Raw genomic sequence first — 56796 nt, forward strand, 5'->3', positions numbered from 1 at the left:
GACGGAACGTTCCGTCGGCGGGCGTCTGAGGGTCGTAAACCAGTCAGGTCAGTGAATCCCGGTTCAGTGGATGATCCCGGTCCGAAGGGCCACCGCCACCATGCCGGCGCGGTCACCCGTGCCGAGCTTGCGGGCGATGCGGGCGAGGTGGCTCTTGACGGTCAGCGCGGACAGGCCCATCGAGACGCCGATCGCCTTGTTCGACTGCCCCTCCGCCACCAGCCGGAGTACCTCGACCTCGCGGCCGGACAGCTCGCGGTAGCCGCCCGGGTGGCCGGGGGAACCCGGGGGGCGGCGGTGCATACGGGCGGCGGCCGAGCCGATGGGGGCGACGCCCGGCCTGGTGGGGAGCCCGATGTTGTTGCGGGTGCCGGTGACCACGTAGCCCTTGACGCCGCCCGCGAGGGCGTTGCGCACGGCGCCGATGTCGTCGGCGGCGGACAGGGCCAGGCCGTTCGGCCAGCCCGCCGCGCGGGTTTCGGAGAGGAGGGTGAGGCCGGAGCCGTCAGGGAGGTGGACGTCTGCGATGCAGATGTCCCGGGGGTTGCCGATGCGGGGACGAGCCTCCGCGACGGACGAGGCCTCGATCACGTCGCGAACACCGAGCGCCCACAGGTGGCGGGTGACGGTGGAGCGCACGCGGGGGTCGGCCACGACCACCATGGCGGTGGGCTTGTTCGGGCGGTAGGCGACCAGGCTTGCGGGCTGCTCGAGGAGAACGGACACCAGGCCTCCTGGGGTGGGGACGGGGACCGGCTGTGGGGATGAAGCCGGGACGAACCGTGCTTTCAAGGTCACAGAGGTCTTCGGCATCAAACCCGTCGGGCTTTAGAGAATGATCACGATTTGGTGAGTAACAATGCGTGCAATTCGGACGGGCGATCGATCATCCGAAGATCGAAACGAGTTCGCTCCGCTTCGTTACGCGGCTGAAAGTGGTCGTATCGATAAAGAGGTAGGCCTGTTGGAGTGAAGGTGTGGGGGGTGCTGGGGAGGTGGTTCGGCTGACCGTCGTGGGGGTTGGGCGCGCAGTTCCCCGCGCCCCTTTCGGGGCATGGGGAAGGCCCGCGCTCCTGGTGGGGCGCGGGCCTGTTGGTGGTGGGGGGCTTGGGGTTAGCGGGAGTTGGGGCCTCGGCGTTGGGGGAGGGTGACCACGGTGGCCTCGGTGGGGGGTGCTGGGGGGAGGCCCGCGATCTGGGCCAGGAGGTCGCACCAGGAGGCCAGGTGGGACGCCGTGTCCGGGACTCCGCCCACGCCCTCTCGGGGGGTCCAGGAGGCGCGGATCTCGATCTGGGAGGTGGGGGGGCGTTCCGAGAGGCCGCCGAAGTAGTGGGAACTCGCACGGGTGACGGTGCCGCTGGGCTCGCCGTACGACAGGCCGCGGGCCTGGAGCGCGCCGGTCAGCCAGGACCAGCAGACGTCCGGGAGCAGTGGGTCCGCGGCCATCTCGGGTTCCAGCTCCGCACGGACCAGGGTCACCAGGCGGAAGGAGCCCTGCCAGGCGTCGTGCCCGGCCGGGTCGTGGAGCAGGATGAGGCGGCCGTCCGCCAGATCCTCGTCGCCGTCGACGACCGTGGCCTCCAGCGCGTACGCGAACGGGGCGAGCCGTCGAGGCGGCTTCGTCGGGTCGATCTCGATCTGCGGCCTCAGCCGCGCGGACCTCAGCGCCTCGACGGCGGCCCGGAAGGGCAGCGGAGCCGTCTCCATCGCTTCCCGCTCCCCCTCCTTCGCATCGTCCATTCCGCCAGCGCCGTCCGACAGTCGTCCCTGAGCCGCAGCCATGCGGGGAAGATTAAGGGGAACAGGGCCTTCGCGCAGGGAGAGACACCCCTGCCTCCGGCGGTTATGCGGGAACGGGTTGGTTTTGCCGTGTTCGTGTGGGTGCCGTGAGTGTGTGTGGGCGTGCGCGGTTCGTCTGGGGTGGGTTCGTTCTGGGGCGGCTGCGGGGCTTCTTGGGTTGCTCGCGCAGTTCCTCGCGCCCCTTCGGGGGCGCGCCCCTTTCGGGGCGCTGCCCCCGGGGGTTGGGTGTCCGTGCGGCGTGCGAGACTTTTTGGTGTGAGTGCCAATGACCGCCCCACGGGCCAGCAGCCGACAGCCACGTACGACTCCACGTTTCTCAAGGCGTGCAGGCGTGAACCCGTGCCGCACACGCCGGTGTGGTTCATGCGTCAGGCGGGGCGTTCGCTGCCCGAGTACCTGAAGGTGCGCGAGGGCATCGCCATGCTGGACTCCTGCATGCGGCCCGAGCTGGTCGCCGAGATCACGCTCCAGCCGGTGCGCCGGCACAACGTGGACGCGGCGATCTACTTCAGCGACATCGTCGTGCCCCTGAAGGCCATCGGTATTGATCTGGACATCAAGCCGGGTGTGGGTCCGGTCGTCGAGAAGCCGATCCGCAGCCGGGCCGATCTCGCGCAGTTGCGCGATCTGACGCCCGACGACGTCTCGTACGTCACCGAGGCGATCGGTCTGCTGACGCGTGAGCTGGGTCCGACGCCCCTCATCGGTTTCGCGGGCGCGCCCTTCACCCTCGCGAGCTACCTCGTGGAGGGCGGCCCGTCCCGCAACCACGAGCACACCAAGGCGCTCATGTACGGCGACCCGGAGCTGTGGGCCGACCTGCTCGACCGGCTCGCGGAGATCACGGCGGCCTTCCTGAAGGTGCAGATCGAGGCGGGCGCCAGTGCCGTCCAGCTCTTCGACTCGTGGGTCGGCGCTCTCGCTCCCGCCGACTACCGCCGCTCGGTGATGCCGGCCTCGACCAAGGTGTTCAAGGCCGTCGAGGGGTACGGCGTCCCGCGCATCCACTTCGGCGTCGGCACCGGTGAACTGCTCGGCCTCATGGGCGAGGCGGGCGCGGACGTCGTCGGCGTCGACTGGCGCGTCCCGCTCGACGAGGCGGCCCGCCGGGTCGGCCCGGGCAAGGCGCTCCAGGGCAACCTCGACCCCGCGGTGCTCTTCTCCACCCGCGAGGCCGTGGAGGAGAAGACCCAGGAGATCCTCGACGCCGCCGCGGGCCTGGAGGGCCACGTCTTCAACCTCGGCCACGGAGTCCTGCCGTCCACGAACCCGGACGCGCTGACCCGGCTCGTGGAGTACGTCCACACGCGGACCGCCCGCTAGGGGTCCTCGCGCATTCGTTGGACGCGCCGCGAGCCGAACACATACGTTCGAGAACATGGCCACCCCTCGCCGGCGCTTGATCATGCTCGATGCCCTGGCCGCACTGGGGTTCGTACTGGTCCCGCAGATGGCGGTGGTTCGGCCGGCCATCGACGGTGAGGTGAGCGGCAGCACCGTATGGCTGCTGTCGCTGAGCACCGCGCTGCCGTTGGTCGCCCGGCGGCTGTGGCCCGTGCCGGTCTTCGGGTTCGTCCTGACCGCCGCGTGCGCGGCGCTCACGGCCGGTGTCGGACCGGCCCCGTTTCTCGCCGCCGCCTACGCCCTGTACACGGTGGCCACGACGAGGAGGCGGCAACCGCGGCTGTCCGCCGCTTTCATCGCGGGACTGTGCGTCGTGGGCGCGGCCCTGCTCACGGTGACCGGGGGGCAGAACCACCAGGGCGGGACCAAGGCCGTGCAGGTCGTGTTCGGACTGCTCGTGCTGGGCGCCACCTGGGCGGCGGGGTCGGCCGTCAGGGAGCGCCGGGAGAGCACGCGGCGCGCCATCGAGCATGCGGCCGAGCAGGCGAAAGTCGAAGAACGCCTCCGCATCGCCCGTGACATCCACGACGTCGTCACGCACAGCGTGGGCCTGATCGCGGTCAAGGCCGGTGTCGCCAACCACGTGGCCGCCACCCGCCCCGAGGAGGCGCGGGAAGCCCTGACGGTGATCGAGGAGGTGGCCCGCGGTGCGCTGCGCGACATGCGGGCCACCCTCAAGGTGCTGCGCAGGGAGCAGGAGGACGGCGCCCAGGACCTCCGGCCGGCTCTGGGGCTGTCGGACCTGCCCGCGCTGGTCCGGACGGCCGAGGCGGCGGGTGTACGCGTCGATCTGCGGTCCCGGTGCGCGGAGGAGCCTCCGGACGGTGTCGCGCTGTCCGCGTTCCGGGTCGTCCAGGAGGCGCTGACCAATGTCGTCAAGCACGCCGCACCGACCCGCTGCCGGGTGCGTCTCACCGCGGAGTGGGGCACGTTGACGATCGAGGTGGCCGACGAGGGCCCCGGACCGGGGCAACGGCCGACCGTGCCCGGTGGCGGTATGGGCCTCGTCGGGATGAAGGAGCGGATCGCCGCCCACGGCGGCACCCTCAGCGCCGGACCACAACCGGGCGCGGGTTTCCGGGTCCTGGCGACGCTGCCGTACTGAGCCGTACTGAGCCGTACAGAGCCGGACTCGTTCGCAAGTATGACCTCGGCCCGCGAAGGCCGTCCGGTAGTCCCAGACCCGGGACCGATGTGGGCGGTGGGCGTGCTCGACGAGACTCACCAGGTGATCGACGTCCAGAACTTGACCAAGCGGTACGGGCGGCACACCGTCGTGGACGGCCTCACCTTCAGGGTGCGGTCAGGGGCCGTCACCGGGTTCCTGGGACCCAACGGAGCCGGGAAGTCCACGACCATGCGGATGATGCTGGGGCTCACCCGCCCGGACGCCGGATCCGCAAGCATCGACGGCCGTGCCTACCACGAACTGCGGTATCCGGCCCGGCACGTCGGCGCCCTGCTGGAGACATCGGTCCCGCATCGCGGCCTGACCGCCGCCGACCATCTGCGGTGGCTCGCGCAGAGCAACCGGATCGCCCGGCAACGGGTCGGAGAGGTCCTCGAACTGGTCGGCCTCACGGGAGAGGCCCGGCGGCGCGTCGGCACCTTCTCTCTCGGTATGGGACAGCGGCTCGGTCTGGCCGCGGCCCTGCTCGGCGACCCGCCCGTCCTGGTGCTCGACGAACCGGTCAACGGCCTCGACGCGGAGGGAATCCGGTGGCTGCGGGAACTGCTGCGCTCGATGGCCACCGAAGGCCGGACCGTCCTCGTCTCCAGCCACCTGATGACCGAGATGTCCATGGTCGCGGACCAGCTGATCGTCATCAGCCGCGGGCGGCTTCTCGCGGAGACCAGCATGCCGGACTTCATCCGACGCCACGGCCGGACATACGTACGCGTGCGGACCCCGGAACCCCTGCGGCTCCACAGGGAACTGGAACAGAAGCGAGCCGCGCCGAGGTTCGCGCCGGACGGCAGCCTGGAAGTCGACGGCATGCCGGCGGCCGAGATCAGCCGGCTGGCCGCGGCGGGCGGGTTCTCGCTCGAAGAGCTGAGCACCCACACAGGATCTCTTGAGGACACCTTCCTCAAGCTCGTCGGCAACGGAGGAAGCGACACCCATGTCTGAGACGGTCGCGGCCATCCGGGCTGAGTTCACCAAGCTGCGAGGCGTCCGCGGCACGTTCGTCGCTCTGCTGCTGTTCGTCCCCCTCAGCGTCCTCATCGGCGCTCTGGGCGGCTGGTCGGCGAAGGGCGCGATCGAGTCCGACAGCCCCGGACTCCGCTCCGACTTCACTCCCGAACAGGCCGGCCTGGACGGCATCCTCTACGGCCAACTCGCCCTGATCGTGTTCGGAGTGCTCATCGTCTCCAGCGAGTACACGTCGGGCATGATGCGGGTCTCGTTGCTCGCCGTGCCCCGGCGCGGCCGGCTCTACGCGGCGAAGGCGGCCGTCACCGCTGTCGCCGCCGCGGCCGTCGCGATCCCTGTCACCGTCGCCGGCTACCTGGTCACCCAGCTCGCCCTCGGATCCCACGGAGCCTCGATCGACGCGAGCGGTGTGCCCGGTGCCCTGGCCGGCGCCGTGGTGTATCTGACGCTGATGAGCCTGTTCGCGGCGGGTACGGCCGCGATGGCCCGCGGCGCCGTCGTCCCGCTGGCCGTCCTGCTCCCGCTGGTGCTCGCCGGGTCCCAGATCCTGTCCGTCGTCGGAGCGACGAAGGAGATGGTCCGGTACTTCCCCGACCGGGCCGGCACGCGGATGCTCACCGTCGCCTCGCAGGACGCGTACACCGGATTCGCGGTGCTGCTCGGGTGGACCGTGGCGGCGCTGGCCGCCGGCTACTTCCGGCAGCGTCGCTGGGACGCGTGACGGGACATGCATGTGTTCCCGGACAGGTCCCGGGCCGATGGCTGCTTGCGTCCTCAACAGCGCATGGTGTCAAAGCAGTTGAGACGGCCTGGCTGCTAAAGTAGTGGATCTTGATGCCCCGATGGCCTGATGGCCCGATGAACCAGCGTGCGAGGAATGCGGAATGGCTGAGGCGGTCCGGGTGCTGATCGCGGACGATCAGGCCCTGTTGCGCGGAAGCTTCCGTGTCCTCATCGACGCGACACCCGGGATGAAGGCGATAGGCGAGGCGGCTGACGGCGCCAGGGCGGTGGAACTCGCCCGGGAACTCAAACCGGACGTGGTCCTGATGGATCTGCGTATGCCCGTCATGGACGGCATCGCGGCCACCCGGGAGATCTGCTCCGACGAGACGATGGCCGGCGTACGGGTACTGGCCCTCACGATGTTCGACATGGACGAGTACGTCTACCCGGCCCTTCAGGCGGGCGCGAGCGGATTCATGCTGAAGGACGCCTCCCCGGCCGACCTGGTCTCAGGCATTCGCGTCATCGCCACCGGGGAGGGGGTACTGGCACCCACGGTCACGCGCCGCCTCATCGCGAGCTACTCCCGCAGCGACGAACGGGCCCGGCCGGTCCCGCGGCTCGTCGGGCTCACCAAGCGGGAGCAGGAGGTGCTCGTGCTGATCGCGAACGGCTTGTCGAACGCCGAGATCTCCGGGCGACTGGTGATCAGCCTGCCCACTGTGAAAACCCATGTGAGCAGCCTCCTCGCCAAGCTGCAGGCCCGCGACCGCGCCCAACTGGTGATCATCGCCTATGAGAGCGGCCTCGCCGAGCGTGGGATGCCGACCTGACCGTTGGTACGGCCCGACCGTCTCACCGGGCCCGCCGCGCCCGCCTGCCGAACAGCAGGCCGCGCGGCTCCGGCGGGGGTGGTGTGCCGGGCCGCAGCGGCCAGGCGAGGAGCATGCCGGCCAGGAAACCGACCACATGGGCGACGTACGCGACGGTGCCGGCCTCCGAGACGCCGGCGCCCGACGAGTACACCGCCTGGAGGACGAACCAGGAGCCCAGCACCGTCCAGGCGGGCAGGCGCAGTGGCAGGAAGATCAGGAACGGGACCAGGACCCATACCCGGGCCTTCGGATAGAGGACCAGATAGGCGCCGAGGACCCCGGCGATCGCACCCGACGCGCCGATCAGCGGGTCGGTCGAGTCGGCGTTGACGAGGGCGAAGCCGTACGCCGCCGCGTAGCCGCAGGCCACGTAGAACAGCAGGTAGCGGACGTGGCCGAGGCGGTCCTCGATGTTGTTGCCGAAGATCATCAGGAACAGCATGTTGCCCAGCAGGTGCAGCCAGCTGCCGTGCAGGAACATCGCCGTGAGGGCCGACAGCGGGGGCGACTTGTCGTAGTCGGGCGGGCCGACCAGGCAGCCCGGACCCTGCGGGCCCACACCCACGTCACCGGTCGGCACGACGGTCGGCGTCCCGCCGTGGATCAGCTCCCGGGGCACCGCCGCCCACTGGTCCAGGAACGCCTGGAGATGGCACAGCTGTGCGAGGCCGCTCTCGCCCGTGATCGAGCCGGCCACACCGGGTGTGCGCAGGAAGACGAGGACGTTGGCGGCGATCAGCGCGTACGTCACGTACGGCGTGCGACGTACCGGGTTGACGTCGTGTACGGGGATGACCACGAGGGGATCCTGCCCCGGTATCGGTGACTCTGAACGACTCTGAACGGGGGCGGGTGCGGGTGCGTATGTCTCGGTAAGCGCCCGTGATCCAAGCAACACGCAACACGTGAGGAACAGGTCATGAACGACCGAGTCACTCAGCCGATGATCGCCACGCCGGACGGAGAGGCGGAACTCGCCCTCGTGGTCAGGCTGTCGTGGGAGGACGTGGCCGCGCTCGGCCAGGAAGCGGGGCGGCTGGCTGCCAGCATGCAGCGGCCGGTGACGCTGGACGAGGCGGCGAGTCATCGTCTGCGGGGGCGCTCCGCGGGTACTCATGCTCGGCCTCAGGCGGCGCCGCCGCAGCAGCAGCCGGCGGCCGTGTCGGGGCCGCAGCCGGCTGTCTCGGCGGTTTCGTCGCTGACGCGGTCGCCCGGGGAGCAGGCTCGGCAGGCCATAGAGAAGATCAACGGGTCTACTCCTGGGAGTGCGCAGGGGGCTTGAGCGGGTTCGTTGGCTGCGGGCGGGTGGGGGCTGGTCGCGCCCACGCGGCGGAGCCGCACAATGTCACAGCCCCGCGCCCCTGAAGGGCTGCGCCCCTTACGGGGCGCTCGCCCGTACCGCTGTTACCGCCTTGCGGGCCGCTACCAGGATGGGGTCCCAGACCGGGGAGAACGGTGGGGCGTAACCGAGGTCCAGGGCTGTCATCTGTTCCACCGTCATGCAGGCGGTGAGGGCCACGGCGGCGATGTCGACGCGCTTGCCCGCGCCCTCACGGCCGACGATCTGTACGCCCAGGAGGCGGCCGGTGCGGCGTTCGGCGAGCATCTTCACCGTCATGAGGTCGGCGCCCGGGTAGTAGCCCGCGCGGCTCGTCGACTCGATGGTGACCGTCTCGAACTGGAGGCCCGCCCGGCGCGCGTCCTTCTCGCGCAGTCCGGTGCGGGCGATCTCCAGTTCGCAGACCTTGCTGACCGCCGTACCGACGACACCCGGGAACGTGGCGTAGCCGCCGCCGACGTTCGCGCCGATCACCTGCCCGTGCTTGTTCGCGTGGGTGCCGAGGGCGATGTGGCGTTCGCGGCCCGAGACCAGGTCGAGGACCTCCACGCAGTCGCCGCCCGCCCAGATGTTCTCGTGGCCGCGCACCCGCATCGCCAGGTCGGTCAGCAGGCCTCCGCGCTCGCCGAGCGGCAGTCCCGCGGCCTCGGCGAGGGCGGTCTCGGGGCGTACGCCGATGCCGAGGACCACCACGTCCGCCGGGTACTCGGCGTCCTCCGTGGCGACCGCGCGGACCCGGCCGTCCTCGCCGGTGAGGATCTTGGTGACCTCGGCGTCGTTCACCATCGTGATGCCCAGGCCCTCCATGGCCTCGTGCACCAGCCGGCCCATGTCGGGGTCGAGCGTCGACATCGGCTCCCGGCCGCGGTTGACGACCGTCACCTCGTACTCGCGGTTGATCAGCGCCTCGGCCATCTCCACGCCGATGTAGCCCGCGCCGATCACCACGGCGCGCCGTCCGGGCGTGCGGGCCAGCGTGTCGAGGAGGGCCTGCCCGTCGTCGAGGGTCTGCACGCCGTGCACCCCGGGGGCGTCGATGCCGGGCAGCGGCGGCCGGACCGGGTGCGCGCCCGTCGCGATCACGAGCTTGTCGTACGAGGCCCACGCCTCGGCCCCGGACTCCAGGTCACGGGCGCGTACGCGGCCGCCATCGAGGTCGAGTTCCGTGACCTCCGTACGCATCCGCAGGTCGATCCCGCGCTCCCGGTGCTCCTCCGGAGTCCGCGCGATCAGCTGGTCCCGGTCCGAGACGTCACCGCCGACCCAGTAGGGGATGCCGCAGGCCGAGTAGGAGGTGAAGTGGCCCCGCTCGAACGCCACGATCTCCAGCTCGTCGGGGCCCTTCATACGGCGGGCCTGGGATGCGGCGGACATGCCCGCCGCATCCCCTCCGACGACCACCAGGCGCTCTTTCGTACGGCTCACACGGCTCATGCTCATACGAACACGCTACGTGGGCCGGTCATTTCGGTCCTGGACGGTCATTCTCAGCCGTGTCAGTCCTGGTCGTCGCCCTCTCCCCGTACCGGCGGGGCCACCGGCAGCGAGCCCGTACCCGCGCCCGCGCCCGGGGTCGCCGCGACCGGGCGCCGGGGTGTCCGGTCGCGCAGGAAGCGCACCCACAGGAACAGCAGCAGCGCCGCGCCCACCAGGAAGGGCAGTACCGCGCCGAGCGCCAGCGCGATCCAGCGGAACATGGTGACGAACGCGTCCCAGCCGCCCCCGAGCGCGTCCGCGAACCCCGGGTCCTCGTCCTTCTCGGCCGCCTTCTTCACCGGCGTCTCGGACAGCGACAGGGTGATCGTCGCCAGGCTCGTACGGTCCTTCAGGGACGCCTGCTGGGCCAGCAGCGACTCCAGGTCGGCCTGACGGGTGCTCAACTCGCCCTCCAGGGTGACCACATCGCTCAGCTTGGTCGCCTGGTCCATGAGCTCCCGGATCCGGGCCACGCTGGCGCGCTGCGTCTTGATGCGGCTGTCCACGTCGACGACCTGGTCCGTGACGTCCTGCGCCTTCGAGGTGCGGTCGATGAGCTTGCCGGAGCCCTCCAGCTCGGTGAGCACCTCGGCGTACTGGTCGGCGGGCACCCGCAGGACGACACGGGAGCGCTCGCGGCCCTTGGAGTCGCGGTCCGTGGCCTCGTTGCCGACGATGCCACCGGCGTTCTCGACCACGGTGCGGGCCTCGGCGAGGGACTTCGGCACGTCCTTGACCTGCACGGTCAGGGTCGCGGTGTGGATGATGTGGGTGGTGGCCGCCTTCGGCGGCGCGGCGGCCTGGTCGCCCCTGCTCTGGTTTCTGCCGCTGTCGGACGCGCCCGCGCCCTCCTCCAGACTGCCCGCCGCGGCGCCCTTGTCGGCGGAGTCGGAGCTCGCACCGCTGTCGCTCGCGCCGGTGCATCCCGTGAGCGCGAGGGCGGCGGCCAGGAGCAGCGCCGAGAGGGTCTGGACAGGTCGTACGGATCGTACGGAGCGTCCGGAGCGGGTGGACCGGTGCCTGGTCGTGCCATGCGTCTGCATGTCGGCGTACCCCCGAGGGTGTCGTGAAGACTGACGCTTCTTCGACGCCGGAGCCGGACACAACGTTGGCCGGATCCGGTCCCGATGCGGTCACGGTCAGGACTCGTCCCGGCCACCCGGGGGCCCGCGGGGCTGTCAGTGGGGTCTGGGACAGTGGAGACATGCACGCAGACACACGTACGGGTACCGGTCATGTCGTCGTCATCGGGGGCGGCATCGCCGGTCTGGCCGCCGCTCACCGGCTGTTGGACGCGGGCGCGCGCGTGACCGTCCTGGAGGCCTCGGACCGGCTCGGCGGCAAGCTGCTGCCCGGCGAGATCGCCGGCGCGCGGGTCGACCTCGGCGCCGAGTCGATGCTCGCGCGACGGCCCGAGGCGGTGGCGCTCGCCCGCGAGGTGGGCCTCGCCGACCGGCTCCGGACGCCCGCGACGGCGAGCGCCTCGATCTGGACGCGGGGAGCGCTGCGGCCCATGCCCAAGGGCCACGTCATGGGTGTGCCCGGAGACGCGGCCGCCCTCTCCGGAGTGCTTTCCGAGGAGGGTCTGCGCCGGATCGAACTGGACCGCGATCTGCCGCGCACGGAGGTCGGCGACGACGTGGCGGTGGGCGAGTTCGTCGCGGCGCGCCTCGGCCGCGAGGTCGTCGACCGCCTCATCGAGCCGCTGCTGGGCGGTGTCTACGCGGGCGACGCCTACCGCATCTCCATGCGCTCGGCCGTCCCCCAGCTCTTCGAGGCGGCTCGTACGCACACGTCACTGACGGAGGCGGTCCGCGGTATCCAGGCCCGCGCGGCCGCCGCGCAGCAGACGGGCCCGGTCTTCATGGGCATCGAGGGAGGCGTCGGCCGACTGCCGCTCGCGGTGGCGGAGTCGGTGCGCTCGCGTGGCGGCGACATCGTGACCGGGGCTCCGGTGACGGAGCTGCGCAGGGCCGAGGGTGAGGACGCGGGACAGGGGCACGCGGGACCGGAGCACGCGGGACAGGACGACGCCGCTTCGGCGTCGTCTGCCGGGCCGCGCGGGCGCGGGCGCTGGCGCGTCGTCGCCGGGGGCCGGGTGTTCCAGGCCGACGCCGTTGTCGTCGCCGTCCCGGCGGCCGCGGCCGCCGGACTGCTCGGCGGGGAGTCGCCCGCCGCCGCGGCCGAACTCCGTGCCGTCGAGTACGCGTCCATGGCGCTGATCACCCTCGCCTACCGGCGCAGCGAGACCGCCCTCCCCGAAGGGAGTGGTTTTCTGGTGCCGCCCGTGGACGGGCGGACCATCAAGGCGTCGACGTTCGCTTCCCAGAAGTGGGGATGGATCGCCGAGCAGGACCCGGACGTGGTCGTCCTGCGGACGTCCGTGGGGCGGTACGGGGAGACGGAGGTCCTCGGGCGGGAGGACGCCGACCTCGTCGACGTCTCGCGGCACGACCTGCGCGAGGCCACCGGTCTGGACGCGGCGCCCGTGGAGACCCGGGTGACGCGCTGGAACGACGGGCTGCCGCAGTACCCGGTGGGGCACTACGCGCGCGTGGCCCGCATCCGCGAGCACGTCGGCAAGCTGCCTGGCCTCGCGGTGTGCGGGGCGGCCTACGACGGCGTCGGTATCCCGGCGTGCGTCGCGAGCGCGCAGGCCGCCGTGGACAAGCTGGCCCGCGACGGCGGGGGAGTGGCGGGTGCGCCGATCGCGAACCCGGTGCGGAGTCCGCGCGGCGGGGCGGGAGAATAGCCCCATGAGTGACGACGCCCCCACCACCGGCCCGGCCAGGATCCCGAACGCCGGCAAGAAGGCCAAGGACCTCAACGAGGTCATCCGCTACACCCTCTGGTCCGTGTTCAAACTGCGCGACCTGCTCCCCGAAGACCGTGCCGGTTACGCGGACGAGGTCCAGGAGCTCTTCGACCAGCTCGCCGCCAAGGACGTCACGGTCCGCGGCACGTACGACGTGTCGGGGCTGCGCGCCGACGCCGACCTCATGATCTGGTGGCACGCGGAGACCGCCGACCAGCTCCAGGAGGCGTACAACCTCTTCCGCCGTACGAAGCTGGGCCGTGTCCTCGATCCGGTCTGGTCGAACATGGCGCTGCACCGGCCGGCGGAGTTCAACCGCTCGCACGTTCCGGCGTTCCTCGCCGACGAGACGCCCCGCGACTACATCAGCGTCTACCCCTTCGTCCGCTCCTACGACTGGTACCTGCTGCCGGACGAGGAGCGCCGCACGATGCTCGCCGACCACGGCAAGATGGCCCGTGGGTTCCCGGACGTGCGCGCCAACACGGTCGCCTCGTTCTCTCTCGGCGACTACGAGTGGATTCTGGCCTTCGAGGCGGACGAGTTGTATCGCATCGTCGACCTCATGCGTCATCTGCGTGGGTCCGAGGCGCGGCGGCATGTGCGGGAGGAAGTTCCCTTCTACACGGGGCGTCGCAAGTCGGTGGCCGAGTTGGTCGCCGGCCTCGCGTAGCGCTTCGCGCGAAGGGGCGCCGGCTGTGGTTCGGCGTGCGGTGCGCATGCCGCGCGGCGTACCGGGAGGCGGCCCTCCAGGAGGTATGCGTCCAGGTAGGCGTTGACGCACGCGTTGGGGCCGCCGCCGATGCCGTGGGTGCCTGCCGCCTGTTCGGTCACCAGGACCGAACCGGACAGGCGGCGGTGCATCTCAAGGGCACCGGCGTACGGGGTGGCCGCGTCCCGTTCGGCGGCCAGGATCAGTGTGGGCGGCAGCTCACCGGGGGACGTCCGTACGTCGAGGGGCCGCTGGCGCGGCAGCGGCCAGTACGCGCACGGCAGGTTCATCCAGACGTTGTCCCAGGTCTCGAAGGGCGCCACGCGCGCCAGACGCGTGTTGTCGCGGTCCCAGGTGTGCCAGGACCTCGGCCAGGGCGCGTCGTTGCACTGGACGGCCGTGTAGACGGCCTTGCTGTTCTCCTGCTCGGTCACTGCCTCCGGGTGCGGCCCCGCCTGCCGGATCAGCGGCTTCGGGTCACCCTTCAGATACGCGGAGAGCGCCAGCGCGCGCTGCGGCCAGTAGTCGTCGTAGTACCCGGCCTGCAGGAACGCGCCCTGCAACTGCCCAGGGCCGACCTTGCCGCCCGCGGGCTCCGCGGCGAGCCGTGCCCGCGCCCTCTCGTAACTGCGCAGCACCTCCTCCGGCGTCCCACCAAGCCCGTACACCTTGTCGTGCTTGGCGATCCACGCGCGGAAGTCGGCCCAGCGGCCCTCGAAGGCGACCGACTGGTCGAGGTTGTTCTGGTACCAGACCTGCTCGGGGTCCGGGTTCACGGCCGAGTCGAAGACCATCCGGCGTACGTGCGCGGGGAACAGCGTCGCGTACAGCGACCCGAAGTACGTGCCGTACGACGCCCCCATGAAGGTCAGCTTCCGCTCGCCCAGGGCGGCGCGCAGGACGTCCAGGTCGCGGGCGTTGTTGAGCGAGGAGAAGTGCCGGATACCGGGGCCCGAACGCTGGAGGCAGCCGCGCGCGAAGGCCTTGGCCCGCGCGACGCGTTCCTTCTTGTACGACTCCGAGGGGTGCGTCGGCGACTGCGAGGGGCCCCGCAGGAGTCGCTTCGGGTCCTGACAGGACAAGGGCGCGGACCGGCCCACTCCGCGCGGGGCGTAGCCGACGAGGTCGTACGCCGCCGCGATGCGCTTCCACTCCGGGATCATGCCGATCAGCGGGAAGTACATGCCGGAGGCGCCGGGTCCGCCCGGGTTGAAGACGAGCGAGCCCTGCCGCGCGACCGCCTGTTTTCCGTCCCTGCCGGTCGCCTTCACGCGGCTGACGGTCAGCTTGATCTTCGTGCCGTCGGGGTGCGCGTAGTCGAGCGGCACCGTCACCGTGCCGCACTGGAAGCTGCCCGGGGCGTCCTGTTCCGCGGAGCAGTTCCCGAAGCGGATGCCGTCGGCGGCGGCGCGCTCGGCGGCGACCGCGGTGCCGTGCCGTTCGGCCCAGCCGGCCGGCGTCTGGGCGCTGCCCGCGGGGGCGGCGGTGAGGGCGGTCAGAACCAAGGATCCGGCGGTTCCGTAGAGGGCGGCGGCTCTCATGGCTATCCCTTCGGTGCACGACAGCAACAAAGGGGATATTTCGTTCGGTACTTGGCGAAGTAAAGCACCGCCCTGCCGGTGTCGGTCCAAACCCCGATCAATGACCCCGATGCGCGAAGGCCGCCCGCAGATCGGGTTCGCCGATCGCGCGGATGCCGCGTACGGCGACCGAAGTGAGGTACGTACGGTCGTCGCTGTCCGGCTCCGCACGAAGAGTCAGCGAGCTGAGCAGGCGCTGCCCGGCCGGGGACGCCCAGCGCGTGTAGGGATGGACCTCGATACGGGCGATGGCGAGGCAGCTCAGGGTGAGGATGAGGGGGAGCGTGAACCAGACGGCCACCAGCGCCCGGCTCTCCTCGGCCGGGGAAGGCATCAGCAGGGCGACGGCAGCCAGTGCCACCACGGCCACGGCGGCGGCCCGCACCTGGCGGACGGCACCCTCGACGGTCGTACGGGCGCCGTCCGGTACGGCGAGGCCCGCCGCGACGAGGCGGTCCGCGAGGACGCGTACGGACTCCGCGGCGGCCGCGGTCGTACGGACCGGGGCGATGCGTGACTGTCCGTCCGGGCCTATCGCGCCCAGCACCGAGCGCTCCATCTCGTCCCGGCCGCGCGGGTCCACGACGGTCGCCCAGCCGGTGTGGGCGAGCAGCAGGCGGCGCTGGCGGGCCATCGACACCAGCGTCAGGTCGGCGACCCGGGCGGGGCCGCCCGACAGGAACGCCGCCTCGTAGAGCGTCAGACCGCGCCCGTGGGTCTTGTTCGTGTCGTCGGCGGCGGCGGAGCGGACGGAGGCCAGGCACAGACGCGTACAGGACGTGCCGGCCGCGGCCCAGGCCAGGAGCAGGAGGAGGACCCAGAACATGCGGGATTTCTATGCGAACAGGGCCTGGCGCGCCACGGGTTGTTCACAATATGGACGGAGCATCGTCATCGCGTGACGTTTCGCTTCGGCGTTCTCCGGTCGCTAGGACTTCTTGTCCTTGTCGTCGTCCTGCTCGGCGGCCTTGCTCCGGTCCTTGTCGTCGGCCTTGTCCTCGTTCTCGGGGGTCTCGGCGTTCTCGGCGTCCTCGGCCGCTTTCGACTTCCCCGCCGGCGGGCTGGTCGCGGCGGGCGGCAGGGTGTAGGTCGGCGAAGCGGACGGGGAGACCGGGACGGGCGGGCTGGGCGAGTCCGTCGGACCGGGCGGGGCGGGGGAGCGGGTGAGCGGGGGCGCGCTCGCGGCGGCCGCGTCGCGGGCCAGGGCTTCGAAGTCGACGAGGCCGGTGGCCTCCAGGACCTTGATGTGATCCAGAACCGTCGTGTTCGCGTCGTCGGCGAGATCGCGTACGAGGGAGTTGCGGGTGTTCGCGCGGATCTCGGCGACCAGGCCGAAGACCTTGCCGTGCGCCTGGCGGAGGATGTTCGCGAACTTGACGTCGTACTCCCCGCCCCGCGCCGCGCTCAGGGTGTCGAGCCAGCCCTGTTGCTGCTCGGTCGGCTGGTTGGGCAGTTCGAGGCCGAGCCGCGCGGCCACGTCGCGTACGCGCTCGTCCAGGAAGGTGTGGCCCTCGACGAGGTGTTCGCCCGCCGTGTGCACGGCCTTGGTCGTACCGCGTTGCTCGGCCTGCTGGCCGGCGGGCAGCTCCCACAGGCCGGCGAGCCGGACCTTGGTGACGAACTCCCGGTCCAGGGCGGACAGCGGGCCGAACCTCGTCGACACCGTCTCGGCGTTCAGTGTGTCCACGCCGGTGCCCGACCGGTCCGCGTACGACCAGAGCGGGAAGATCAGCGCCACGAGGGTCGCCGCCAGGCCGGTGATGATGAGCCCGGTGCCGCTGAACACTCCGCGGTTGTTGGTGGATCGCATGGTGCCTCCTGTTGCGGCACCGCACGTTAGTGCGCTTCGGATGAGGCTTGGCATATTACTGCGCGGTGTACGCCAGCTGCGGTACGGGTTCGTAACATCGGTCCGCGCAGCCGGCGACCGGGCCGTCGGCGGGGTGTTTCCGCAGACGGCAGGGGTTGTGTGAGAAAGACCCTGCGACGGTAGGGGGAGTACGCCGGACAGACGCGCGCGGGGCCGGGACTGCGTGCGCCGCCGCGCGGAGGGGACAGGGCCGGGGCCTCGGCCGGGCGGTGCTGAACAGGCAAGGGGCCGGTGGTGCTTTACAGTCCGGCCCCGATGTCCCTCGGGTGAGCGATCTCACGTGCGGACGGGCCCTCTACGCTCCCCGTCGACAGCCCCTCAACGTCCTGCCCGGTCCGTCTGCGTCAACGCCTCAGCAGGACCCGGCGGGTGGCTCGCACCAGCCGGGCCGCCGGGCGCCGCGACAGCGGGGCGGGACCCGAGCGCTCCAGCCACCAGTCGCTCACCTTCCGCCGCACGTCGGCGTCCGCGAGGTGGCCGTCGAGCAGCAGGTACTCGGCGAAGTCCAGGGCGTCGCGCCGGTAGCCGTCGGTCATCGGGTGCCCGTGCGCGTACGACAGGAACGACGCGCGATACGCCTCGGCGAGAATCTCCCCCAGCTCCGGAGCGACCTTCACCACCACATCGGCACGCTTCGACGCCAGCGCCCGGGCCTGCACGGCCAGCCGCACCCGGTCGAACCCCTCGGGTACGGGCGTCCCCGCGACCAGCGCGGACAGCAGCGCGGCCTGCGCGAGCCCGAGCCGCTGACGGGAGGGGTCGGTGGACCGGGAGGGGCCGGTGGACGGTGCTGCCTCTTGGGCATCGCCGTCGGACTGGGCACCACCGTCGGACTGGGTGCCACCGGCGGAGCGCCGCCCGTCGGCGGAGGCCGGCGCGACGGTCGCCCGCTCCACCGTCTCCCGGATCGCCGTCAGCTCCCGCTCCAGTTCGGCCGGCTCGGGGAAGTTCTCGTCGCGCTCCAGGAGCACACCCGGGGGGCGGATCCGCGAGGACAGGTCGGCGAGGATGTCGAGGACCGCCGGCGGGACGGCATGGGCGTGGCTGTCGTGCCAGACACCGTCGCGTACGAAGCCGCCGGCCACGTGGACGTAGGCGATGGCCTCGACCGGGAGTTCGTCGAGGGCCTTGGCGGGGTCCTCGTCACGGTTGACGTGGTTGGTGTGGAGGTTGGCCACGTCGATGAGCAGCCGTACGCCGGTGCGGTCGACCAGGTCGTACAGGAACTGGCCCTCGGTCATCTCCTCGCCGGGCCAGGAGATCAGCGCCGCGATGTTCTCCACCGCGAGCGGCACGGGGAGCGCGTCCTGTGCGATGCGGATGTTCTCGCACAGGACGTCCAGGGCGTCCCGGGTGCGGGGGACGGGCAGCAGGTGTCCGGCCTCCAGGCGGGGCGACGCGGTGAGGACGCCGCCCGCGCGGACGAACGCGATGTGTTCGGTGACCAGCGGAGAGCCGAGGGCCTCGGCGCGGTCCGCCAGTTCGGCGAGCTTCGCCTCGTCCGGCCGGTCCGCGCCGCCGAGCCCGAGCGAGACCCCGTGCGGAACCACCGTGACGCCGCGCTCGCGCAGCCGCACCAGCGACTCGGGGAGATGCCCCGGGCACAGGTTCTCCGCGACGGCCTCGACCCAGTCGATGCCGGGCATGCGTTCCACGGCGTCGGCGATCTCCGGCCGCCAACCGATTCCGGTACCCAAGTGCTTCACGGTCCCCCTCCTTCACCACGTTTTGACCAGGACCTGTGTGTCGTCTCCTTCGACGGACCTGTGTTCCTGCTGACGGAGTCATGGCCCCGGCGAGCGGGGCCGAACCCATCGGCGCGGACGTTCAGAGCAACATTTGAGGTTCGGGACGGGCGGCGGCGCGTCGTCACTACCGCGTTGCCGGGGCATCCGGGTCCTCGGGGTCGGGCCGGTCGGTGTTGACCGTGCCCGGCTCCCCCGGGGAGGGCCTCGACGTGGTGTCGATGTCCCCGGACGGCTTCGCGGGCGGTGCGACGGGCGGGACGACCCCGGTGGCGGGTGGCGGCGGACCGGTCGGGCTGGCCGTCGTCCCGGCCACCGAGTCGTTGGCGATCGCCTCGAAGTCGACCGCGCCGGTCTTCTCCAGGACCGTGATGTGGTCGAGCACGGTCTGGTTGGCGTCCGAGGCGAGCTGTCTCACCAGCGAGTTGCGGGTGCTGTTCCGCACCGCTCCGATCGCCGGGAAGATCTTGCCGTGCGCGGACCGCAGGAGGTTCGCCCACGTCTTCTCGTAGTCCTTGCCGTTCGTCGCGTCGGTCATCTGCTGCAACCAGCCCCGCTGCTGCTCGGTCGGCTGGTTCGGCAGTTCGACGCCGAGGTCCCGGGCGACGACCCGCACCCGCTTGTCGAGGTCGGTGTGGCCGACGATCAAGTGGTCGGCCGCCTCCCTCATCGCGCCGCTGGGAGCACGCTCGAGTGCCTGCTGAGCGGCGGGCAGCTCCCACAGTCCGGCGAGCCGTACGCGGACGATCAGGTCGCGGTCGGCGGCGGACAGCGGCCCCCAGCGCGTCGGTACGGACCCGGCGGCGAGGTTCGCCTCCCCCGTGCCCGAGCGGTCGGTGTACGACCACACCGGGAACGCCAGCGCGCCGAGCGTGCCGGCAAGTGCCACGATGACGAGAGCCGTACCGTTGATACGCCTCAAAAGGGCCTCCCCGGGGAAACACCAACTGGTCGTTGAGAATGTCCACTTGGCCAGCGCCGGGAGATACGTACGGGACGGCTGAGATGTTCAATCGCCGATGATGACGAGGGCTGAAGCCCGCGCGTCGTTCGGTGTTCCGCTCCCGCGGGGTCAGGGCAGGCGGACGTTGTCGTACTTGGGGTTCGGCTGTCCGTCCGGCAGGGTGCGCGGTGCGGTGAACGCGCCCTGAAGCTCGGTGTTCTTGTCGTACGGCTCGCCGATGACCCGACGCGGCAGGGTCAGCCCGTAGTGCTCGCCGAACAGCCGGTACACATCGGCGATGGCCGGGATGTACAGCCCGCACTCGTCGGGGTCATCGGGAAAGTCGGGGTCGGGGACGGCGCTGCCGAGCGCGATCTCGGCGGTCATGCGCGCGGTGAGCGGGTGATCGGCTCCGACCTGCTCGTGAACCACGCCCTCGCTGTACTGCCAGTCCCACCCGCCGTCCACGACGGCGAAGAGCGTCGCCGGGTCCACGGTGGTGTCGGTGATGCGCAGGTAGGTCCGGCCCTCCCACAGGTGGCGCAGGTGGTCCCGGCCGTGCCGGAAGATGCCCCCTCCGGTCTCGAACGCGAATGCCCACCCGCCGCAGGTGCCCAGCCGGGCGAGATCCGGCAGCCGCACCGTGCTCCCGGCGGCGGCCACGACGGCGTTGAAGGCGGGCGGGTCCATGACGGTGCCCGGCACCGCGCCCAGCATCATCGCCAGGTCCTCGACTTCGGCGTCCTTCAGCGCGACCAGGTTGAAGCCCCACCCGTGGAGGGCTTCGTGTATCCACGCGATCCCGTCACTCATGCCCGGCAACGTACCGCGCACCACTGACTGACCGACTGACTGTCGGACTCCTGGTGCTCAGGCCGAACGCACGCGCGGCAGGGCGTGGACGCGGTCGGCTCCTTCGGCTACGACCGTTGTCCCGGGCGCGATCTCCGTGAAGCCCGCGTCGTGGACCAACGGCAGCCCGCTCTCGGTGAGTCGGGACCAGCGGCCGGGGTCGGCGGTGCGGACGGAGAGCGGGAAGCCCGCCGCGCGCCAGGCCGCGCGGTCCTCGTCCGACAGCTCCCACCACGCCAGTTGGGCGCCGTGGCCCGCCTGGGCCATCGCCTTGCCGGCGGACATGTCCAGGTGCGGGCTCATCCAGAGCACGGGGGCGGAGAGGTCCGGGCCGACCGGCGGTTGCGGGTCGTCGAGGTCCGTGCCGGAGACCTGGAGGCGGGCCAGGTCCTTGGGCCAGCCGTCCAGCGGGACCGGCGGGAAGACCCGGACCTCGGCGGACTTGCCGGTGACGGTGATACCGGGCAGCGCCTCGGCCCGCCGCCACTCGGCGCCGCGCGCCCGCCGTACGACCTTACGGATACGGGCGTCCTGCCAGTCCCGCATCGGCTGCGCCCACTCGCCGTCTCCTTGCGACCGCTCGTCGCCGAGGATCACCAGGACGGCGCGGGCCGCGGTCTCCAGCGCGTCCGTACGGGCCGGCGGCTCGTTCCGCTCGATACGGACGACCAGTGGCAGCACGAACTGCGGTGCCTCGTCGCGCGCGATCCGCTCGTGGCGGAAGGGGCTGTCCTGCGGGTCGTCCCCGGCACTGGCGTCGGCGCCGGGGACGGTCGTCTGGTCGTCACTGCTCACGCCCTCCAGTCTGCCAGGCGGAAGATCGGTTCCTCTGCCCGGTTCCTCTGCCCGGTTTCCCTGCCCGGTTTCCCTGCCGGGTCGGCTCCGCGGCGTCGATCCCCAGGAGAGGGCGATCACCCGGAGCAGGCCGTGCGCTGGGCCTCCTGCCACTCGCAGACGGAGCAGAGCGTGACGCCCTTGTACGACTCCGGGTACTCGGTCGGTTTCCGGCACAGGACGCACTCGGCGAGGCCCTCCGGGGGAGGGGCGGTGGCCGACGCGCGGGGTACCGAGTACCCGGGGCTCGTCATGCCGCGTCCAGGCGGGCCTGCTCCTCGGCCGACAGCTTCAGCTCCGCCGCGGCGACGGAGTCGCGGATGGTCTCAGGACGGGAAGAGCCCGGAATCGGGATGACCACCGGTGCCTTCGCGAGCATCCACGCCAGGCACACCTGCTGCGGGCTCACCCCATGGGCCCGCGCCACGTCCGCGAACACGGCGAACCGCGAGCCCAGCTCGCCGGCCTGCGCGATGCCTCCCAGCGGGCTCCACGGCAGGAACGCGATGCCCAGTTCCGCGCACAGCTCCAACTCCGGCTCGCTGGAACGGAAGGCGGGCGAGAACTGGTTCTGCACGCCCACCAGTCGCCCGCCGAGGATCTCGTTGGCCAGCCGGATCTGATCGGGATCGGCGTTGGAGATACCCGCGAAGCGGATCTTGCCCGCGTCCAGCAGGTCACGGATCGCCCCGACCGACTCCGCGTACGGGACCCTCGGGTCCGGCCGGTGGAACTGGTAGAGCCCGATCGCCTCGACGCCGAGCCGCTGGAGCGACGCGTCGCAGGCCTTCTTCAGGTACTCCGGCGAGCCGTTCAGCGTCCACGAGCCGTCGCCCGGGCGCAGGTGGCCGCCCTTCGTCGCGATCAGCACGTCCGAGGTGTCGCCGCCGTACCCGGCGACCGCACGGGCGATCAGGGACTCGTTGTGACCGACCTCGTCGGCGTGCAGGTGGTAGGCGTCCGCCGTGTCGATCAGCGTCACGCCCGCCTCCAGCGCGGCGCGGATCGTCGCGACCGAACGCTGCTCGTCGGGGCGCCCCTCGATGGACATCGGCATACCGCCCAGACCGATCGCTCCGACCTGGGCGTCACCGATGGTGCGTGTCTGCATGGAGATTCCTCCTGAGGATTCACTCGGTCTCTCCCCAGCCTCCACGGTGACGTTTTAACCGTCCAACAAAAGAATCCGATCGCTTTGAGCAGCGGCGGTGATGAATCAGTGCTTGTCTCTCAACCGGAGACCGCTTGATGTGGTTCGTGGGGCGGCCCGACTCTGTGGAACGCTGGGCCGATGATCACTGGTGCAGCGGATGACGCGGAGTCGCTTGCCGTCGGGGCCCTTGAGTGGCTGATGAAGGCTGCGCGGGACATCGATGACGGGGTGGACGGGGTGGCCTGGCCGAACACTCTCGCCGACGACCAGGTCACGCCAGACCTGTACAGCGGAAGTTCGGGGGTGCTGCCGGCTCTCCTCGACGCATGGCGGTACTTCGCCGACGACCGGTACGCGGACATGGCTCTGCGTGGTGTCCGCAGCGTCGCTGACGCAGTCGAGGACTGGGCGGACAGCGGCCTCTACACGGGAGTGGCCGGCATGGCTGTCGCCCTGCGAGGCGTACACCGTGTGCTCGGTGACACCGCGGCGGGGGCGTCCGCCGACCGTGCTCTGGACGTCCTGCGATCCCGCTACGACGGCGCAGGGTGGAACGACTACTTCGAACTGATAGCCGGCAACGCCGGCATAGCGCTCGCCGCGCTGGAGTGCGGCGATCTCGACCTCGCCCAGCTGGCCGTCGACCGCTACGCACGCACTGCCGAGCCCACCACTGCCGGCGTTCAGTGGGAGATCCGGGCCGGCGCGGTGCCCCGCCTGCACCACATGTCGCACGGCACCCTCGGCATCGTCTACGCGCTCGCTGCCGTCGGCCGGGCCGCCGGCCGCCCCGACCTCGTCGACCTCGCGGTGGCCGGAGCCGCCGATGTCGTCTCCCGTGACGAAGCCGGCCCGGACGGCTTCCTCGTCGCGCACTCCGACCCGCAACAGCAGCACGAGAAGATCGGACGCCACAACTACGGCTGGTGCCACGGCCCGGCCGGCGACGCCCAGGCGTTCCGTCTGCTGACCCACGTCCTGCCCGACGATCCCGCCTGGCCCGCCCTCGCCGACCGCTGCTGGCACACAGTCGTCAACTCCGGCATCCCACAACGGATCCGCCCCGGCTTCTGGGACAACAACGGCCGCTGCTGTGGCACCGCCGGCGTCCTCGCCCTCGCCTGCGACCGCCAGGTCGAACGCGGCGACGGCCGTGACTTCGCCGACATCCTCGTCGCCGACCTCGCGGCCCGCGCGACGACCGACGCCGAGGGCATCCGCTGGTCCAACTTCGAACACCGGGAGACACCCAGCGACCTCGCCCCCGCCACCGGCTGGGCCATGGGCAACGCGGGCATCATCCGTGAGCTCCTGCGCCACGCCCGCATCACCGCGAACCGCGACCCGCGGTACGCCGTCCCCCTCCCGGACCACCTCCCCACTGCCTGAGCGCCAGTCGCGGCTCCAAACGCAGGCGCGCCGTGCGGACTGCGGGGCCCTGTGGAGAAGTCCGCCTTCGCCGCCGCGTCACGGCCTTTCGTTCACGGTGTCCACGGACCCTCGGGCGAGGAACTCCTGGACCGCCAGGGTGGCGGGCACCCGGATGTTCAGCATGCGGGGATGGCCGAGGAGAGCCTCCTCGTGGCCCAGGAGGTCGCCGGTCTCGGGGGAGAACAGGATCGACTGTCGCGAGGTGCTTTCCTTCCACAGCTCTTCCTGGGTCACCGCCACGGCCCGCCGGCCCTGCCATGTCGTCGTGGTGGACACCTTGATCCCGGTGGCGCCGGCCAGTACGCGGAGCGCGGCCGCACGCAGCCGAGGGTCCACGGGGCCCGAACGGGCGGCGACGCCGAGCATGTCGGACACGCCGTAGACCAGCTGCCCGCCCTCCCAGTTGACCTGCTTCAGCTGCTTGAGGAGTTTCTTCGGGTCCGTCGAGAACGGCTCCACCTTCTGCCACGCGTCACCCTCCGGGTCCGGGAATCCGCCCCGCCCGAAGCGCTCGTCCGTACGTCCGTCGCCCGCGATCAGGCCCGCGTCGCGTGCGGCCTTCTCCGTCTCGGGGTTGGGGAAGATCGGCCTGCCGTACGTGCTCAGCAGCCGGCCCGCCCCGTCCGGCCGTCGCCATGTCTCCACGACGGTGGGTACGGCGGCGTTGGCCGCGCCGCCCGGGGCGTCACCGGCCGTGTTCAGCCACCAGCCCCACGTCCTGGCGTACTGGTAAGGGCCCGTCGAGTGCTCCTTTGGCAGCTTCTCCACCCGGGCCGCGAGCCGGAGCAGATGGTCGGCGGGCCGGCCGTCCACCGGGGAGAGCGTCAGGACGGGTGGCGTGACGGCGACCGCCGGCGTCGCGCCCTCTCTTCCCGGCAGGGGCAGACCGCCGTTGAGTACGAGCACCCCGGCGCCCATGACGGCCACCGCGGCGCCGAGGAGCGTTCGGCGTCCGGGGCCGAGGACGAGCCGCGTGGAGTGGTCCGCCACGGCCGTACGGCGGAGGAGGACGAGTTCCCGTTCGGCGCGCGCCGGCAGTCCCTCCTCGACGCCGCCGTCCATGACGCCGACGGGATCGGCGTCCGGCGGCAGCAACTCCCTGACCCGTTCCACATCCCTGTTCATCGGGCATCCCCCTCCGAAGCGCTCCCCTCCGAAGCGCTCCCTTCCAAAACCACGGCGTCCACCCGGTGCACGGCGGCCGTGGGCGCGGGCGTCGCCGCCCCGCCGCGCGCCAACTGCCGTTCCAGCCGCACCCTGGCGCGGTGCAACTGGACGGCGAACGCCGCACGACTGCGGCCCATGACCCTCGCGGCGTCACGCGCTTCCAGACCGTCCCAGGCGACGAGCAGCAGCACCTCGCGGTCTGTCTCCGACAGTTCGGCCAGTGCACGGGCCGCGCCCAGGCGGTCGAGGACCTGCCTCTCCGCCGAGCGCTCGGTCGCTTCCTCGGCGGCGGCGAGTTCGAGGCGCCTGCCCAGCTGCTCGGCCCTTCCCGTCGTACGGCGGGAGTTCGCCGCGACCCGACGGGCGATCCCGTACAACCACGGCAGGGCGTCGTCCCCGCGCCGGTCTCCCCAGCGACGCCAGGCGAGCGTGAACACCTCGGCCGCCGCGTCCTCGGCGTCACCGGCCGACAGCCGTCGCAGAAGGAACCTCAGCACCGGCCGGTAGGCGACTCGGTAGGTCTCCTCGAACTCATCCCATTCCGCCAAGTCCCCACCCATCCCCCGCCCTTGTGCCGACAGCGTCCCCACTCTGTTTGTGTCCGGCACTGTCCGCGGATTACAGCGGATTGCAGGGGCATTCGGTTACGGACGCGTTCGCCCGGGCCCGGCCGAACGCGCGGCCGACGGGCAGTCCTCGCGGAGAGCGTGGACCACCCGTCGGCCGCAGGAGTCGGTCAGGTCCGCCGCCAGGGCCCCGTCACCGCGAACGTGGTCCCCGGCGTGTAGCAGTTCACGTACATCGTTCCGCCGTCGGGCGAGAAGGCGGCACCCGCGAACTCGCCCCACTCGGGCGCCTCGGGCGTGCCGATGTTCTGCCGGTTGCGGGCCATCGCGTACACCTCGCCTCGCCGCGTCACGCCGTACACGTGCTGGGCCCCCTCGCCGTCCTCGCAGACCATCAGGCCGCCGCTGGGGGCGAGGCAGATGTTGTCGGGGGACTCGCCGGGGAGCTGTACGTCCGTGTCGGGGCCGAAGACGATCACCAGCGTGAGCCGGCGCGCGGCCGGGTCGTAGCGCCAGATCTGGCCGAAGTGGTCGGCGGCCGAACCCTCGCTGCTGTGCGCGAAGGACGACACGAAGTAGACGCACCTGCCGCCCCAGTAGCAGCCCTCCAGCTTCTGGGCGTGGGTGATGCCCTTGGGGCCGAAGTCCTGGAGGCGGATGGGGGTTTGGGCCGCCAGCGGGTCCGGAACGTCCACCCATTCGACGCGGTCGAAGCCGGCACCCGGCTCCTGGATGGACGACAGGTCGGGTACGCCCGGCACGCGCATCGCCTGGAGCCTGCCGCCCGCCCGGAGTGAACCCCGGCCGCCCTTCGGCTTGTCGGGCAGGAAGCGGTAGAAGAGGCCGAAGGGCTTGAGGAAGGCGTCCTCGGTCTCGTAGACGATGCCGCGCTCGGGATCGACGGCGACCGCCTCGTGCTGGAAACGGCCCATGGCGGTGAGGGGTACGGCACCCGTGCGGTGCGGGTTGACCGGGTCGACCTCGAAGATGAAGCCGTGGTCCTTGGTGTAACCGTTCGTGCCGGCCTTGTCCTCGGTCTCCTCACAGGTCAGCCAGGTGCCCCAAGGAGTGGGCCCGCCCGCACAGTTGACCGCCGTGCCGGCGATCCCGACCCGCTCGTCGATCACTTTCCCGTGCCCGTCGAGCGTCAGCGTCGTACAGCCGCCCTTGCCCATCGGGTCGTACGTGAGCCCTTTGACCGTGGGGACCGGGATGCGGCCGGTGTTGCGGTTCTCGTGGTTGCGGACGAGGTGGACCCGGCCGTGTCTGCCCCCGGAGTCCCCGGAACGCCCGGACCCGGCGAACGCGGCCATGCCGTCGTGGTTGCTGGGCACCCGGCCCTCGCCGGAGAGGAGCGGGTCGCCCTCGCGGGACAGCACCCGGTAGCGGAAACCTTCCGGTAGGTCCAGCAGGCCGTCGGGGTCGGGGACCAGAGGGCCGTATCCGGAGTGGCCCAGTGCGGCGGCCGTACCCGTGAAGAGCTCGGACAGGGCCCCGGTGAAGGCGATCCCCACCCCCAGGGCTCCGGAGCGGGCGAGTACCTCGCGTCGTGTTGCGGACATGGGGCGACCTTCCTGTTGGCGGACAGGAGAATGTGACCCGCCTGTGTGTATCACGCGGTCCGGAACACGTGAACCACGCGCGTAGCGTGGCGTTCTCACGGTTCGTCAGATGACCCGCATGGCCGGGGAGTTGGGTCCCGGCCCGCCGCACGACCGTGTCGCAGAGCGGGGCACGTAGGTGGCGCCCTGTCACAGCGGCGCCACCGACGTGCCCCTACCTTTCAGGTACCTCTCAGGAAGGCGACCTGGGTGACCTGCTCAGGAAGCCGGCTCAGGAGGCGGCTCCAGTGGCGGACGTCATCCGCACCGGCTCCGTCCCCGTCGAGCTGTGCCGCTCGGCCCAGTTCTCCAGGGCGGTCCGGCACGCGTGGTCCAGGTGGTGCAGGCCCGACAGGTTCAGCTCGACCGGCCGGTCCTGGGGCAGCGCCTCCAGGTCGTCGAGTATTTTCGGCAGCCGCAGGAAGGTGGCGTTGCCGGACAGGTACGCCTGCACGGGTCCCGCTCCCTTGTCTATGACCTCCAGCTTGATGTGCGAGGCCTCCCAGGCCGTCTTGACGACGGCCAGCGCGAGGCCGATCAGGACACCCTCGAACATGCTGATCGCGATGATCGACACGGCGGTGACGACGAGGATCAGCGCCTCGCCCCGGTGCTCGCGCCACATCGACGCGATCTCGCGCAGCGGGATCAGCTTCCAGCCCGCGTGCACCAGGATGCCCGCGAGGGCCGGCAGCGGAATGTAGGCGAGCACGGACGGCAGCAGCGCCGCGAACAGCAGCAGCCATACGCCGTGCAGCACCCGGGACGCCTTCGTCCGTGCGCCCGCCTGCACGTTCGCCGAGCTGCGCACGATCACGGCGGTCATCGGCAGCGCGCCGAGCATCCCGCAGACCGTGTTGCCCGCGCCCTGCGCCATCAGTTCCTTGTCGTACTCGGTCCGCGGTCCGTCGTGCAGCCGGTCCACCGCGGCGGCGCTGAAAAGCGACTCCGCCGAGGCGATCAGCACGAAGGCCAGGACCGTGCCGAGCACACTCAGGCTCGCCAGTTCACCGGCGGCTTCGAGCCCCGGCAGCTGGATCGAACCGAGCAGCCCCTGTACCTCGACGGTGGCGACCGGCAGGCTGAACGCCAGGGTCACGAACGTGGCGAGCGCGACCGCGCCGAGCGCCCCCGGCACCGTACGGACCTGCTTCGGGAGGTGCTTCCACAGTACGAGTACGGCGATGGTGCCGGCCCCGAGCCCGATCGAGGCCAGTGCCTCGGTGGACCCGGCGGCGTCGGCGACCAGCCCCGGCAGCCCGGTCAGCTTGCCCAGACCCGAGGCCGGGGCCTCCAGGCCCGCCATCGAGTAGAGCTGTCCCGCGATCAGGACGAGCCCGATCCCGGCCAGCATGCCCTCGACGACGGCCACCGAGATGGCCCGGAAGTAGCGCCCCAACTTCAGGGCGCCCATGAGGAGTTGGATGACACCCGTGGCCAGCACGATGACCCCGAGCACGGGCAGCCCGTACTCGCGCACGGCCTCGAAGACCAGCACGGTCAGACCCGCGGCGGGGCCGGAGACCTGGAGGCTGCTGCCGCGCATCAGGCCGGTGACGAGACCGCCCACGATGCCGGTGATCAGGCCGAGTTCGGCGGGCACCCCGGAGGCCACCGCGACGCCCACACACAGCGGCAGGGCGACGAGGAAGACGACGAGCGAGGCGGCGAAGTCCTGCTTCAGGTACGGAAACTTCATGTGGGGGAGCTTCATTCGGCTGGGGGGAGTGTCCTCGGAAGTGTTCACGGTGTCGTTCACGGGGCCGCTCACAGCTCCTCGAAGGAGTCGGACCGCACGTCGTGCGCGAGCACGGTGCCGGTGTGCACCTCGTAGAACCAGCCGCGCAACCGCAGCCGGCCGTCGGCCAGCCGCTTCTCGACGCAGGGGTACGAGCGGAGCCGCAGCAGCTGGGCGAGTATGTGGCTCTGCACGGCGTCGGTGACGGTCGGGTCCTCAACAGCCCCTTGGGGGCGGGGAGTCGAGTGGTTGAGCCAGTCGCGTACGGCGGGTACGGCGGTCAGGTCGTCGCCGCGCACCAGCGCGCCGACGGCGCCGCAGTGGGAGTGGCCGCAGACGACCACGTCGGTGACGCCGAGCACCTCCACCGCGTACTCGATGGTGGCCGCTTCGCCGGTGGGCTGTTCGGAGACGTACGGGGGGACGATGTTGCCCGCGGTGCGGAGCTCGAAGAGTTCACCGGGCCGGGCTCCGGTGATCAGCGCGGGGACGACCCGCGAGTCGGAGCAGGTGATGAAGAGCACCTGCGGGGACTGGCCTTCGGCGAGGCGGGCGAGCTCCTCCGGGCGAGCGGCTGACTGCTCGCGGAAGGAGCGTGCGTGATCGATGAGGGGCTGCATGTGTCAGTTCCTCCTGGCGCGCGTGAGGGCGCGTCGGCTTACAAAACGGAGCGCATGCGGGTACGGCGACATGACCCCACGTCAACGCGCTCGGCGGACGTGGCGTGGTGAGGGTAGGTCGATGTCTGGGCGTGCCCGAAGGTCAGTTCAGCATCGAAAGACCTGGAGCGCCGCTGTGGCGTGTGCTGCCGAGGATCTCGTCGTGCGGTGATGCGACGGTGCGGCCGCGATGTGTGACGGATCCTCGTGGTGGCCCGCCGGGTCCTTGCACAGCAAGGCACGCGCGGGTGTCTGGGGGACGTGATCCACGACGCGGTTCCGGTCGAGTGTCCGCAAGGGACCGGCCGGTCCGTTCGAGTGCGCGGACTTGCCGCAGGTGATGAACTCGGCGTCGCTCTCGGTGGACGAAACATGGAACGTGTGCGCGGACGCGAACGTTGCTGTGGGGGCAAAGAGTTGCAGGGCCAGGAGGACGGCGGCGAGAACGGTGAGCACTGTCCGGGCCGTCTTGCCTCGTAACATGTGCCTCCTCTCGGCCGTCTTCTGGTCAAGGCTCTTCACGTCAACAACCACGTTAACGCGGCAAGTTGTTTGCAGGGTTAACTTAACGTTTCACCCTGAAGAGAGCCTGAAGAGGGCCGAAGACCACCTGAAGGGGTCCGGAATCGGGCCGAAAAAAGGTGTTACCGGTGGTCAGCTCTTCACCAGGGGCCTCGCGTCGCGCGCCAGCGCCGTGAGCCGGGAAATCGCCCGGAAGTACTTCTTGCGGTACCCGCCGCCCAGCATCTCCTCGCTGAAGAGCCGGTCGAACGGCAGCCCCGAGGAGAGCACCGGGACCTCGCGGTCGTACAGCCGGTCGGCGAGGACGACGAGCCGCAGCGCGGTGGACTGGTCCGGGACCGGCCGCACGTCCGTGAGGCACACCGCGCTGATCCCGTCGGTCAGCGCGCCGTACCGGCTGGGGTGCACCCGGGCCAGATGGTCGAGCAGATGCGGGAAGTCGTCGAGCGAGGCGCCCGGGGCGGCGTACGCGGCCCTGGTGACCTGCTCGTCGGAGTACGGCGCGGGGGCCTCGGGCAGCCCGCGGTGGCGGTAGTCCTCGCCGTCGATGCGCAGCGCGCGGAAGTGCGCCGACAGGCCCTGGATCTCGCGCAGGAAGTCGGCCGAGGCGAAACGGCCCTCGCCGAGCTTGCCCGGCAGCGTGTTGGAGGTCGCGGCGAGCGCCACACCCGCGTCGACCAGCCTGCCGAGCAGGCTGGACACGAGGACGGTGTCGCCGGGGTCGTCGAGCTCGAACTCGTCGATGCACAGCAGCCGGTGGCCGCCGAGCGTCTGCACGGTCTTCTGGAAGCCGAGCGCGCCGACCAGGTTCGTCAGCTCCACGAACGTGCCGAAGGCCTTGAGGGCGGGTTCCGCCGGGGTCGCGTGCCACAGGGAGGCGAGCAGGTGTGTCTTGCCGACGCCGTAACCACCGTCGAGGTAGACCCCGCGCGGACCGGCCGGGACCTTGGCGGCCTTCTTGCCGCCGAACCCGAGGAAACCGCGCTTGCCGGAGCCGGTGGCGGGTGCCCCTCCGAGCCCTGCCGCGAAGCGGTCCAGGACGCGTACGGCCTCGGTCTGGCTGGGCTGGTTCGGGTCCGGGATGTACGTGGCGAAGCGGACCGAGTCGAAGCGCGGCGGCGGCACCATCTCGGCGACCAGCCGGTCCGCGGGGACGTGCGGCTCGCGCTCGCACAGGGACAGCGGAGTCGCGTCGGCTATCGGGCCGGTTCCGGAGGCGGTGGTGGAGGTGGACACGGTTCCCCACTCTACGGCTCGTGCCAGACTGCACGGCATGCGACGCCTGTTCCCTGTGACGGACGAGACAGCGGCCCGGACCTCGGCCCGGACCCCGGGCGGGGCCCCCGGCGGGACCTCGGGAGAGACCCCCGGTACGGCGGGTACGGACCGTGAGTGGAGCTTGGAGGAGCTGGCGGAGGCGTACGCCTATCCCTCGGCATCCTCGGGGGGTGAGCCCTGGCTGCGGGCCAACATGGTCTCCACGCTCGACGGGGCCGCCCAGCACGACGGGCGTTCGCAGCCCATCTCCAGCACCGCCGACATGCGGATCTTCGGCACGCTGCGGGGGCTCGCGGACGTCGTGGTGGTCGGTGCGGAAACGGTACGCCAGGAGGGTTACCGCCCGGCACGCGAGCGCGCGGACTTCGCCGCTCTCCGGGCGGCGGCGGGGCAGGGGCCGGCGCCCGCGATCGCGGTGGTGAGTGCGAGCCTCGAACTGGACTTCTCGCTTCCGCTCTTCACCTCGCCCCTGGTTCCCACGCTGGTGCTGACCGGCGCCGCCGCGGCCCCCGACCGGATCGCCACCGCCGAGAAGGCCGGCGCCCAGGTCGTGATCGCCGGGGACGGCATGGGCGTGGACCCCGCGCGGGCCGTGCGTGCCCTCGCCGAGCGCGGTATGCGCCGCCTGCTCACCGAGGGCGGGCCCCGGCTGCTCGGCCAGCTGGTCGCGGCCGGGGTCCTCGACGAGCTCTGTCTGACGGTGTCCCCGATGCTCACGGCAGGCGACGCGCAGCGCATCGCGGGCGGCCCGGCGGTGGCGGTGCCCAGCCGGTTCGAACTGACCTCGCTGCTGGAGGAGGCCGGGTTCCTCTTCAGCCGTTACCGTCGGATCTGACGGACGGCCGGCACACAGGTGACACAGATGGTGTGCAGCCGGTACGCAGACAGGCGGAATCACCCGTTCCGGTTGCCCCCCGCTGGGCACACTAAATCTCGCAGCCCCCGTGCGGTCACGGGGCAGGATGGTTTCCGCAGGGGCCTACGGACGGCCCACGGAGGAGAAGGACGCCTGTCGTGTTCACAAGCGTATTGATGATCGAGAAGGCCCTGACGTCCGCCGACGTGGAGTTCGTCACCACCTTGCACGGTGACGAGGAGGTCGCCTTCCACGTACTGCTCCAGCCCCGCGGCGAGCAGGCGGACCGGTTGCTGCGGGCCATCGACGACGTGGCGCTCGGCGAACTGGACGAGGCGGCCCGCGAGGGCCGGACACCGGAGGGCGAGGATGCGGCCGGTCAGGGGCAGCAGGCCCTGGACGTGTCGCTGGTGGCCCTGCGCTCGTCCGGCAACGAGGCCGAGGGGCGGCTCATCGAGGACCACCCGCTGGACGCGCTCAAGGCCCTGGTCGACGAGATCGGCGCGGACGAGGTCATCGTGCTGACCGATCCCCACTACGTGGAGGAGTTCTTCCACCGCGACTGGGCCTCGCGGGCGCGCCACAAGGTGGGGGTGCCGGTGCTGAAACTGTTCTCGCACAGCAAGGCGTAGCTCTCCGTCGGGTTGGACCGTGGGGCTGGTGACGGTTGTCGGCTGTCGGCCGGTTCGTGGCTGGTCGCGCCCACCCGGCGGAACCGCATATGTCACAGCCCCGCGCCCCTGCGGGGCGCGGGCGCACCACAGCACGGAATAGGCTGGGGCGGCGCTCTTCACCCATGAGCGCCAGTCGTCGTCGTATCGGATCTTGGGAGAAACACGCATGGCACCCGGCATTCCTACCGCCATGGACCGACCGCACTTCATCGGCATCGGCGGCGCCGGAATGTCGGGGATCGCGAAGATCCTCGCGCAGCGTGGGGCCAAGGTGGCGGGCAGCGATGCCAAGGAGTCCGCTACCGCCGAGGCCCTGCGCGCGCTGGGGGCGACGGTCCACATCGGGCACGCGGCGGACCACCTGGCGTCGGACGCGACCTGCGTGGTGGTCTCCTCGGCGATCCGCGCGGACAACCCGGAGCTGGCCCGCGCCGCCGAACTCGGCATCCCGGTCGTCCACCGCTCGGACGCCCTCGCCCGCCTGATGGACGGCCTGCGCCCGATCGCGGTCGCGGGCACCCACGGCAAGACCACGACGACGTCCATGCTGGCGGTGTCGCTGTCGACCCTGGGCCTCGATCCCTCGTACGCGATCGGCGGCGACCTCGACGTCCCCGGTTCCAACGCCCTGCACGGCGAGGGCGACATCTTCGTGGCCGAGGCCGACGAGTCGGACCGCAGTTTCCACAAGTACGCGCCCGAGGTGGCGATCGTGCTGAACGTGGAACTGGACCACCACGCCAACTACGCGTCCATGGACGAGATCTACGAGTCCTTCGAGACGTTCGCGGACCGGATCACCGAGGGCGGCACGCTGGTGATCTCGGCGGACCAGGAGGGCGCGCGGGAGCTGACGCGCCGCGTCACGGCCTGTGACGTGCGGGTGGTGACGTACGGCGAATCGGAGGACGCGGACGTACGAGTGGTGTCCGTTGTCCCCCAGGGCCTGAAGAGCGAGGTCACCGTCCTGCTCGACGGCGACTCGCTGACGTTCACGGTCTCGGTCCCGGGCCGGCACTACGCCAACAACGCGGTGGCGGCGCTGGCGGCGGGCGTGGCGCTCGGTGTCCCGGCGGCGGAACTGGCTCCGGCCCTGGCGTCGTACACGGGCGTGAAGCGCCGCCTCCAGCTGAAGGGTGAGGCGGCGGGCGTGCAGGTCATCGACTCGTACGCGCACCACCCGACCGAGATGACCGCCGACCTGGAGGCGATGCGGGCGGCCGCGGGCGACTCGCGCATCCTGGTCGTCTTCCAGCCCCACCTCTTCTCGCGCACCCAGGAGCTCGGCAAGGAGATGGGCGAGGCCCTGGCCCTGGCGGACGCCTCGGTGGTCCTCGACATCTACCCGGCCCGCGAGGACCCGGTCCCGGGCGTGACGAGCGCGCTGATCATCGACGCGGCGCGCGCGACGGGCGCCGATGTGACGCACGTCCACGACAAGGCGGAGGTTCCTGAGGCGGTCGCGGGAATGGCCGGGCCGGGTGATCTCGTTCTCACCATGGGCGCGGGTGATGTGACGGACCTCGGCCCCGAGATCCTGACCCGCCTGTCGAAGTAGCCGTACCTGTTGTGAGGGGTTGAGCTTCATGTCGTACGACATCGAAAAGCCGGACGAGCAGTGGCAGACGGAGCTGACCCCGGCGGAGTACGCGGTCCTGCGCAAGGCGGGCACGGAGCCGGCGTTCACCGGCGAGTACACCGACACCAAGACCAAGGGCGTGTACTCCTGCCGCGCCTGCGGCGCCGAACTCTTCACCTCCACCGAGAAGTTCGAGTCGCACTGCGGCTGGCCGAGCTTCTTCGACCCGAAGGACTCCGACGCGGTCGAACTGATCGAGGACCGCTCGCACGGGATGCTGCGGACCGAGGTGCGGTGCGCTCGGTGCGGGTCGCATCTTGGGCACGTGTTCGAGGGGGAGGGGTATGCGACGCCGACCGATCAGCGGTACTGCATCAACTCGATCTCGCTGCGGCTGACGCCGGACGAGGGCTGAGGCTCGGCCGGGCGGCATCGCTGGTAGGGCCCCGACCTGGTCTTATGGCCTGGTCGGGGCCCTTTGTCATGTTTGGGCGTATCCCGCTTCTACCTGCGACGTATCAACTGGTAAATCGAGTGGGCGGTCACTTCTTTTCGGGCCGGTTCGATCTCGGTGCGTGCCCGGTCGATTACCTCGCGGGTCATTTTCCGCTTTGTTCGGGAATCCGGCAAGCGATTCCGGGAATTCGAGAATGTTACCCGAAGTATCGTGTGGCAAAAGATGTCAAGGCGGGTAGAAGGGTGACAAAGGGCCGATTTCCAGGCTGCGTGCAAAAGCTCTGTTGAGAGTTGAACGGCAAGCCTTCTCTTTCCGTATTCAAGGGCGTGACCAGGAATCCCGTTACCGTCACCGTCGCGTATCGAGTGGTACCGGGCCGTGAGGCCGAGTTCCACTCCTGGGGGTGGGGTGTGCTGCGGGCCGGCGCGCAGCAGCCGGGCTTTCTCGGCGGTGGCGTGCTCGTCGACGGAGAGGCGGAGTGGCATGTGGTTTACCGCTTCATCAGCGAGGGTTCCGCCCTGGCCTGGGAAGGCTCGGCCGAGCGGGCGCAGTGGCAGGCCGGTGGGGAGAAGCTCGCCCGGGAGACCGGTCGGCGGACCGTGCAGGGCTCCAGGGCCTGGTTCGACTCCCAGGCCGAAGCCGCGTCCGCGACCGCTGCGGCCCCGCGTCCGCCGCCGAAGTGGAAGTTATGGTTCGTGAATATGAGCGCGGTCTTCCCTCCGGTGCTCGTATTCAATTTGGCGATACTTCCTTATCTCGGCAGCCTCAATCCTCTCATCCGTACTCTGCTGCTGTGTCTGGCCGTCACGGCCATTGTCACGTGGATCCTCATGCCGCGACTTCAGCGTTTCTTCAAGAAATGGCTGTATCCGCCCCTCCAGGCGATGCGTGGACGGCACAAAAGGCGGGCCGCACAAGGCTGAGAACGACAATAAAGGGGGGTGGGCGGGTGAAGACCCTGCTCATCGACAACTACGACTCGTACACGTACAACCTGTTCCAGCTGATTGCCGAGGTCAATGGCGAGGAGCCGGTGGTGATCCTCAACGACGCCTCGGCCGACGGACTTCCGGATCTTCGGGAGTTCGACAATGTGGTGGTGTCACCCGGGCCCGGACACCCCGGTCGGGTGCGCGACTTCGGGATCAGCGCCGGCGTGCTCGCCGAGTCCGGGATACCCGTCCTGGGTGTCTGCCTCGGCCACCAGGGCATCGCGGCCGGCGAACACGCCCGGGTGACGGCCGCACCGCAGCCCCGGCACGGGCATCTCTCCAGAATCCGGCACAACGGCGAGGACCTGTTCCGCGGGCTGCCGCAGGACTTCACCGCGGTCCGCTATCACTCGCTGGCCGTGCGGGAGCCGCTGCCCGCGAGTCTCAAGGGCACCGCCTGGTCCGAGGACGGCGTACTGATGGGGCTGCGGCACCGCACCCGTCCGCTGTGGGGCGTGCAGTTCCACCCCGAGTCCGTCCTCACCGAGTACGGCCACCGGCTGTTCCTGAACTTCCGGAGCCTCACCGCGGCCCGGCCCCACCCGGTCCGCCTGGCCAAGTCCCGTATACGCAAGCCCCGTACGCAGGGAGCCCGTACGCAGGAACCCCGTACGCAGGGAGCCCGTACCGACAGCACCGCGTCGGCATTCGTGCCCCGACCGCGGCGGACCGCGCCCGCCGGCCACCGGCTGCACAGCCGCAGGATCGCGACCGCCGTGGACGCCGAGACGGCCTTCACCCGGATGTGCGCCGAGGCGCCCAGAGCGTTCTGGCTGGACAGTTCCCGGGTCGAGGAGGGGCAGTCCCGCTTCTCGTTCTTCGGCGACGGCACGGGGCCGCTGGCCGAGTTCGTGCGCTACGACGTCGAGGCCGGCGTCTGTGAGATCGAGCGGTCCGGGCGGCCCCCGCGCAAGGTCCGGGCGAGCGTCTTCGACTATCTGAAGCGGCAGTTGGCGACCCGTCAGGTGGACGCCGACGAGTTACCCTTCGACTTCACCGGCGGCTATGTCGGCTACTTCGGCTACGAACTGAAGGCCGACTGCGGCTCGCCGAACCGCCACCGGGCCGAGACCCCGGACGCCTGCTGGCTCTTCGCCGACCGGCTGATCGCCGTGGACCACCGCGACGGATTCACCTACGCCGTCTGCCTGGCCGAGAACACCCCCCAGGGAGCGCGGGACGCCGCCGACTGGCTGGACAGCGCGGTGGCACAGCTCAGCTTCGTGCCGCCGGCCGGGCCCGCCATCACCGCGCCGTCCGTGTCCGAGCCCAGCCTCCGCGGCGCCGAACCCTGGCTCACCCGCGACCGTGCGACCTACCTCGCCGACATCGAGGCCTGCCGACGCGAGCTCAACGCCGGGACGAGCTACGAGATCTGCCTCACCAACGCCGCCAAGTTACCCGCGCCGCCCGACCCGTTGGCCTACTACCGGGTGCTGCGGCGCATCAACCCGGCACCGTACGCGGCCTTCCTGAAGTTCGGTGACGTGTGCGTGGCCGGCGCGTCCCCCGAGCGGTTCCTGCGCATCACCCGGGACGGTGTCGCCGAGGCCAAGCCCATCAAGGGCACCGCACCCCGCGACAGCCGCCCGGAGGAGGACGACCGGCTGCGGGACTCGCTCGCCGCGGACGCCAAGACCCGCGCCGAGAACCTGATGATCGTCGACCTGCTCCGCAACGACCTCGGCCGGGTCTGCGAGACCGGCACGGTCAGGGTTCCGCGACTGATGGCCACCGAGACGTACGCCACCGTGCACCAGCTCGTCTCCACCGTCGAGGGCAGGCTCCGCGAAAGCACCGACGCGGTGGACTGCGTACGCGCCTGCTTCCCCGGCGGCTCGATGACCGGGGCGCCGAAGCTGCGCACGATGGAGATCATCGACGCGCTGGAGACGGAGGCCCGCGGTGTGTACTCCGGCGCCGTCGGCTACCTCGGCTGCAGTGGCGGAGCCGATCTCAGCATCGTCATCCGCACCGCCGTCTTCACCGACGGCCGGATGCACCTGGGCGCGGGCGGCGCCATCGTCCTCGGCTCCGACCCGCAGGCGGAGTACGACGAGATGCTGCTGAAGACCGCCGCCCAGCTGCGCGCCCACCACGAGGCCACGGCCGCCGCGGCTGTTCCCGTAAGGGAGCCGGTCAGGTGACCCCGCGTGCCACCTTCAGCCCCACCGACACGACCGGCCCCACGGACACCGAGGCCGGGAATCTGGCATCCGCGCTTGCCGCGCTGGCCGAGCGGCGGGGCTGGACCGATCGGCCCGCCTTCCACCAGGGCCACCGGGCCTGGACCCACGGCGAGGTGCACGACCTCGCGGCCCGCGCCGCCGGCGTGCTGGCCGACCACGGCGTCCGCCCCGGCGACCGGGTCCTGCTCGCGCTGCCCGACTCCCTCGCCTGGGTGACGGCCTTCCTCGCCACCGCCCGGCTCGGAGCGGTCGCGGTACTGGTCAATCCCGAACTGCCCCCGGCCGAGCACGCGTTCATGGCCGAGAACGCCGGAGCCGCGCTGTGCGTGACCGGGCCGGGTCTCGAGGACCGGTTCGCCGGGCGGGCACGGCTCGGTGCCGACCAGCTCGTCGCACTCACCGGCAGCGCGCCGCCGACCACAACTGCCCACCCGGCCGGGCCGCGAACCCCGCTCTACATCCAGTACACCTCGGGCACGACCGGCACCCCCAAGGGAGTCGTGCACTGCCACGGCGACCCCGGCACGTACCACGAGCTCATCGGCGACCGGCTGCTGCGGATCACCCCGGACGACATCACCCTCTCGGTGTCGAAACTGTTCTTCGCGTACGGCTTCGGCAACGCGTTCGCCTTCCCGCTCTTCTCGGGATCCTCCGCCGTACTGGTCGACCGGCGACCCTCACCCGCCGCGGTGGACGAACTCGTCGCCCGTCACCGGGTGACCCTGCTCTACTCCGTACCGTCGGCGTACGCCGCCCTGGTGGCCGACCGGGCCGACGGGCACGCCGCCTGTTTCGCCTCCGTACGCGCCGCGGTCTCGGCCGGCGAGGGCATGCCCGCCGGACTCGGCGAGCGCGTCAGCGAACTGCTCGGCGCGCCCGTACTGGAACAGATCGGTTCCACCGAGGCCGGGCACGCCTTCTGCGCCAACAGCCTCGACGCCAACACCCCGGGCACCGTCGGCCGTCCGGTCCCGGGCTTCGAACTGGAACTGCGGGACCGCGCGGGCCACCCGGTGCCGGACGGCTCGGAGGGCGAACTCTGGGTCCGGGGACCGACGTTGACGCCCGGCTATCTGAACCTGCCCGGGGAGACGGACCGCGTCCTCGTCGACGGCTGGCTGAACACCCGGGATCGCGCGCGGCGCGAACCGGACGGCACCTACCGGCACTTGGGCCGCACCGACGACATGGAGCTGGTAGGCGGCATCACCGTCTCGCCGCTGGAGGTGGAGGCGGTGCTGCGGAAGCATCCTGCGGTACGCGAGGTCGCGGTCGCGGCTGTCACCGACGAGCGCGGCGCCACCGCCCTGCGGGCCTATGTCGTCATCGGCGTCGCGGCCACCGCCGCCCCGACCTTCGCGGCGACCAAGGCCGACCTGCAGGCCGAACTCATCTCGCTGGCCCGCGAGCACCTCGCCGCCTTCAAGGCCCCCCGGACCATCCACGTCGTGCCGTCACTGCCCCGCACCCCGACCGGCAAACTCCGCCGCCACCTCGTCCGCCGAGGCGCGTGGTGACCGCGGCCGTGACCGTGAACACCGCAGAAAGGAAAGGGCCCATGCGACAACCGCAGCCCCTGCTCTCCGATCGTGGGTTCTATCTGGGCCCGATGTTCCAGCAGGCCGCCGACCGGCACGGAGCCGTCCCGGTCACCCTGGACCGCCCGCTGGACGTCAACCCCGACCTCGGGCTCGACCTCAGCTATCCGGTCCTGGCCACCCTGGTCGAGGAACTGTCCGGACGGCTGTGGGAAGCCGGTGTCCGACCCTCCGAGCAGGTCGTCGTCCACAAGACGGACAACGTCGACATCGTCCTGCTGACCTGCGCCGTCTCCCGGATCGGCGCCGTCCCCGTGCTGCTCTCACCGGGCCTGCAGGGTCACGTCGTCGGGCAGCTCCTGAAGCGGCTGCACGAACCGTGGCTGATCACGGACCGGGCGAAACTCACCGGTCCGCTCCGGGACATCGGGGTCGCCGACCTCGTACGGCAGACGCTCGGCGTGGACGACGCACCCGGAGCCGTCCCGCTGGACAAGTACGCCGGCGCCCCACCCCACGCACCCGTCCGGCTCCACCCCCGCGAACCGGCGCTCATCACCCACAGTTCGGGCACGACCGGTGTGCCCAAGCTCGCCGTGCACTGCGCGAACACCATGTGGAACCGGCTCGTCCCGCAGAAGGCCATGGGCTGGCCGACCCGCGGCGAGACGGCGGCGCTGCACATGTCCTTCGTGCACTCGCGCTTCTACCATCTGCTCGGCGTCCTGCTGCACTTCGGCAGCCCGCTGCTGTTCATCACCGATCCCGAGCCCGCGGCGGCCGGTCCGCTGCTCGCCCGGCACCGGCCCGGCATCGTCGAGACCCACCCCAACACCTTCGTGCTGTGGGAGGAGTTGGCCGACGCGCCCGGCGCCCCGCTGGCCCGCGTCCGCTCGTACGGCAGCACCTTCGACGCGATCCACCCGCGCACCGTGCAGCGGCTGCTCGGCGCGTCGAACCGGCGCTCGCCCTGGCTGACGCAGCTCTACGGGCAGAGCGAGACGGGCCCGGTCGCCTTCCAGTGGTACACGCGCCGCAGTGCGGCCCGGGCGGACGGCCGCCGCGTCGGCATCGGCATACCCGGCTTCACCCGGGTCAGGGTCGCCGACAGCGCGGGACGGCGCACCCCGCCCGGGACACCCGGCCGGATCGAGGCCCGCACCAGGGGCCGGATCCTCACCTACCTCGGCGCCCAGGAGCAGTACGACCGTCAACTCGGCCGCGGCTGGTGGCAGATGGGCGACATGGGCTACCGGAACCGGTGGGGCGCCCTGTATCTGATCGACCGTGAGATCGACCAGATCGACTCCGTGCACAGCAATCTGGAGATCGAGGACACGCTGATGTCCCGCCTCGACGAACTGCGCGAGATCGTCATCGTGCCCGGCATCGACCGGGAGCCGGTGCCGGTGGTCTGCGTCCGGGGCGAACAGCCCCTCGACCTGCGGCGCTGGCGGGAGGCCACCACCGACCTGCCCGCGATGGCCGACCCGCGGCAGTGGCGGTTCGACGAGCTGCCGATGACCTCCACCTGGAAGGTCAAGCGGGTCGAGATCACCCGCATGCTCACCGAGAGCGCGGCCGTCACCGCCGAACACCCCGGCGGCGCCTGACGTGAACCCGGTCATCGTCGTGGGCGCGGGGCCCGTGGGTTTGTCGGCCGCACTCGGCCTGCGCGCCCACGGCCTGCCGGTCACCCTTCTGGAAGCGGACCCGCAAGGACGCGAACGGCCTGGCAGCCGCGCCCTGTTCATACACCGAGAGACGCTGCGACTGCTCGAAGGAATGCGCCCGGGACTCGCCGCCCAGATCACGTCGTACGGACGGACCTGGCAGACGAAACGCACCCTGTACCGGGGCCGCGAGGTGTACTCCCGGACGTTCCCGCCCCCCTCGTTCCCGCCGCCCTTCACGAGCCTGCGCCAGGTGGACACCGAGCGGTTCCTGCTCGCCGCCTGCGAGGCGGCCGGGGTGGAGTTCGCCTGGGACGCGCGCGTGACGGGCATCGAGGCCACCGACGCCGGAGCCGTGCTGAGCAGCGAGGACGGACGCGACTGGACCGGTACCCATGTCATCGCCGCCGACGGAGCCCGCTCGGCGGTCCGGCGGGAGTTGGGCATCCCGATGGAGGGCACCAGCTCGGAGGGATTCCATGTCGTGGTGGACGTGGCCGACATCCCGGGCGCCGAACTGCCCCTAGAGCGGGTCTTCCACTACGAACATCCCGGCGTCGGCGGCCGCAGCGTGATGCGCGTGCCGTTCACCGGGGGCTTCCAGGTCGACCTGCAGTGCCGGGACGACGACCCGCAGGAGTCCTACGGGACCGAGGAGGCGGTACGGGAATGGCTGCCGGCGGTCGTGGGGGAGGGGTACGCCGAACGCATCCTGTGGGTGTCGACGTACCGCTTCCTCCGCAAGGTCGCGGCGACCTTCACCGACCCCGAGCACCGGGTGCTGCTCGTCGGCGAGGCGGCACACCTCTTCCCGCCGTTCGGGGCCCGCGGCATGAACAGCGGCATCGCGGACGCGGCGGCGGCGACGACCGCCGTGGCCACCGGAACCGCGGCGGCGGTCGCGGAGTTCGCCGAGGCGCGCCGAACGGCGGCCCTGTTCAACAGCGCGGCGGCGGGCGAAGCCCTGGACCAGCTGCGACCGCGCCGCCGGATCGTACGAGCCAAACAGCGAGCGGCGGCGGCACTGGCACCCGTACTGCCGTGGTGCGGGGCCTGGTTGGAGCATGCCCCGTACGGACCCCGACACGGCTCACCGGCGAGCGCCGGCCGCAAATACTGACCGGACGCACCGACCGGTCGCACTGAGAGGTGGACGATTCGTTGATGACACAACCGGCAATCGCAGAAGGGCTGTTGGCATGGGTACCCGACCACGGTCTGATCGCCGGCCTGGCGGCCGACACGCAGCTGCTGGTCGCCGACTCCTGGCTGGTCCGGGACGGGCGGGTGCGCGGTCTCGACCGGCACCGGGAGCGCTTCCTGCGGGCCTGCGGCGAGTGCGGAGGGCCGTCCTTCGAGCAACTCACCCGGTTCTGGCAGGACATGACGGCCGCGCTGCCTCGTACGGGGTCCTGGTTTCCGCGTGTCGAGCTGGTGGCGGGATCCCTCCAGTTGCGGCTGCTCCTGCGGCACGCACCTGAGCTCGCCCCGGAAGTGCGGGTGTGGGCGTCGGGCCAGCCCGACCCGCGCACGGTTCCCCGCCGCAAGGGCCCGGACCTGGACGCCCTGGCCCGGGTCCGGCAGCGGGCGTGCGGACAGGGCGCCGAGGAGGCGGTACTGATCGCCCCCTCCGGCCTCGTGCTGGAGGCGGCGACCTCCAGCGTGCTGTGGTGGGAGGACGAGACTCTCTGCCTTCCCCCGCAACAGCTGCCCGTCCTGGCCGGCGTCACCGCGGGGCTCATCCAGCAGCAGGCGCAGCGGAACGGGATTCGCCTGGCCCACCGGGAACGAACCGTGGAGGAGCTGAGCGGCCGGGAGGTGTGGCTGGTGAACGCCCTGCACGGAATTCGGCCGGTGTCCGGCTGGGAGGGCCGGTCGATGATTGCGGGGCCGGTCGTGCGGGCCGAGGAATGGCGGAAATGGCTGGACGACATCATGGAGCCACTGCCGACCGCGTGAAACGGTAAAGTTTCATAAAGGATCGCGCCGGACCAATTCATTTCGGCCCGGCGCGATAAAGTCATTCCTGGATTCAGCTGTTCTCCTGGATCGCTCAGGACTTCTTCTGGGCCGGCTGATAAGGGCCTGGAACCATACGTGTCGCGATCGCGATCCGGTTGTACGCGTTGATGACGGTGGCGGCCCAGATCAATGCGGCGATCTGCGCGTCGTCAAAGACCTCCGCGGCCTCCGCGTAGACCGCATCCGGGACGTGTCCGTCGTGCACCAGGGTCACTGCCTCGGTCAACGCCAGTGCGGCGCGCTCTCGTTCGGTGAAGAACGGCGTCTCCCGCCACGCGTTCAGCGAGTAGACCCGCTGTTCGGTCTCGCCCTGGGCGCGGGCGTCCTTCGTGTGCATGTCGAGGCAGAACGCACAACCGTTGATCTGTGAAGCGCGAATCCGGATCAACTCGAGAAGCTCCGGCTCAACCTTGGCATCTTGCGCAGCGGAGACAGCGGCACCGTGCAAGGTGCCCATTGCTCCGGAGACGTCGGGGGTTATTTTCTTGAGGGCCACGCGGGCCGTGGATTCACTCTTGGGCATGAGGCGACTCTATCCGTGCAATGCGGGTCGCGAAATGGAAACGGTGCGAATAGCTGTGTGCCGATTCCCGAGAAGGCCCGGTATCGTGCGCCGGTTCCTACGCGCGCGGCGCATCCGGGCCGGCCCCGACCAGGTCGGCCTCACCGTGGGGACGAGCCTGCGCCGCACGCCAGGCCTGCGCCGCGAGGAACTGGCCACGCTCGCCGGTATCGGCATCGACTACTAGGTCCGCTTGGAGCGCGGCGAGGAGACCCGCCCCAGTCCCTCCGTGCCGGACATGATCGCTCGTGCCCTGCATCTCGACGACGCCGAGCACCAGCAGCCGCGCGAGCTCGTCACCCGGGCCGGGCGGTACGCCCCCGTGCCCCCTCCGCCGCACCGTGTGGGCCCGCAGCAGAAGTTGGTCTTGGAGACACTGCGGCCGAGCCCCGCCTGCGTCATCAGCCGCAGCATCGACCTGGGGGCGGTCAGTCGGGTGTCTCGGTCGAGTCGGCCGGTTCCGAGTCGTCGGCCGGCGTGGGCCGCTCGATGTCGGCGTCGTTGGTCGCGGCCCAGCTGGCCAGCAGGTTGAGGGCGTCCTGGGTGGGTGAGGCGGGCTCGGCGGTGTAGGTGAGGAGGAACTGGCCGGGGGTGTCGCCCAGCGGGAAGGTCTCGAAGGGCAGGTCGAGGTCGCCGACGACCGGGTGGTGCAGGAGCTTGATGCCGGTGGTGTGCATCCGGACGTTGTGGGCGGCCCAGCGGTGCCGGAACTCCTCGCTGCGGGTGGACAGTTCGCCGATCAGGTCGGTGAGCCGCCGGTCGTAGAGATCGCGGCCGGCCTCGGCGCGCAGCATGGCGACCGCATCGTTGGCGACCTGGTCCCAGTCGCGGAAGAACTCGGGCGCGTGCGGGTCGAGGAAGATGAACCGGGCGTTGTTGGGCGGGCGTGCCGGGTCGGCGTAGACCGGGGAGAACAGGGCGCGCCCGAGGGGGTTGGCGGCCAGGATGTCGCCGCGTCCGTTGAGGACGAACGCGGGCGTGCCGGTCATCGAGTCGAGGACGCGCTGTACCGCGGGCCGTACGCGTTGCTGGGCGGGCCTGCGGCGTGGCGGCCGGGCCGGGCCGGCGCCGCGCAGGAGGTCGATCAGGTGGACGCGCTCGGCCTCGTCGAGCCGCAGGGCTTGCGCGATGCCGTCGATGACGCTTTCCGAGACGCCGGTGGCGTTGCCGCGCTCCAGCCGGGTGTAGTACTCGCTGGAGATGCCCGCGAGCAGGGCGACCTCTTCCCGGCGCAGCCCGGTGACCCGTCGGCGTTCTCCGCCGTACGCGGGCAGCCCGGCCTGCTCGGGGGTGACCCGGGCCCGTCGCGTGCCCAGGAATTCCCGGATCTCCGCGCGGAAATCATCACGGATATCGCGATTGGTGTCATGTGGGTCGTTTCTGCCTGCCATGCGTTTCACTCTACGAGCGCTCGGGCCGGGTTGGGGGTCCCTGTCAGTGACCCCCTCATCAGGGACTCCCACACTCCTGTGACAACCGGTTTTGTTGGTGCTGCACCGCCCACGGCGGTGTGAACGGCCCGGACACGGCGGTGCTTGTGCTGCCCGTCCCCAGCCCTTCGCGGCGCCGTCGGCGCTGTGATCACCGGAGTCAGAAGGACGATCATGCGTAGATTCATGCGTCGATACACCAAGCCGGCCGCCGTAGTCACCGCGCTGGGAGCCCTCGGCCTGGCGGCCTTCGGAAACGGGGGCCGTGGCCGACACGGCCGACCGCACCACCGGATCCGGGTCACCGTCCCGAGTCACGGCGGAATCCGTCTCCTGGAACCACGGGACCACTCAGGTGAACAAGCGCATCATCGAGCGCTACACCAGCGAGTACCTGCCCGGTCGCAATCCCGCTCTGGCGAGCAAGTTCGTCAGCCCGGACATCGTCGTGCACTCCGGCGGCCAGACGTGGCAGGGCCGGGACACCTATCTCGGCATCGTCGCCGCGAACCTGAAGGCGTTCCCCGACCTCAAGTGGACGGTGCAGGACATGCGCGCCGAGGGCGACACCGTGGCCGTCCGCTACACCATGACCGGCACCCATGAAGGCCCCTTCGCCGGGGCCGAGGCGACCGGCAAGGCGATCCGCTCGGAGAGCATGGCGTTCTACCGCCTGTCCCACGGCAAGATCGTCGAGGAACGCGCCCAGCTCGACATGCTCGGCATCCTCACGCAGATGGGCGCCATCCCCGCCGCATAACAGCGCAGCTCTGTACTTCACCCACCTCCACTCCCCCCACGCCGAGGGCGGATGACCGGCGCTCGCCGCGCCCTCGGCACGCACGGATCCGCCTCCCCGCCGGGCTTGTGCCGCACATGCGGAGAACCGAAGAAGAGAACCAAGGAAACAGGACACCCCCATGGCATCGACACTGACTGGCACTGTCGCTCTCGTCACCGGCGCGAGCAGCGGGATCGGCGAGGCCACCGCCCGCCAACTCGCCGAACTCGGCGCGTCCGTGGCCCTGGTGGCCCGCCGCAAGGACCGGCTGGACGCACTCGCCGCCGACATCGAGAAGGCCGGCGGCACCGCGCTGGCGGTGGAGGCCGACATCACCGACCGCTCCCAGGCCGAGGCCGCGATCGAGCGGACCGTCGAGCACTTCGGGCGGCTGGACACGCTGGTCAACAACGCCGGTCTGATGCTGCTGGGCCCCGTCGTCAGTGCGGACGCGGAGGAGTGGGAGCGCATGATCGCCGTCAACGTGCAGGGCCTGCTCTACACCACCCGCGCCGCCCTCCCGCACCTGCTCAAGGCCGCCGAGGACGGTACGCGCCGGGTCGCCGACATCGTCAACATCAGCTCCATCGCGGGCCGCGTGGCCTGGAACGGGTACGGCGTCTACAACCTCACCAAGTTCGGGGTGAACGGCTTCACGGAGTCCCTGCGCCAGGAGGTCACCCAGCGGCACGTCCGCGTCGGTGTCCTGGAGCCGGGCGGTGTGAACACCGAACTGGGCTCGCACAACAAGCCCGAGATCCACGGCGAGATGATCCAGCCCTTCCTCGACACGACCGAGATCCTCGCCCCCGAGGACATCGCCGACGGCGTCACCTACATGGTCACCCGGCCCCGGCATGCCTCCATCGGCGAACTGTGGATCATGCCCACCGACCAAGCCTGACAGCCGTCCGGCCCGGTCGACCCGCCCGGCCCTTCTCCGCCCGCTCGGCCGCCGGGAGGGCACGGCGACGCATCACCACCCCACACCAGATGCCGGATGAACGGCGCCTGAAAGGAACCCCCATGAGCAAGGTCATTTTCGTCACCGGTGCCGGACGCGGTCTGGGCACGGACATCGCCCGCGAGGCCCTGGCCGCCGGGCACCGGGTCGTCGCCACCGGCCGCCGCCCCGAGGAGGTCGAGAAGACCCTGGGCGGACCGCAGGACAACCTGCTGGTCACGAAACTGGACGTCACCAGCCTGGAGGACGCCCAGGCCGCCGCGCGGGCCGCGGTCGACCGGTTCGGCCGCATCGACGTCCTGGTCAACAATGCCGGGAACCTCTTCACCGGCTACTTCGAGGAGATCTCGCCCGCGCAGATGCGCCGGCAGTTCGAGACGAACCTCTTCGGCCCGATGAACGTCACCCGCGTCGTCCTGCCGGTCATGCGTCGGCAGCGCGCCGGGCACGTCATCACCATCACCTCGACGGCCGGCCTGGTCGGCATGGAGTTCACCTCCGCGTACGCCGCCTCCAAGTTCGCGGAGGAGGGGTGGATGGAGTCGCTGCGCTACGACGTCGAGCCGTACAACATCCACACCACGGTCGTGGAGCCCGGCTACTTCCGCACCGAACTGCTGGTGGACGGGTCCACCATCTGGCCCGAGCTGTCCATCGACGACTACGCCGAGCGGACCGCCCCGCGGATCGAGGGCATGAAGAGCATGAACGGCAAGCAGCCCGGCGACCCCGCCAAGCTCGCCCGCGCCCTGCTCACCATCGCCGGCCAGGACAAGCCGCTGCAGCGCTTCGTCGCCGGCTCCGACGCCATCGAGGCCGCCGAGGCCAAGGCGAAGGAACTCCTCACCCAGGCCGAAGCCTCCCGCGAACTGGGCGCCGACCTGGCCTACGACGACACCCACGCCTGAGAGGGACGGCAGCATGCCACTGACAGGCGAGTACGAGCCGAGCACGGCGCAGTTCGTACGGGACCATGTGGAGCTGTACGAAAGCTCCGGCGGTACGCAAGGGACGACGCTGGGTGTCCTGGTCACCCGGGAAGAGGACGAGGCACTGGGCAACGTGCCCGTTGTCGTCCTGACCACCCTGGGCGCGAAGAGCGGCAAGATCCGCAAGTCCCCGCTCATCCGGGTGGGGCACGACGGCTCCTACGCCGTGGTCGCCTCCGCAGGTGGAGCCCCCAAGCACCCGGTCTGGTACCACAACGCGGTGGCCGACCCTCGGGTGGAGCTGCAGGACGGCCCGGTGCGCCAGGACATGCTGGCCCGCGAGGTGACCGGGGACGAGAAGGCCGTGTGGTGGGCCCGAGCCGTCGAGGCCTTCCCTGACTACGCCGAGTACCAGAAGAACACGGACCGTGAGATCCCGGTCCTCGTCCTGGAGCCGGCGGCCCAGGAGCACTGACCCGGCCCAGCCGGTTCAGCCCACCGGTCCCCGCCAGCCGTCACTGGCAACACCGGCCTGGCCTACGACGGCCCCGCGCCCCGAGCAATACACCCCACACCTCACACCCCACACCCCACGGTCCGCCGACTGGCGGCACACCGCACTCATCGCGGCCACTGACCGGCCTTGACGACCGGCACGACAAGGAGCATCTGATGAAGCACATATCACTGGGCGGGCTCGATGTCTCGCGTATCGGTCTGGGCGCCATGACCATGGCCGGTACCTACACCACCGGCGGCGGGCTCGATGACGCCGAGTCGATCCGCACCATCCACCGGGCGCTGGACCTGGGGGTCACCCACATCGACACCGCCGAGATCTACGGCCCCTTCCACAGCGAGGAGATCGTCGGCAAGGCGATCAAGGGCCGCCGTGAGGACGTCGTGGTGGCGACGAAGTTCGGTCTGGTCTCCCACTCCGGTGGCGGCCCCGGCGTCATCGACAGCAGCCCCGGCAACGTGAAGACGGCAGTCGAAGGCTCGCTCAAGCGGCTCGGTACCGACCACATCGACCTCTACTACCAGCACCGCGTCGACCCCGACACACCCATTGAGGAGACCGTCGGCGCGCTGGCCGAGCTGGTCGCCGAGGGCAAGGTGCGCCGCATCGGACTCTCCGAGGCCGGCCCCGAGACGATCCGCCGGGCCCACGCCGTGCATCCGGTGGCCGCGCTGCAGACCGAGTACTCGCTGTGGACCCGCGACGTCGAGGCCGACATCCTCCCGCTGCTGCGCGAGCTCGGCATCGGGTTCGTGCCCTACTCGCCGCTCGGCCACGGCCTGCTCACCGGGCAGATCCGCACCGTCGACGACTTCACCGACGACGACTGGCGCAAGACCAACCCCCGCTTCACCGGCGACAACTTCCAGCGCAACCTGCGCATCGTCGACGAAGTGCGGGCCATCGGCGCCGAGATCGGCGCCACCCCGGCCCAGACCGCGCTGGCGTGGCTGCTGACCCGCGGCGACGACATCGCCCCCATCCCCGGCACCCGCCGGGTCACGCGCGTCGAGGAGAACACCGCCGCCGACGGCATCGAACTCACCACAGCGCAGCTCGACCGCCTGAACAACCTCACACCCGCCGTCGGCGAACGCCACGACGAGGCCAACATGGCCAGCATCGACCACTGATCACTGATCACTGAAAGGGCTTCTCATCATGTCCAAGGTTCTTCTTGTCATAGGCCACCCCGACCTGTCCCGGTCGAGGGCCAACGCGGCGCTCGTGGACGCCGTCCGCGATCTGGCCCATGTCACCGTGCACGACCTCTACGCCACCTACCCCGACTTCCGGATCGACGTCGCCGCAGAGCAGGCGCTGCTGGCCGAACACGATGTGATCGTCTTTCAGCACCCGGTGTTCTGGTACAACACCACCCCGCTGTTCAAGCAGTGGCAGGACAAGGTCTTCACCCTCGGCTGGGCCTTCACCATGGACGGCTCCGCCTCGCAGTTGGCCGCCAAGAAGGCCGTCGTCGCCGTCACCACCGGTGTCCCCGCCGATCACTACACTCCCGAAGGCTCGAACCAGGCCACCATCGAGACCCTCCTCAGCAGCTGGCACGCGACCCTGCGGCTGTGCCAGTTCGACATCCAGCAGCCGATGGTCAAGGTGTACGGCACCGCCTTCGGCCTCTCCGACGAGGACCTGGCCACCGCCGCCAAGCAGTACAACGAACTGCTCGCCTCCTACGCAGCCTGACGCGCTCTCACCACCGCGGCCGGAGATGGCCTACCCCCGGCGGGCGCGGCTGGGGACAATGAGGCGCTGGGCGGCTTTCACCGGGTCAGCGCGTACTCACCAGCATCACGGCACGGAAGCACGGCCCGCCCGGAGACCCGTCGGGCGTGGCGAACCTGACCGACCGTCTTCAGGGAGATCTGGGTGATGAGAGCACGCCGTACCACCAGCAGACGTTCTCGGCTGACCGCCTCGGTGATGAGCATGCTCGTCGTGGCCGCCCTGGCGGTGTCCGGCACCAACGCGGCCGCGGCGCCCACGGTTGCCGCCCCGCCATCCGCCGCCTCGGTGTCCGGGGCGGCCTCGGCCATCGAATCCCTGGGGATCGCCGGGACGACCTGGGCCGTGGACGAGCGGACCGGGCAGCTGCGGGTTCTCGCCGACTCCACGGTCACGGACGCCGACCTGGCCAGGCTCCGCCGGGCCGCCGGGCAGTTCACCGGGGCCATGACCCTCGAACGGCTCGACGGCCGACTGCGCACCCTCCTGTCGGGGGGCGACGGCATCTACGCCTCCGGTTGGCGCTGCTCGGCGGGGGTCAACGTGCAAAGCGGCTCCACGTACTACTTCGTCACCGCCGGCCACTGCACCGACGGCGCCCCCACCTGGTACACCAGTTCCGCCATGGCGACCATGATCGGCCCCACCAGTGGTACGAGCTTCCCCGGCAACGATTTCGGCATCGTCCGGTACTCCAACCCGGCCGTGCCGCATCCCGGAACCATCGGAACCGTCGATGTCACCGGGACCGCGGCCGCCTACGTCGGCCAGAGCGTCTGCCGTCGGGGAGCGACCACAGGGGTCCGATGCGGCGTGGTCACCGCGCTCAACGCGACCGTCAACTACGGGGGCGGGACCATCGTCTACGGCCTGATCCGGACCAGCATCTGCGCCGAGCCGGGCGACAGCGGCGGCCCGCTCTACGCGGGCGACAAGGTCATCGGCATCCTCTCCGGCGGCTCCGGGAACTGCACCTCGGGAGGGACCACCTACTACCAGCCGATCCAAGAGGCGCTGAACGCCTACGGCCTGTCCGTCTACTGAGGACTCGTGGGCAACCGGACTCAGGTTCAGATCCTGTCGTCCCGACGGGCTTCACCACATCCATGAGGGCCGGGCTCGTCAAGGGCAGACGCGAGCCCGGCCCGGCGTGTTCGGCAGGCCGAAAACCCCTGCGCCCTCCGCCGCCCTCCGGCATACGCTGACGCCCGCTGTCTGCCGACGGAGGACGTATGGAGATCCGGAGCCTGACCCGTACCGAAGCGGAGCGCCGGGCCGCTCTGTTGACGGTCGAGCGGTACGACGTGGACGTCGACCTCACCGGGCTGACCGACGGGCCGGAGGTGCGGTGTGTGTCCACCGTGACCTTCAGGTGTCACGAGCCGGGTGCGGGGACCTTCGTGGACTGCGCGGCGCAGGTGGTGAGCGCCACGCTGAACGGCGGCCCGCTCACCCCCGCCGGGGACGGCCGGATACCCCTCCCCGCCCTCGCCGGGCACAACGTGCTGCGCGTGGAGAGCGTCCAGGCCGACACGACCACGGGTCAGGGCGTGCACAAGGTGACCGACCCCGCGGACGGCGAGGTCTATGTGTGGATGAGCTTCGAACCGGACGAGGCCCGGTTCGTCTGGGCCTGTTTCGACCAGCCCGACCTCAAGGCCCCGCACGCCTTCACCGTCACGGCCCCGACAGCGTGGACCGTCACCGGCAACTCCGGTGACGCGCGCGTCGAGGAGCTGGACTCGGCCCGCCGCTGGACCTTCCCGGACACCCCGCCCCTGTCCGTGTACAACACCGTCATCAACGCGGGGCCCTTCCACGAGATCCGCCGCGAGGCCGACGGCCACGACCTCGGCCTCTACGCCCGCCGCTCCCTCGCTCCGATCCTCGACCGCGACGCCGACGAGATCTTCACCCTCACCCGCCAGGGCCTCGCCTTCTTCGGCGAGGCCTTCGCGATGCCGTTCCCGCAGCGCGGGTACGACCAGGTGTTCATGCCCGAGTTCGGCGGGGCGATGGAGAACTACGGCTGCGTGACCTGGTCGGACGGGTTCCTGCGGCGGGCCGCGCCGACGCCCGCCGAGAGCGAGCTGCTCGCCAAGGTGCTGCTGCACGAGATGGCGCACATGTGGTTCGGCAACATCGTCACCATGCGCTGGTGGGACGACCTCTGGCTGAACGAGGCGTTCGCGGAGTTCGCCTGCCACTGGGCCGCCGAGCGCGCCACCCGGTACACCGACGCGTGGGCCGGTCACCTGGCCGACGAGAAGCTCAAGGCGTACCTCTCCGACCAGGGTCCTGTCTCGCACCCGATCCACCAGCCCATCCACGACGTCGCCCAGGCCGCGTCGATCTTCGACAACATCACCTATCCCAAGGGCGCCTCCGTCCTCCAGCAGCTCATGACGTATGTCGGCGAAGAGCGCTTCAGGGCCGGGATGACCGCCTACTTCGCCCGCCACGCGTGGGGCAGCGCCACGCTCCAGGACCTGATGGACGCCCTCTCCGAGGCCAGTGGCCGCGACCTGGACGCCTGGCGCACGGCCTGGCTCGCCACGGCGGGCACCGACCGTTTCTCGCTGGAACGCGACGGCGACACCGTCACGCTGGTGGCCGCCGACGCCCCGCGCCCGCAGGTGCTGGCGGTGGGCGCGTACGGCAGGAACGGCGAAGCCGGCGGAGCCCTGGAGCGCAGGGCGCTGGTACGTGTCGAGGTGACGCGGACCCGCACTCCGGTCACCGGCCTCCCGCCCGAGGCGGACATCGACGTCCTGCTGATCAACGACGAGGACCTGACCTTCGCCACGACCCGCCCCGACCCCAAGACCAGGAACGCCTTCTTCCGCGCGGCGGCGGAACTGCCCACGGCCATCTCCCGGGGCGTGGCCACGGCAACCGTGTGGGACATGCTCACCACCGGCGAGGCCACGGCGGCGGAAGCCGGGCGGTGCATCACGGCGGTCCTGACGGCCGAGACGTCCGACGCCGTGATCGAGCCGTATCTGACCCTCGCCGCGAACATCGCCGAACTGTGGGCGCCGTACGGCGAGCGCGCCGGGCTGACGGCGGCGGTGGCGACCGCCTGTCGACGCCTCGCCGCGGATCCGGGCCGCCACCGGGTCGCCCTGCGCGGCCTGGCCCGCACCGCGACGAACCCGGACGACCTGGCCTGGCTCCGCGAACAGGCGGGCGACGACGTGGACCTGCGCTGGCGCGCACTGGTCCGGGAGGCGGAGCTGGGCGGGGACGTGTCGTCCGAGGCCGCCCTCCTGCTGGCACGCGACCCGGACCCCGACGCCTGGGTCCGCGCACTCACCGTACGGGCCGCACTGCCGGACCCCGCCGCGAAGGCGGAGGTCTGGCAGAAGCTGGCGGAGGACCGCGCGGTTCCCGTCAGCTCGGTCGGCCAGGTCGCGGCGGCCTTCTGGCGCCCTGCCCAGGATGCGCTGCTGGCGCCCTACACCCAGCGCTATCTGGACCTGGTCCCGGACCTGCACCGAGGCGGAATGATCCCGGCGATGGTCTTCGCGGGCCATCTCTTCCCACCGCATGCCGTCGACTCCGCCTACGTCGAAAAGGCTCAGCACGTGTCCCACGAGGCGGCCCCGGTGGTCCGCAGCACCCTCCTGGAGCGCTCGGACGCGGTAAGGCGAATGCTCCGCTCCCGAACCCGGACGGCCTGACGGGAAGCAGGCCCCGGCCCTTGCCGGAGCGAGCCGGCTCACACGCTGTCACAGCCTCGTGATCGGCGGCGGATACACCGGCGGCACGGTCAGCTACGACTACCTGGTCTACGCGGTGGGCAGTGGCAGCGCGGAACCGTCGCGCACGTTGCTCGCGAACGTATTCGACACTACGGTCCGCAATGATCATCCGGCGCACGCCGGAGCGGGCGGCGGACGAGGGAAGAGCACATGCGAGAGCAGTCGGCAGGCGTCATCCGCAATCCGGTCCTGGCCGGCTCGCACCCCGATCCGTCCGTCCTGCGGGTGGGTCCTGACTTCTATCTGGCGACGTCGACCTTCGAGTGGTACCCGGGTGTGCGGCTGCACCACTCCACGGACCTGGTGCACTGGCGGACCCTCGGCGGGGCCCTCGACAGCACGCGGCTGCTGGACCTGACGGGGTGTCCGGACTCCGGCGGTGTGTGGGCGCCCAACCTCAGTTACGCGGACGGCCTGTTCCACCTCCTCCACAGCAACGTGTCCACCTACACGGGAGGCTTCACCGACAACCCCAACTACCTGGTCACGGCCCCCTCGGTCCAAGGCCCCTGGTCGGAGCCGGTGTTGTTGCACGCCCGTGGCTTCGACGCGTCCCTGTTCCACGACGGTGCGGACAGCTGGATGCTGAACATCGTCCACGACTGGCGTCCCGGACACGGTGGTTCCGCCGGCCTGGAGGCGCGGCGCTACGACCGCGCCGCGGGCCGCCTGACCGGCCAACCGGTCCCTGTCGTACTGCCACCGCAGGCCGGCTGGATCGAGGGCCCCAACCTCTACCGCCGCGGCGAGTGGTACTACCTGCTCACCGCGGACGGCGGCACGGGCTACGACCATCAGGTCACCGTCGCCCGCTCGCGCACCCTGACGGGACCTTACGAGCGTGATCCGCGGGGCCCGTTGATCACCGCCCGCGACCATCCGGACCTGCCGTTGCAGAAGGCCGGGCACGGCAGTCTGGTGGAGACCGAAGGCGGACAGTGGTACCTGGCCTACCTCGTCGCCCGGCCCCACGGACGACGAGGCCCGTGCGTGCTGGGCCGGGAGACGGCGCTGGCGCCCGTCACCTGGACCGCCGACGGATGGCCGCGTACCCCGACCGGTCTGCCGGCCCTGGAGGTCCCCGCCCCGGACATCACCGCGAAGACCGAGGACATGCCCTCCTGGACCGGCCCTGCGGACAGCAACGACGGTGACGACAGCAACGACAGTGATGACGGCAACGGCGGCGATGACGGTAACGACGGCGATGACATCGACGGAATCGAAGAAATCGACGGATTCGACCGGCCGACCCTGGGCCCCCACTGGTCGACCCTGCGGCGGCCTGCCGCACCCGACTGGGTCTCCCTCACCGAACGCCCCTCCCACCTGCGACTTCACGGCGGCCGGTCGCCGCAGAGCCTGATCGGGTCCAGCCTCGTGGCCCGCCGGATGACAGCGGCGCGCTCCTCGTTCGAGGCGACGATGGAGTACCGGCCCCGCGCCTTCCAGCAGCTGGCCGGGATCACCGCGTACTACAACACCGGCAACTGGTACTACCAGTACGTCACCGCGGACGACGACGGGCAGGCGGTCCTGCGTACCGCACGCTGCGACCGGGGCGTACTCGACGTCGACGAAGCCGGTCAGGAATCCCTCGGCGGGACCACCCGGCTCCGGCTCGGCCTGGACGTCGACGGGGCCGCGCTGAGTTTCCGCTTCGACACCGGTGACGGCTGGCGGCCGTTCGGTCCGCCCCTCGACGCGACGGTGCTGTCCGACGAGCACGCCGAACACATCGAGGACGGGCAGATCCGCTCCCTCGGCTTCACCGGCGCGTTTCTCGGCCTGTGGGCTTGGGATCTCACCGGGGGAGGCCTGCACGCGGACTTCGACGAGGTGGCGTATCGCGCCGGGCGGTGAGCGCGCACCGGTGCGTCGTTCCTGACCGTCAGCCGCCCGGGCTCGCGCAGATGTCCTCCGGTGGGCGGAACGAGCGGCCGTCCGTCGACTCCGCGTCCACCTGGGCGCGTACGGTCTCCAACTGCTGGAGCAGTGAGGTGAGATGCCGTTCCGTGGGGTCGCCGAAGAAGGAGAGGACCGCGCGGTGGAAGGCGTCCCGGAGTTCGGGCGGCAGCACGTCCGAGGCGTCGAAGCAGAGGGTGCGGGCGCGTGAGTTGAGTAGGGCGTCGATCTCCTGCTCGATGGGGGTCGCGGGCGCGGTGGGCGGCAGCCCGGTCGTGTTCGGGAACAGCGGGCGGACCGCCGGGTCGGCCGCCGCCCGCCAGCGCTCCCGGCCGGCCGGGCTCGACAGCCGCTCCACCAGTTCCTGGGCCGCCGGGTCGTCGCTGAAGACGGCGGCCATGTCGCCGGCGACCTCGTACGCGTCCCGGTATGCGGCCTGCCCGTCCAGGAACCGGGCGGACGGCTCCACACGGATGTCGTCGCCCGCGTACACGTACCGGATGAAGGCGTTCTGGTGTTCGTGCGTGCAGCCGCCGAAGCCGGGGGAGTTCAGCAGGCCGCGCGGTCCTTCGGGGCCTGACGTGCCCTCGTACGACGTGGTCAGGGACCGTTCGACGGACGCCTCGGAGCGGTCGCCGAGCAGCCGTGCCCAGGTCGTCCAGGCCCGTCGGACGGCCGGGTCGCGCCAGTCGAGGCGGCTCGTGGCCCACTCCGTGTAGAGGGCCGGGCCCGCCTGGTGGAGCAGGATGTCCTCGATCCAGTCGGTGCCGGGCCAGCCCGAGGTGGCCTGCGAGGCGAGCCCCACGCACCACGTCGGATCGTCGCCCGCGTCACTCGGGGTGTCCTCCTTGCTCCACACCAGGCTCTTCAGGTCGACCTTCAGCGGCACCCAGTACGTACGGCGCCTGCCGTCCACCAGCATCGTCGGCGCCCAGGGCGGATACGCGCGCTCGGCGGTCCGCTCGGCGAGGGGC

Annotated in this window: 52 protein-coding genes and 1 pseudogene (1 of these 53 only partly in view); 29 read left to right on the top strand and 24 right to left on the bottom strand. The window is 70.9% G+C overall.

The genetic code is table 11. The features are described from left to right. Positions 1-63: 63 nt before the first annotated feature. Both AB0I18_RS19235 and AB0I18_RS19240 read right to left on the bottom strand, forming a co-directional pair. Complete coding sequence (locus AB0I18_RS19235) at positions 64-726, bottom strand: response regulator transcription factor (protein WP_363106705.1); 663 nt, start codon at positions 724-726, stop codon at positions 64-66. A 387-nt stretch (positions 727-1113) separates the two neighbouring features. Beyond that, positions 1114-1782, bottom strand: coding sequence for a DUF3000 domain-containing protein (locus AB0I18_RS19240; RefSeq protein ID WP_363106706.1), 669 nt, complete (start codon positions 1780-1782; stop codon positions 1114-1116). A 273-nt stretch (positions 1783-2055) separates the two neighbouring features. Between AB0I18_RS19240 and hemE the strand changes: the two genes are divergently transcribed. The 5 genes from hemE to AB0I18_RS19265 all read left to right on the top strand — a co-directional run bounded on the left by hemE (position 2056) and on the right by AB0I18_RS19265 (position 6918). After that, positions 2056-3123: a uroporphyrinogen decarboxylase gene (gene hemE, locus AB0I18_RS19245; RefSeq protein WP_363106707.1), complete on the top strand. Its 1068-nt coding sequence runs from the start codon at positions 2056-2058 to the stop codon at positions 3121-3123. Positions 3124-3178: 55 nt separating this feature from the next. After that, a complete protein-coding gene (locus tag AB0I18_RS19250; RefSeq protein ID WP_363106708.1) occupies positions 3179-4309 on the top strand; it encodes a sensor histidine kinase in 1131 nt (376 codons plus the stop codon). 102 nt (positions 4310-4411) lie between these two features. Further along, positions 4412-5335 carry an ATP-binding cassette domain-containing protein gene (locus AB0I18_RS19255; protein ID WP_363106709.1) on the top strand — a complete coding sequence of 308 codons (924 nt, stop codon included), beginning with the start codon at positions 4412-4414 and terminating at the stop codon, positions 5333-5335. Continuing rightward, complete coding sequence (locus AB0I18_RS19260) at positions 5328-6080, top strand: ABC transporter permease (protein WP_363106710.1); 753 nt, start codon at positions 5328-5330, stop codon at positions 6078-6080. The genes AB0I18_RS19255 and AB0I18_RS19260 overlap by 8 nt, the downstream gene beginning before the upstream one ends. Before the next feature lie 163 nt (positions 6081-6243). Further along, positions 6244-6918, top strand: a complete 675-nt coding sequence (locus AB0I18_RS19265; protein ID WP_363106711.1) for a response regulator transcription factor — start codon at positions 6244-6246, stop codon at positions 6916-6918. Between the two features lie 22 nt (positions 6919-6940). Here the strand turns inward: AB0I18_RS19265 and AB0I18_RS19270 are convergent, their stop codons facing one another. Beyond that, on the bottom strand, positions 6941-7759 hold the full coding sequence (locus AB0I18_RS19270; protein ID WP_363106712.1) for a rhomboid family intramembrane serine protease: 819 nt from the start codon (positions 7757-7759) through the stop codon (positions 6941-6943). A gap of 120 nt (positions 7760-7879) precedes the next feature. On the opposite strand from AB0I18_RS19270, the gene AB0I18_RS19275 reads away from it, so the two are divergent. Continuing rightward, positions 7880-8242 carry a hypothetical protein gene (locus AB0I18_RS19275; protein ID WP_363106713.1) on the top strand — a complete coding sequence of 121 codons (363 nt, stop codon included), beginning with the start codon at positions 7880-7882 and terminating at the stop codon, positions 8240-8242. A 96-nt stretch (positions 8243-8338) separates the two neighbouring features. Here AB0I18_RS19275 and AB0I18_RS19280 read toward each other — a convergent pair whose 3' ends face one another. Both AB0I18_RS19280 and AB0I18_RS19285 read right to left on the bottom strand, forming a co-directional pair. Beyond that, positions 8339-9739 carry an FAD-dependent oxidoreductase gene (locus AB0I18_RS19280; RefSeq protein ID WP_363106714.1) on the bottom strand — a complete coding sequence of 467 codons (1401 nt, stop codon included), beginning with the start codon at positions 9737-9739 and terminating at the stop codon, positions 8339-8341. 56 nt (positions 9740-9795) lie between these two features. Continuing rightward, on the bottom strand, positions 9796-10818 hold the full coding sequence (locus AB0I18_RS19285) for a DUF4349 domain-containing protein (RefSeq protein ID WP_363106715.1): 1023 nt from the start codon (positions 10816-10818) through the stop codon (positions 9796-9798). 161 nt (positions 10819-10979) lie between these two features. Between AB0I18_RS19285 and hemG the strand changes: the two genes are divergently transcribed. Together hemG and hemQ are read left to right on the top strand one after the other, a co-directional pair. Further along, positions 10980-12527: a protoporphyrinogen oxidase gene (gene hemG / locus AB0I18_RS19290; protein WP_363106716.1), complete on the top strand. Its 1548-nt coding sequence runs from the start codon at positions 10980-10982 to the stop codon at positions 12525-12527. A gap of 4 nt (positions 12528-12531) precedes the next feature. Beyond that, positions 12532-13263, top strand: coding sequence for a hydrogen peroxide-dependent heme synthase (hemQ, locus tag AB0I18_RS19295; protein WP_363106717.1), 732 nt, complete (start codon positions 12532-12534; stop codon positions 13261-13263). Here hemQ and AB0I18_RS19300 read toward each other — a convergent pair. The 9 genes from AB0I18_RS19300 to AB0I18_RS19340 all read right to left on the bottom strand — a co-directional run bounded on the left by AB0I18_RS19300 (position 13212) and on the right by AB0I18_RS19340 (position 22237). Next, positions 13212-14843 carry an alpha/beta hydrolase gene (locus AB0I18_RS19300; protein ID WP_363106718.1) on the bottom strand — a complete coding sequence of 544 codons (1632 nt, stop codon included), beginning with the start codon at positions 14841-14843 and terminating at the stop codon, positions 13212-13214. The two genes, hemQ and AB0I18_RS19300, sit on opposite strands and share 52 nt — an antisense overlap. 97 nt (positions 14844-14940) lie before the next feature. After that, a complete protein-coding gene (locus AB0I18_RS19305; RefSeq protein ID WP_363106719.1) occupies positions 14941-15708 on the bottom strand; it encodes a TIGR04222 domain-containing membrane protein in 768 nt (255 codons plus the stop codon). Positions 15709-15810: 102 nt separating this feature from the next. Then, entirely contained in the window at positions 15811-16692 is an 882-nt protein-coding gene (locus tag AB0I18_RS19310; protein WP_363106720.1) for a DUF4142 domain-containing protein, read from the bottom strand. 404 nt (positions 16693-17096) lie between these two features. Then, the gene (locus AB0I18_RS19315) at positions 17097-18458 is read right to left on the bottom strand and encodes a DUF692 family multinuclear iron-containing protein (protein ID WP_363106721.1); all 1362 of its coding nucleotides are present in this window, start codon (positions 18456-18458) and stop codon (positions 17097-17099) included. Positions 18459-18624: 166 nt separating this feature from the next. Next, on the bottom strand, positions 18625-19419 hold the full coding sequence (locus AB0I18_RS19320; protein WP_363106722.1) for a DUF4142 domain-containing protein: 795 nt from the start codon (positions 19417-19419) through the stop codon (positions 18625-18627). Positions 19420-19569: 150 nt separating this feature from the next. After that, complete coding sequence (locus AB0I18_RS19325) at positions 19570-20253, bottom strand: hypothetical protein (protein WP_363106723.1); 684 nt, start codon at positions 20251-20253, stop codon at positions 19570-19572. Between the two features lie 57 nt (positions 20254-20310). After that, the gene (locus tag AB0I18_RS19330) at positions 20311-21000 is read right to left on the bottom strand and encodes a peptidyl-tRNA hydrolase (RefSeq protein ID WP_363106797.1); all 690 of its coding nucleotides are present in this window, start codon (positions 20998-21000) and stop codon (positions 20311-20313) included. A 203-nt stretch (positions 21001-21203) separates the two neighbouring features. Then, on the bottom strand, positions 21204-21380 hold the full coding sequence (locus tag AB0I18_RS19335) for a hypothetical protein (RefSeq protein WP_363106724.1): 177 nt from the start codon (positions 21378-21380) through the stop codon (positions 21204-21206). Next, positions 21377-22237 carry an aldo/keto reductase gene (locus tag AB0I18_RS19340; protein WP_363106725.1) on the bottom strand — a complete coding sequence of 287 codons (861 nt, stop codon included), beginning with the start codon at positions 22235-22237 and terminating at the stop codon, positions 21377-21379. The genes AB0I18_RS19335 and AB0I18_RS19340 overlap by 4 nt, the downstream gene beginning before the upstream one ends. A 180-nt stretch (positions 22238-22417) precedes the next feature. Between AB0I18_RS19340 and AB0I18_RS19345 the strand changes: the two genes are divergently transcribed. Continuing rightward, entirely contained in the window at positions 22418-23668 is a 1251-nt protein-coding gene (locus AB0I18_RS19345; RefSeq protein WP_363106726.1) for a lanthionine synthetase LanC family protein, read from the top strand. 78 nt (positions 23669-23746) lie between these two features. Here the strand turns inward: AB0I18_RS19345 and AB0I18_RS19350 are convergent, their stop codons facing one another. The 7 genes from AB0I18_RS19350 to zapE form a co-directional block, all read right to left on the bottom strand. Then, entirely contained in the window at positions 23747-24835 is a 1089-nt protein-coding gene (locus AB0I18_RS19350; RefSeq protein WP_363106727.1) for a CU044_5270 family protein, read from the bottom strand. Continuing rightward, positions 24832-25425 (bottom strand): sigma-70 family RNA polymerase sigma factor, encoded by a 594-nt coding sequence (locus AB0I18_RS19355; RefSeq protein ID WP_363106728.1) that lies wholly within the window; start codon positions 25423-25425, stop codon positions 24832-24834. The genes AB0I18_RS19350 and AB0I18_RS19355 overlap by 4 nt, the downstream gene beginning before the upstream one ends. A 188-nt stretch (positions 25426-25613) precedes the next feature. Further along, a complete protein-coding gene (locus tag AB0I18_RS19360; protein ID WP_363106729.1) occupies positions 25614-27005 on the bottom strand; it encodes a PhoX family protein in 1392 nt (463 codons plus the stop codon). 271 nt (positions 27006-27276) lie between these two features. Next, on the bottom strand, positions 27277-28743 hold the full coding sequence (locus tag AB0I18_RS19365; RefSeq protein WP_363106730.1) for a SulP family inorganic anion transporter: 1467 nt from the start codon (positions 28741-28743) through the stop codon (positions 27277-27279). 68 nt (positions 28744-28811) lie between these two features. Next, on the bottom strand, positions 28812-29402 hold the full coding sequence (locus tag AB0I18_RS19370; RefSeq protein ID WP_363106731.1) for a carbonic anhydrase: 591 nt from the start codon (positions 29400-29402) through the stop codon (positions 28812-28814). A 147-nt stretch (positions 29403-29549) separates the two neighbouring features. Beyond that, positions 29550-29924, bottom strand: coding sequence for a hypothetical protein (locus AB0I18_RS19375; protein WP_363106732.1), 375 nt, complete (start codon positions 29922-29924; stop codon positions 29550-29552). A gap of 171 nt (positions 29925-30095) precedes the next feature. Next, positions 30096-31199: a cell division protein ZapE gene (gene zapE / locus AB0I18_RS19380; RefSeq protein WP_363106733.1), complete on the bottom strand. Its 1104-nt coding sequence runs from the start codon at positions 31197-31199 to the stop codon at positions 30096-30098. Between the two features lie 37 nt (positions 31200-31236). Here zapE and AB0I18_RS19385 point away from each other — a divergent pair, with 37 nt between their 5' ends. The 10 genes from AB0I18_RS19385 to AB0I18_RS19430 all read left to right on the top strand — a co-directional run bounded on the left by AB0I18_RS19385 (position 31237) and on the right by AB0I18_RS19430 (position 43161). Then, a complete protein-coding gene (locus tag AB0I18_RS19385; RefSeq protein WP_363106734.1) occupies positions 31237-32076 on the top strand; it encodes a pyrimidine reductase family protein in 840 nt (279 codons plus the stop codon). A gap of 179 nt (positions 32077-32255) precedes the next feature. Next, complete coding sequence (locus AB0I18_RS19390) at positions 32256-32729, top strand: indole-3-glycerol phosphate synthase (RefSeq protein WP_363106735.1); 474 nt, start codon at positions 32256-32258, stop codon at positions 32727-32729. Between the two features lie 208 nt (positions 32730-32937). Continuing rightward, complete coding sequence (gene murC, locus AB0I18_RS19395) at positions 32938-34329, top strand: UDP-N-acetylmuramate--L-alanine ligase (protein ID WP_363106736.1); 1392 nt, start codon at positions 32938-32940, stop codon at positions 34327-34329. Between the two features lie 28 nt (positions 34330-34357). After that, positions 34358-34765, top strand: a complete 408-nt coding sequence (msrB, locus tag AB0I18_RS19400; RefSeq protein WP_363106737.1) for a peptide-methionine (R)-S-oxide reductase MsrB — start codon at positions 34358-34360, stop codon at positions 34763-34765. A gap of 332 nt (positions 34766-35097) precedes the next feature. After that, positions 35098-35730 carry an antibiotic biosynthesis monooxygenase gene (locus AB0I18_RS19405; protein ID WP_363106738.1) on the top strand — a complete coding sequence of 211 codons (633 nt, stop codon included), beginning with the start codon at positions 35098-35100 and terminating at the stop codon, positions 35728-35730. Between the two features lie 26 nt (positions 35731-35756). Next, positions 35757-37946: an aminodeoxychorismate synthase component I gene (gene pabB / locus AB0I18_RS19410; RefSeq protein WP_363106739.1), complete on the top strand. Its 2190-nt coding sequence runs from the start codon at positions 35757-35759 to the stop codon at positions 37944-37946. Next, entirely contained in the window at positions 37943-39508 is a 1566-nt protein-coding gene (locus AB0I18_RS19415; protein ID WP_363106740.1) for an AMP-binding protein, read from the top strand. The genes pabB and AB0I18_RS19415 overlap by 4 nt, the downstream gene beginning before the upstream one ends. Before the next feature lie 41 nt (positions 39509-39549). Further along, positions 39550-41142, top strand: coding sequence for an AMP-binding protein (locus AB0I18_RS19420; RefSeq protein WP_363106741.1), 1593 nt, complete (start codon positions 39550-39552; stop codon positions 41140-41142). Between the two features lies 1 nt (position 41143). Beyond that, entirely contained in the window at positions 41144-42322 is a 1179-nt protein-coding gene (locus AB0I18_RS19425; protein ID WP_363106742.1) for an FAD-dependent monooxygenase, read from the top strand. Positions 42323-42366: 44 nt separating this feature from the next. Beyond that, on the top strand, positions 42367-43161 hold the full coding sequence (locus tag AB0I18_RS19430; RefSeq protein WP_363106743.1) for an aminotransferase class IV: 795 nt from the start codon (positions 42367-42369) through the stop codon (positions 43159-43161). 94 nt (positions 43162-43255) lie between these two features. Here the strand turns inward: AB0I18_RS19430 and AB0I18_RS19435 are convergent, their stop codons facing one another. Next, positions 43256-43747, bottom strand: a complete 492-nt coding sequence (locus tag AB0I18_RS19435) for a carboxymuconolactone decarboxylase family protein (RefSeq protein WP_363106744.1) — start codon at positions 43745-43747, stop codon at positions 43256-43258. Between the two features lie 34 nt (positions 43748-43781). Between AB0I18_RS19435 and AB0I18_RS19440 the strand changes: the two are divergent. Then, positions 43782-44213 (top strand): annotated as a pseudogene (locus AB0I18_RS19440) (helix-turn-helix transcriptional regulator); the annotation flags it as partial. 1 nt (position 44214) lies between these two features. Here the strand turns inward: AB0I18_RS19440 and AB0I18_RS19445 are convergent. Then, positions 44215-45177 (bottom strand): helix-turn-helix transcriptional regulator, encoded by a 963-nt coding sequence (locus AB0I18_RS19445; protein WP_363106745.1) that lies wholly within the window; start codon positions 45175-45177, stop codon positions 44215-44217. Between the two features lie 394 nt (positions 45178-45571). Between AB0I18_RS19445 and AB0I18_RS19450 the strand changes: the two genes are divergently transcribed. From AB0I18_RS19450 to AB0I18_RS19490, 9 genes are all read left to right on the top strand, one after another. Beyond that, positions 45572-45976: an ester cyclase gene (locus AB0I18_RS19450; RefSeq protein WP_363106746.1), complete on the top strand. Its 405-nt coding sequence runs from the start codon at positions 45572-45574 to the stop codon at positions 45974-45976. A 160-nt stretch (positions 45977-46136) separates the two neighbouring features. Beyond that, the gene (locus AB0I18_RS19455; RefSeq protein WP_363106747.1) at positions 46137-46901 is read left to right on the top strand and encodes an SDR family NAD(P)-dependent oxidoreductase; all 765 of its coding nucleotides are present in this window, start codon (positions 46137-46139) and stop codon (positions 46899-46901) included. Positions 46902-47023: 122 nt separating this feature from the next. Beyond that, on the top strand, positions 47024-47869 hold the full coding sequence (locus tag AB0I18_RS19460; RefSeq protein WP_363106748.1) for an SDR family oxidoreductase: 846 nt from the start codon (positions 47024-47026) through the stop codon (positions 47867-47869). A 13-nt stretch (positions 47870-47882) separates the two neighbouring features. Further along, positions 47883-48365 (top strand): nitroreductase family deazaflavin-dependent oxidoreductase, encoded by a 483-nt coding sequence (locus AB0I18_RS19465; protein WP_363106749.1) that lies wholly within the window; start codon positions 47883-47885, stop codon positions 48363-48365. Between the two features lie 197 nt (positions 48366-48562). Continuing rightward, the gene (locus tag AB0I18_RS19470; RefSeq protein WP_363106750.1) at positions 48563-49543 is read left to right on the top strand and encodes an aldo/keto reductase; all 981 of its coding nucleotides are present in this window, start codon (positions 48563-48565) and stop codon (positions 49541-49543) included. A 28-nt stretch (positions 49544-49571) separates the two neighbouring features. Continuing rightward, entirely contained in the window at positions 49572-50114 is a 543-nt protein-coding gene (locus tag AB0I18_RS19475) for an NAD(P)H-dependent oxidoreductase (protein ID WP_363106751.1), read from the top strand. A 186-nt stretch (positions 50115-50300) separates the two neighbouring features. After that, positions 50301-51197, top strand: a complete 897-nt coding sequence (locus AB0I18_RS19480; RefSeq protein WP_363106752.1) for a S1 family peptidase — start codon at positions 50301-50303, stop codon at positions 51195-51197. A gap of 188 nt (positions 51198-51385) precedes the next feature. Continuing rightward, positions 51386-53836, top strand: coding sequence for an aminopeptidase N (gene pepN / locus AB0I18_RS19485; protein ID WP_363106753.1), 2451 nt, complete (start codon positions 51386-51388; stop codon positions 53834-53836). A gap of 231 nt (positions 53837-54067) precedes the next feature. Further along, complete coding sequence (locus AB0I18_RS19490) at positions 54068-55780, top strand: family 43 glycosylhydrolase (RefSeq protein WP_363106754.1); 1713 nt, start codon at positions 54068-54070, stop codon at positions 55778-55780. A gap of 28 nt (positions 55781-55808) precedes the next feature. On the opposite strand, the gene AB0I18_RS19495 is transcribed toward AB0I18_RS19490, so the two are convergent. After that, positions 55809-56796: the 3' portion of an alpha-glucoside ABC transporter substrate-binding protein gene (locus AB0I18_RS19495; protein WP_363106755.1), read on the bottom strand. Its footprint extends 323 nt past the window's final position; the window shows 988 of its 1311 coding nt (coding positions 324-1311); the start codon falls outside the window, past its right edge — the gene reads right to left on this strand; the stop codon is at positions 55809-55811.

It is taken from the genome of Streptomyces sp. NPDC050704 (assembly GCF_040654355.1).
Taxonomy (GTDB): Bacteria; Actinomycetota; Actinomycetes; order Streptomycetales; family Streptomycetaceae; genus Streptomyces.

What these genes read in the sequence shown, in the direction of transcription:
- AB0I18_RS19305 (WP_363106719.1), bottom strand. Translation starts at nt 15,708, where the DNA reads ATGTTCTGGGTCCTCCTCCTGCTCCTGGCCTGGGCCGCGGCCGGCACG.
- AB0I18_RS19275 (WP_363106713.1), top strand. Translation starts at nt 7,880, where the DNA reads ATGAACGACCGAGTCACTCAGCCGATGATCGCCACGCCGGACGGAGAG.
- AB0I18_RS19250 (WP_363106708.1), top strand. Translation starts at nt 3,179, where the DNA reads ATGGCCACCCCTCGCCGGCGCTTGATCATGCTCGATGCCCTGGCCGCA.
- AB0I18_RS19430 (WP_363106743.1), top strand. Translation starts at nt 42,367, where the DNA reads ATGACACAACCGGCAATCGCAGAAGGGCTGTTGGCATGGGTACCCGAC.
- AB0I18_RS19310 (WP_363106720.1), bottom strand. Translation starts at nt 16,692, where the DNA reads ATGCGATCCACCAACAACCGCGGAGTGTTCAGCGGCACCGGGCTCATC.
- AB0I18_RS19470 (WP_363106750.1), top strand. Translation starts at nt 48,563, where the DNA reads ATGAAGCACATATCACTGGGCGGGCTCGATGTCTCGCGTATCGGTCTG.
- AB0I18_RS19365 (WP_363106730.1), bottom strand. Translation starts at nt 28,743, where the DNA reads ATGAAGTTTCCGTACCTGAAGCAGGACTTCGCCGCCTCGCTCGTCGTC.
- AB0I18_RS19300 (WP_363106718.1), bottom strand. Translation starts at nt 14,843, where the DNA reads ATGAGAGCCGCCGCCCTCTACGGAACCGCCGGATCCTTGGTTCTGACC.
- AB0I18_RS19475 (WP_363106751.1), top strand. Translation starts at nt 49,572, where the DNA reads ATGTCCAAGGTTCTTCTTGTCATAGGCCACCCCGACCTGTCCCGGTCG.
- AB0I18_RS19335 (WP_363106724.1), bottom strand. Translation starts at nt 21,380, where the DNA reads ATGACGAGCCCCGGGTACTCGGTACCCCGCGCGTCGGCCACCGCCCCT.
- AB0I18_RS19375 (WP_363106732.1), bottom strand. Translation starts at nt 29,924, where the DNA reads ATGTTACGAGGCAAGACGGCCCGGACAGTGCTCACCGTTCTCGCCGCC.
- pepN (WP_363106753.1), top strand. Translation starts at nt 51,386, where the DNA reads ATGGAGATCCGGAGCCTGACCCGTACCGAAGCGGAGCGCCGGGCCGCT.
- AB0I18_RS19465 (WP_363106749.1), top strand. Translation starts at nt 47,883, where the DNA reads ATGCCACTGACAGGCGAGTACGAGCCGAGCACGGCGCAGTTCGTACGG.
- AB0I18_RS19445 (WP_363106745.1), bottom strand. Translation starts at nt 45,177, where the DNA reads ATGGCAGGCAGAAACGACCCACATGACACCAATCGCGATATCCGTGAT.
- msrB (WP_363106737.1), top strand. Translation starts at nt 34,358, where the DNA reads ATGTCGTACGACATCGAAAAGCCGGACGAGCAGTGGCAGACGGAGCTG.
- AB0I18_RS19490 (WP_363106754.1), top strand. Translation starts at nt 54,068, where the DNA reads ATGCGAGAGCAGTCGGCAGGCGTCATCCGCAATCCGGTCCTGGCCGGC.
- AB0I18_RS19370 (WP_363106731.1), bottom strand. Translation starts at nt 29,402, where the DNA reads ATGCAGCCCCTCATCGATCACGCACGCTCCTTCCGCGAGCAGTCAGCC.
- AB0I18_RS19280 (WP_363106714.1), bottom strand. Translation starts at nt 9,739, where the DNA reads ATGAGCATGAGCCGTGTGAGCCGTACGAAAGAGCGCCTGGTGGTCGTC.
- AB0I18_RS19285 (WP_363106715.1), bottom strand. Translation starts at nt 10,818, where the DNA reads ATGCAGACGCATGGCACGACCAGGCACCGGTCCACCCGCTCCGGACGC.
- AB0I18_RS19350 (WP_363106727.1), bottom strand. Translation starts at nt 24,835, where the DNA reads ATGAACAGGGATGTGGAACGGGTCAGGGAGTTGCTGCCGCCGGACGCC.
- AB0I18_RS19455 (WP_363106747.1), top strand. Translation starts at nt 46,137, where the DNA reads ATGGCATCGACACTGACTGGCACTGTCGCTCTCGTCACCGGCGCGAGC.
- AB0I18_RS19325 (WP_363106723.1), bottom strand. Translation starts at nt 20,253, where the DNA reads ATGAGTGACGGGATCGCGTGGATACACGAAGCCCTCCACGGGTGGGGC.
- AB0I18_RS19345 (WP_363106726.1), top strand. Translation starts at nt 22,418, where the DNA reads ATGATCACTGGTGCAGCGGATGACGCGGAGTCGCTTGCCGTCGGGGCC.
- murC (WP_363106736.1), top strand. Translation starts at nt 32,938, where the DNA reads ATGGCACCCGGCATTCCTACCGCCATGGACCGACCGCACTTCATCGGC.
- AB0I18_RS19385 (WP_363106734.1), top strand. Translation starts at nt 31,237, where the DNA reads ATGCGACGCCTGTTCCCTGTGACGGACGAGACAGCGGCCCGGACCTCG.
- AB0I18_RS19240 (WP_363106706.1), bottom strand. Translation starts at nt 1,782, where the DNA reads ATGGCTGCGGCTCAGGGACGACTGTCGGACGGCGCTGGCGGAATGGAC.
- AB0I18_RS19480 (WP_363106752.1), top strand. Translation starts at nt 50,301, where the DNA reads ATGAGAGCACGCCGTACCACCAGCAGACGTTCTCGGCTGACCGCCTCG.
- hemG (WP_363106716.1), top strand. Translation starts at nt 10,980, where the DNA reads ATGCACGCAGACACACGTACGGGTACCGGTCATGTCGTCGTCATCGGG.
- AB0I18_RS19460 (WP_363106748.1), top strand. Translation starts at nt 47,024, where the DNA reads ATGAGCAAGGTCATTTTCGTCACCGGTGCCGGACGCGGTCTGGGCACG.
- AB0I18_RS19360 (WP_363106729.1), bottom strand. Translation starts at nt 27,005, where the DNA reads ATGTCCGCAACACGACGCGAGGTACTCGCCCGCTCCGGAGCCCTGGGG.
- hemQ (WP_363106717.1), top strand. Translation starts at nt 12,532, where the DNA reads ATGAGTGACGACGCCCCCACCACCGGCCCGGCCAGGATCCCGAACGCC.
- AB0I18_RS19340 (WP_363106725.1), bottom strand. Translation starts at nt 22,237, where the DNA reads ATGCAGACACGCACCATCGGTGACGCCCAGGTCGGAGCGATCGGTCTG.
- AB0I18_RS19420 (WP_363106741.1), top strand. Translation starts at nt 39,550, where the DNA reads ATGCGACAACCGCAGCCCCTGCTCTCCGATCGTGGGTTCTATCTGGGC.
- AB0I18_RS19265 (WP_363106711.1), top strand. Translation starts at nt 6,244, where the DNA reads ATGGCTGAGGCGGTCCGGGTGCTGATCGCGGACGATCAGGCCCTGTTG.
- AB0I18_RS19435 (WP_363106744.1), bottom strand. Translation starts at nt 43,747, where the DNA reads ATGCCCAAGAGTGAATCCACGGCCCGCGTGGCCCTCAAGAAAATAACC.
- AB0I18_RS19260 (WP_363106710.1), top strand. Translation starts at nt 5,328, where the DNA reads ATGTCTGAGACGGTCGCGGCCATCCGGGCTGAGTTCACCAAGCTGCGA.